Origin of the sequence: Streptomyces sp. NBC_01498, assembly GCF_036327775.1 — a bacterium.
GTDB lineage: Bacteria > Actinomycetota > Actinomycetes > Streptomycetales > Streptomycetaceae > Streptomyces.
Genome location: NZ_CP109598.1, coordinates 3795820 through 3853490, shown reverse-complemented (window position 1 = coordinate 3853490; position 57671 = coordinate 3795820). Strand labels below are relative to the sequence as shown.

General features: G+C 71.8%; 43 protein-coding genes, 9 tRNA genes, 1 other RNA gene and 1 pseudogene (2 of these 54 only partly in view). 25 read left to right on the top strand and 29 right to left on the bottom strand.

From position 1 onward, the window contains the following. A protein-coding gene (locus tag OG875_RS16445) for an aldo/keto reductase (RefSeq protein ID WP_330174978.1) crosses the window boundary here: on the top strand, positions 1–474 show its 3' portion. The gene continues 369 nt to the left of window position 1, outside the view; the window shows 474 of its 843 coding nt (coding positions 370–843); its start codon lies beyond the left edge, outside the window; it ends in the stop codon at positions 472–474. 400 nt (positions 475–874) lie between these two features. Here OG875_RS16445 and OG875_RS16440 read toward each other — a convergent pair whose 3' ends face one another. After that, positions 875–2440 (bottom strand): hypothetical protein, encoded by a 1566-nt coding sequence (locus OG875_RS16440; RefSeq protein WP_330174977.1) that lies wholly within the window; start codon positions 2438–2440, stop codon positions 875–877. A gap of 548 nt (positions 2441–2988) precedes the next feature. Next, positions 2989–4578, bottom strand: coding sequence for a hypothetical protein (locus tag OG875_RS16435; RefSeq protein ID WP_330174976.1), 1590 nt, complete (start codon positions 4576–4578; stop codon positions 2989–2991). Between the two features lie 513 nt (positions 4579–5091). Here OG875_RS16435 and OG875_RS16430 point away from each other — a divergent pair. Continuing rightward, positions 5092–5265 (top strand): hypothetical protein, encoded by a 174-nt coding sequence (locus tag OG875_RS16430; RefSeq protein ID WP_330174975.1) that lies wholly within the window; start codon positions 5092–5094, stop codon positions 5263–5265. A 156-nt stretch (positions 5266–5421) separates the two neighbouring features. Here the strand turns inward: OG875_RS16430 and OG875_RS16425 are convergent. From OG875_RS16425 to OG875_RS16400, 6 genes are all read right to left on the bottom strand, one after another. Further along, positions 5422–5495, bottom strand: a tRNA-Lys gene (locus tag OG875_RS16425). A gap of 139 nt (positions 5496–5634) precedes the next feature. Next, the gene (locus tag OG875_RS16420) at positions 5635–7893 is read right to left on the bottom strand and encodes a DEAD/DEAH box helicase (RefSeq protein WP_330174974.1); all 2259 of its coding nucleotides are present in this window, start codon (positions 7891–7893) and stop codon (positions 5635–5637) included. Positions 7894–8186: 293 nt separating this feature from the next. Continuing rightward, positions 8187–8771 carry a hypothetical protein gene (locus OG875_RS16415; RefSeq protein ID WP_330174973.1) on the bottom strand — a complete coding sequence of 195 codons (585 nt, stop codon included), beginning with the start codon at positions 8769–8771 and terminating at the stop codon, positions 8187–8189. Between the two features lie 166 nt (positions 8772–8937). Then, positions 8938–9291: a fluoride efflux transporter CrcB gene (gene crcB / locus OG875_RS16410; protein WP_330174972.1), complete on the bottom strand. Its 354-nt coding sequence runs from the start codon at positions 9289–9291 to the stop codon at positions 8938–8940. Beyond that, on the bottom strand, positions 9288–9728 hold the full coding sequence (locus OG875_RS16405; protein ID WP_330177765.1) for a fluoride efflux transporter FluC: 441 nt from the start codon (positions 9726–9728) through the stop codon (positions 9288–9290). Before OG875_RS16405 ends, crcB begins: the two co-directional genes overlap by 4 nt. 365 nt (positions 9729–10093) lie before the next feature. Next, positions 10094–10471, bottom strand: a complete 378-nt coding sequence (locus tag OG875_RS16400; protein WP_330174971.1) for a metallopeptidase family protein — start codon at positions 10469–10471, stop codon at positions 10094–10096. A 128-nt stretch (positions 10472–10599) separates the two neighbouring features. On the opposite strand from OG875_RS16400, the gene OG875_RS16395 reads away from it, so the two are divergent. The 7 genes from OG875_RS16395 to OG875_RS16365 all read left to right on the top strand — a co-directional run bounded on the left by OG875_RS16395 (position 10600) and on the right by OG875_RS16365 (position 18056). Beyond that, on the top strand, positions 10600–12402 hold the full coding sequence (locus OG875_RS16395) for a metallophosphoesterase family protein (RefSeq protein ID WP_330174970.1): 1803 nt from the start codon (positions 10600–10602) through the stop codon (positions 12400–12402). 81 nt (positions 12403–12483) lie between these two features. Next, a tRNA-Glu gene (locus OG875_RS16390) sits at positions 12484–12556 on the top strand. 38 nt (positions 12557–12594) lie between these two features. Continuing rightward, a tRNA-Asp gene (locus OG875_RS16385) sits at positions 12595–12669 on the top strand. A gap of 22 nt (positions 12670–12691) precedes the next feature. Further along, positions 12692–12765: transfer RNA gene (locus OG875_RS16380), tRNA-Phe, on the top strand. A 116-nt stretch (positions 12766–12881) separates the two neighbouring features. Further along, entirely contained in the window at positions 12882–16856 is a 3975-nt protein-coding gene (hrpA, locus tag OG875_RS16375; RefSeq protein WP_330174969.1) for an ATP-dependent RNA helicase HrpA, read from the top strand. A 99-nt stretch (positions 16857–16955) separates the two neighbouring features. Next, positions 16956–17030, top strand: a tRNA-Asp gene (locus OG875_RS16370). A gap of 804 nt (positions 17031–17834) precedes the next feature. Beyond that, complete coding sequence (locus tag OG875_RS16365) at positions 17835–18056, top strand: DUF6274 family protein (RefSeq protein ID WP_330174968.1); 222 nt, start codon at positions 17835–17837, stop codon at positions 18054–18056. A gap of 392 nt (positions 18057–18448) precedes the next feature. On the opposite strand, the gene bldC is transcribed toward OG875_RS16365, so the two are convergent. Together bldC and OG875_RS16355 are read right to left on the bottom strand one after the other, a co-directional pair. Further along, positions 18449–18655 (bottom strand): developmental transcriptional regulator BldC, encoded by a 207-nt coding sequence (gene bldC / locus OG875_RS16360; protein ID WP_003949541.1) that lies wholly within the window; start codon positions 18653–18655, stop codon positions 18449–18451. 511 nt (positions 18656–19166) lie between these two features. Further along, on the bottom strand, positions 19167–20015 hold the full coding sequence (locus tag OG875_RS16355) for a hypothetical protein (protein WP_330174967.1): 849 nt from the start codon (positions 20013–20015) through the stop codon (positions 19167–19169). Between the two features lie 153 nt (positions 20016–20168). Between OG875_RS16355 and OG875_RS16350 the strand changes: the two genes are divergently transcribed. Together OG875_RS16350 and OG875_RS16345 are read left to right on the top strand one after the other, a co-directional pair. Then, the gene (locus tag OG875_RS16350) at positions 20169–21269 is read left to right on the top strand and encodes a Leu/Phe/Val dehydrogenase (RefSeq protein WP_330174966.1); all 1101 of its coding nucleotides are present in this window, start codon (positions 20169–20171) and stop codon (positions 21267–21269) included. A gap of 319 nt (positions 21270–21588) precedes the next feature. Further along, complete coding sequence (locus tag OG875_RS16345) at positions 21589–21837, top strand: DUF3073 domain-containing protein (RefSeq protein ID WP_078076416.1); 249 nt, start codon at positions 21589–21591, stop codon at positions 21835–21837. Positions 21838–21931: 94 nt separating this feature from the next. Here OG875_RS16345 and purM read toward each other — a convergent pair whose 3' ends face one another. The 9 genes from purM to purS form a co-directional block, all read right to left on the bottom strand. Then, a complete protein-coding gene (purM, locus tag OG875_RS16340; RefSeq protein WP_330174965.1) occupies positions 21932–23011 on the bottom strand; it encodes a phosphoribosylformylglycinamidine cyclo-ligase in 1080 nt (359 codons plus the stop codon). Between the two features lie 198 nt (positions 23012–23209). Then, on the bottom strand, positions 23210–24727 hold the full coding sequence (purF, locus tag OG875_RS16335; RefSeq protein WP_330174964.1) for an amidophosphoribosyltransferase: 1518 nt from the start codon (positions 24725–24727) through the stop codon (positions 23210–23212). A gap of 144 nt (positions 24728–24871) precedes the next feature. Beyond that, the gene (locus OG875_RS16330; protein ID WP_330174963.1) at positions 24872–25684 is read right to left on the bottom strand and encodes an META domain-containing protein; all 813 of its coding nucleotides are present in this window, start codon (positions 25682–25684) and stop codon (positions 24872–24874) included. Positions 25685–25825: 141 nt separating this feature from the next. After that, positions 25826–26620 (bottom strand): maleylpyruvate isomerase family mycothiol-dependent enzyme, encoded by a 795-nt coding sequence (locus OG875_RS16325; RefSeq protein WP_330174962.1) that lies wholly within the window; start codon positions 26618–26620, stop codon positions 25826–25828. Between the two features lie 10 nt (positions 26621–26630). Further along, positions 26631–27554 carry a M23 family metallopeptidase gene (locus OG875_RS16320; protein ID WP_330174961.1) on the bottom strand — a complete coding sequence of 308 codons (924 nt, stop codon included), beginning with the start codon at positions 27552–27554 and terminating at the stop codon, positions 26631–26633. Positions 27555–27759: 205 nt separating this feature from the next. Continuing rightward, positions 27760–28293, bottom strand: a complete 534-nt coding sequence (locus tag OG875_RS16315; RefSeq protein ID WP_330174960.1) for an ArsR/SmtB family transcription factor — start codon at positions 28291–28293, stop codon at positions 27760–27762. 182 nt (positions 28294–28475) lie between these two features. Next, positions 28476–30734: a phosphoribosylformylglycinamidine synthase subunit PurL gene (purL, locus tag OG875_RS16310; protein WP_330174959.1), complete on the bottom strand. Its 2259-nt coding sequence runs from the start codon at positions 30732–30734 to the stop codon at positions 28476–28478. After that, the gene (gene purQ / locus OG875_RS16305) at positions 30734–31414 is read right to left on the bottom strand and encodes a phosphoribosylformylglycinamidine synthase subunit PurQ (protein WP_330174958.1); all 681 of its coding nucleotides are present in this window, start codon (positions 31412–31414) and stop codon (positions 30734–30736) included. Before purQ ends, purL begins: the two co-directional genes overlap by 1 nt. Further along, positions 31411–31656, bottom strand: coding sequence for a phosphoribosylformylglycinamidine synthase subunit PurS (gene purS / locus OG875_RS16300; protein WP_215092426.1), 246 nt, complete (start codon positions 31654–31656; stop codon positions 31411–31413). Before purS ends, purQ begins: the two co-directional genes overlap by 4 nt. Before the next feature lie 397 nt (positions 31657–32053). Here purS and OG875_RS16295 point away from each other — a divergent pair, with 397 nt between their 5' ends. From OG875_RS16295 to OG875_RS16260, 8 genes are all read left to right on the top strand, one after another. Continuing rightward, complete coding sequence (locus OG875_RS16295) at positions 32054–32380, top strand: histone-like nucleoid-structuring protein Lsr2 (RefSeq protein ID WP_330174957.1); 327 nt, start codon at positions 32054–32056, stop codon at positions 32378–32380. 128 nt (positions 32381–32508) lie between these two features. Then, positions 32509–32580: transfer RNA gene (locus tag OG875_RS16290), tRNA-Gly, on the top strand. A gap of 40 nt (positions 32581–32620) precedes the next feature. After that, a tRNA-Gly gene (locus tag OG875_RS16285) sits at positions 32621–32693 on the top strand. Positions 32694–32876: 183 nt separating this feature from the next. Then, a complete protein-coding gene (locus OG875_RS16280; protein ID WP_330174956.1) occupies positions 32877–33908 on the top strand; it encodes an ABC transporter ATP-binding protein in 1032 nt (343 codons plus the stop codon). Continuing rightward, entirely contained in the window at positions 33905–34720 is an 816-nt protein-coding gene (locus OG875_RS16275) for an ABC transporter permease (protein ID WP_330174955.1), read from the top strand. Before OG875_RS16280 ends, OG875_RS16275 begins: the two co-directional genes overlap by 4 nt. Before the next feature lie 162 nt (positions 34721–34882). Next, positions 34883–36409 (top strand): sensor histidine kinase, encoded by a 1527-nt coding sequence (locus tag OG875_RS16270; RefSeq protein WP_330174954.1) that lies wholly within the window; start codon positions 34883–34885, stop codon positions 36407–36409. A 5-nt stretch (positions 36410–36414) separates the two neighbouring features. Next, positions 36415–37047, top strand: a complete 633-nt coding sequence (locus OG875_RS16265) for a response regulator transcription factor (protein ID WP_330177764.1) — start codon at positions 36415–36417, stop codon at positions 37045–37047. A 22-nt stretch (positions 37048–37069) separates the two neighbouring features. Beyond that, positions 37070–37142: transfer RNA gene (locus tag OG875_RS16260), tRNA-Gly, on the top strand. A 74-nt stretch (positions 37143–37216) separates the two neighbouring features. Here OG875_RS16260 and OG875_RS16255 read toward each other — a convergent pair. The 6 genes from OG875_RS16255 to ffs all read right to left on the bottom strand — a co-directional run bounded on the left by OG875_RS16255 (position 37217) and on the right by ffs (position 46740). Next, positions 37217–38116 (bottom strand): phosphoribosylaminoimidazolesuccinocarboxamide synthase, encoded by a 900-nt coding sequence (locus tag OG875_RS16255; protein ID WP_330174953.1) that lies wholly within the window; start codon positions 38114–38116, stop codon positions 37217–37219. Positions 38117–38230: 114 nt separating this feature from the next. Next, a complete protein-coding gene (locus OG875_RS16250) occupies positions 38231–39688 on the bottom strand; it encodes a N,N-dimethylformamidase beta subunit family domain-containing protein (RefSeq protein WP_330174952.1) in 1458 nt (485 codons plus the stop codon). Between the two features lie 964 nt (positions 39689–40652). Beyond that, positions 40653–42443 (bottom strand): hypothetical protein, encoded by a 1791-nt coding sequence (locus OG875_RS16245; RefSeq protein ID WP_330174951.1) that lies wholly within the window; start codon positions 42441–42443, stop codon positions 40653–40655. Between the two features lie 354 nt (positions 42444–42797). Continuing rightward, positions 42798–44054 (bottom strand): phosphoribosylamine--glycine ligase, encoded by a 1257-nt coding sequence (gene purD / locus OG875_RS16240; protein ID WP_330174950.1) that lies wholly within the window; start codon positions 44052–44054, stop codon positions 42798–42800. A 233-nt stretch (positions 44055–44287) separates the two neighbouring features. Beyond that, on the bottom strand, positions 44288–46600 hold the full coding sequence (locus OG875_RS16235) for a DNA polymerase III subunit gamma and tau (RefSeq protein WP_330174949.1): 2313 nt from the start codon (positions 46598–46600) through the stop codon (positions 44288–44290). 45 nt (positions 46601–46645) lie between these two features. Continuing rightward, an RNA gene (gene ffs, locus OG875_RS16230) (signal recognition particle sRNA small type) lies at positions 46646–46740 on the bottom strand. Positions 46741–46813: 73 nt separating this feature from the next. On the opposite strand from ffs, the gene OG875_RS16225 reads away from it, so the two are divergent. Both OG875_RS16225 and OG875_RS16220 read left to right on the top strand, forming a co-directional pair. Continuing rightward, positions 46814–46901 (top strand) — tRNA-Ser (locus OG875_RS16225). A 108-nt stretch (positions 46902–47009) separates the two neighbouring features. After that, a complete protein-coding gene (locus OG875_RS16220; protein WP_330174948.1) occupies positions 47010–47870 on the top strand; it encodes a tetratricopeptide repeat protein in 861 nt (286 codons plus the stop codon). Positions 47871–48241: 371 nt separating this feature from the next. On the opposite strand, the gene OG875_RS16215 is transcribed toward OG875_RS16220, so the two are convergent. Next, on the bottom strand, positions 48242–48664 hold the full coding sequence (locus OG875_RS16215; RefSeq protein ID WP_330174947.1) for a Fur family transcriptional regulator: 423 nt from the start codon (positions 48662–48664) through the stop codon (positions 48242–48244). A gap of 243 nt (positions 48665–48907) precedes the next feature. On the opposite strand from OG875_RS16215, the gene katG reads away from it, so the two are divergent. Next, complete coding sequence (gene katG, locus OG875_RS16210; RefSeq protein ID WP_330174946.1) at positions 48908–51142, top strand: catalase/peroxidase HPI; 2235 nt, start codon at positions 48908–48910, stop codon at positions 51140–51142. Between the two features lie 236 nt (positions 51143–51378). On the opposite strand, the gene OG875_RS16205 is transcribed toward katG, so the two are convergent. Together OG875_RS16205 and OG875_RS16200 are read right to left on the bottom strand one after the other, a co-directional pair. Beyond that, positions 51379–52152, bottom strand: a complete 774-nt coding sequence (locus tag OG875_RS16205) for a restriction endonuclease (RefSeq protein WP_443079122.1) — start codon at positions 52150–52152, stop codon at positions 51379–51381. Between the two features lie 120 nt (positions 52153–52272). Continuing rightward, positions 52273–53217: an alpha/beta fold hydrolase gene (locus OG875_RS16200; RefSeq protein WP_330174945.1), complete on the bottom strand. Its 945-nt coding sequence runs from the start codon at positions 53215–53217 to the stop codon at positions 52273–52275. Positions 53218–53529: 312 nt separating this feature from the next. Between OG875_RS16200 and OG875_RS16195 the strand changes: the two genes are divergently transcribed. The 3 genes and pseudogenes from OG875_RS16195 to OG875_RS16185 all read left to right on the top strand — a co-directional run bounded on the left by OG875_RS16195 (position 53530) and on the right by OG875_RS16185 (position 57343). Beyond that, on the top strand, positions 53530–54732 hold the full coding sequence (locus OG875_RS16195; protein WP_330174944.1) for a hypothetical protein: 1203 nt from the start codon (positions 53530–53532) through the stop codon (positions 54730–54732). 184 nt (positions 54733–54916) lie between these two features. Then, positions 54917–55834 (top strand): annotated as a pseudogene (locus OG875_RS16190) (LysR family transcriptional regulator); the annotation flags it as partial. 345 nt (positions 55835–56179) lie between these two features. Continuing rightward, the gene (locus OG875_RS16185) at positions 56180–57343 is read left to right on the top strand and encodes an NAD-dependent formate dehydrogenase (RefSeq protein ID WP_330174943.1); all 1164 of its coding nucleotides are present in this window, start codon (positions 56180–56182) and stop codon (positions 57341–57343) included. A gap of 170 nt (positions 57344–57513) precedes the next feature. Here OG875_RS16185 and OG875_RS16180 read toward each other — a convergent pair whose 3' ends face one another. After that, on the bottom strand, positions 57514–57671 hold the end of the coding sequence (locus OG875_RS16180; RefSeq protein ID WP_330174942.1) for an asparagine synthetase B family protein. Its footprint extends 1603 nt past the window's final position; only the last 158 of its 1761 coding nucleotides appear in the window; the start codon falls outside the window, past its right edge — the gene reads right to left on this strand; its stop codon occupies positions 57514–57516.

Below are 57671 nucleotides of genomic sequence, written 5' to 3'. Positions count from 1 at the left end.
GACCTGGTGTATCTGCGGGTGGGCGGCATGTCCGGGCCGGGCGGGGAGTCGATCGCCGAACGCTTCGCGGTGCTGGACGGGCTCCGCCAGGAAGGGCTGATCCGGCACTTGGGCGTCAGCAACGTCGACTCCGCGCAACTGGCGGAGGCCCGCGCGATCGGGCCCGTCACGGCGGTGCAGAACCAGTACGCCGACGACATGGGGCTCCTCGCCGAGTGCGAGCGGGCGGGAATCGCGTACGTACCGTTCTTCCCGCTCGGCGGTGGCGGCAGGCCGCTCGACACCGAACGGCTCGGCAAGCTCGCGGCCCGTCTCGGCGCGACCACGCCGCAGGCCGCGATCGCCGCGCTGCTGGCCACGTCGCCGGTGATCCTCGCGATCCCGGGCACCGGCTCGCTGGACCACCTGGAGGAGAACGTCGCCGCGCGCGAACTCACCCTCGGCGAAGAGGACTTGGCCGCGCTGCGGGGCTGAACGGCCCACTCCGCGAGGCGGGGCGTAGGGCCGGCCCCCGATACGGCCCGGCCGGGCGCAGGCACCTCGCACGGCCGGGCCGGCGTCAGCCGCGACCACCGGTCACGCGATCGGCTGCGACCGGTCAACGCGACTGCTCGCGTGACCAGTTACGTGACCGGTGAACACGACTGTTCACGCGACGAGCTACGCGACGAGTTGCGCCACCGGTCAACGCAACAGTTCACGGGACCAGTTACGTGACAGGTCAACGCAACCGCTCACGCGACCAGTTGCGCCACCGGCAACGCAACCGCGTACGCCACCAGTTACGCGACGGGCAGGCCGGCCGCCCCCGCCATCGGCCGCCCGACCGATCACGCGGTCGGCCGACCGGCTGCGTAACCAGCCGACCGACGAGCTACGTGATCGGTTTCGTCCGGGTGCAGTTCTTCCACTCGACCCACGGCCGGGCGCCGCCGCTCGTCGGCCCGGTGGCGTACGTCGGATCGCCGGTGATCGTCTGCTCCTTGCTCTCGTGGGTGATCTCGATCCCGAAAAGCTTGAAGCCGAGGGTGAACTGCCCGGCCGAGACCCCGAAGCCGATGCCCAGTGAGGCGTTCCACCAGTCGGTGTTGGCCTCGTAGTCGAGCCGGCTGAGCTTCCCCTTGTCGTGCAGCAGCCGCTCCAGCGGGCTCGCGTCCGGGCCCGGGACCCCGGCCGCGTCCGACGGGGAGGGCAGCGGGTTCTTCGCGGGGTGGTCGCCGTTGCCGCGCAGCCAGTCCTCGACGAGGGTGCTGTCGGCGTCGTTGTCGAGGACGAGTTCCGCCGTCTCCGTATGGATCCGGGAGTTGACGCTTCCGCCGCCGCCACCGACGTCGATCGTCACGGGACCCGCGTTGGCGCCCGCTTCGAGCTTGAGGCCACCGCCCTCCCCGGCGTCCTGGCTGGTGGTGACGACCAGCTTCTCCGGGCGGTGCGCCGTACCGTCCGCCTCCTCCTGGTCGTACGCGGCGGCGTCGTACGTGACGGCGACCTGCTGCATCCGCTCGCCGGTGGCGACGCCCCCGGCCCCGGCCGTGCCCTTCACCGTGAAGGTGTAGACGAAGGTGATCTTCCCCGCGTTCGCGCCGGTGTGGGCGCGCATGACGACGACGTCCTCGGTCATCGTGCCGGAGAGCAGTTCACCGGATATCTTGCCGAGGTCCTTGGGGCCGTCGCTCTTGCCCGCGTCCTTGCCGCCCTTGCCGTTGCCCTTGAACTTCCCGCCGAAGCTGACGTTGCCCGACGCCTCGACGGACGTCTTGGTGATGTCGACGTCCGGCGCCAACTCCGGTTCGAGGTCGGGTTTTCTGGAGGCCGCGTCCTGCTGGCAGGCTCCCATCGCGGCACCGGGGTTGTAGCCGCTCTGGTAGCGGCAACCGTCGTTCTGTCTGAGGTACGCGGCGAACTTCTGGGCGTCCGCGAGATTCAGCTCCAGGTCCTTCTGCGGATCGCCGGTCTTGTTGCCGGAGAAGAGCCACTGGCCGCCGCTGCCGCTGCCCGCCAGATACGTACCGCTCAGCTTGGCGCTGCCGCCCCAGTCCTTCAGGCCCGGAATGCCGGCCGAGATGCTGGCGGTGACCCCGCCGCTGGTCTCGTTCACCCGCTCCAGGGTGACGGTGCCGTCGGACCACTGCTGAAGCTTGACCGTCTCCGAGGAGCTGATCTTGACGAAGACCACCTGGATGACGACGGTGTCCTTGGTCTGCTCCTGGGACAGCAGACACCTCGCGGGCTCGAACGGATCGCCGTTCGGTACGAAGGGATCCCCGCCCTCGCCACCACCGCCGCCCTCTCCCCCACCCTCGCCGTCCGCGTAGTCGCCGGTGGCACACGCCTCGTCCCCGCTCAACGGATGCAGCACCCGGCACACCGCGCTCTTCAGCCCGGTCGCCTCCTGATCCGGCAGGCTCAGCCCGACGATGGCGGCCACGATCGTGGCCACGACCCCGAACACCGCGGCGTACTCCGCACCGCTCTGCCCTCTGTCCCGCCGCCGGTCACGCACCTGTTCCCCCGCTTCACGCCGTTGTCCCCGAGGCCCGGGGCGGCAGCAGCGTAAGGACGGGCCCGGACCCGGGTGCAGGGCCCACGGACCTACCGGAGGGCCCGCTCATGCCTCACCCGGCAGACGTTCATTTGCCGGTTGACCAGCGGACATGTCCAGAGCACCGGCTTGTCCGGTGCCGACCGCGGGAAGCGTGACCGGGTACGCGGGACGGACCTCAAAGCCCCGACGGCCCGGCGGACTTGACGGACTTGACCGACTCGACGGACCCGACGGACCCGGCGGACCCGGCGGACCCGGCGGACCCGGCGGACCCGACCCCGGACACGACGAAACGGCCCCGCCCACCGAGTGCGCTCGGTGGGCGGGGCTGACACGCGTCCGGGATCCTGCCGGAGGCGCGCACGGGGAGGAGCGCTCGCGCTCCTGGCGGTTTCGGGTCCGGTCCGGTCGGGGCGGGCCGAAGGCGCGATGCTCCGGCGGTGTTACGTCGGGATGGGCTTGATCTTGCTGCAGTTCTTCCAGTCCACCCACGGGCGGGCGCCGCCGCTCTTGGGGCCGGTGGCGTAGGTGGGGTTCCCGGTGATCGTCTGGGTCTTCTCCTCGTGGGTGATGTCGATCCCGAAGAGTTTGAAGCCGAGGGTGAACTGCCCGGCGGAGATGCCGAAGCCGATGCCGAGCGAGGCGTTCCACCAGTCGGTGTTGGCCTGGTAGTCGAGCCGGCTGAGCTTGCCCTTGTCGTGCAGCAGCCGCTCCAGGGGGCTCGCGTCGGGGCCGGGAACCTCGGCCGCGTCGGTGGGGGAGGGCAGCGGGTTCTTCGCCGGCTGGTCGCCGTTGCCGCGCAGCCAGTCCTCGACAAGCGTGCTGTCGGCGTCGTTGTCGAGGACGAGTTCCGCCGTCTCCGTATAGATCTGCGACTCGGTGGAGCCGCCACCGCCGCCGACATCGATCGTCACGGGACCGGCGTTGGCACCGCCCTCGACCTTGATACCGCCACCGCCACCGAGCTCCTCGCTGGTCGTGATCACCAGCTTCTCCGGGCGGTGCGCCTTGCCGTCCGCCTCCTCCTGGTCGTACGTCGCCGCGTCGTACGTGACCGCCACCTGCTGCATCTTCTCGCCGGTGACGACACCGCCCGCGCCGCCCGACCCCTTGACGGTGAAGGTGTAGACGAAGGTGATCTTCCCGGCATTGGGTCCGGTGTGCGCGCGCATGACGACGACGTCTTCGGTCATCGTGCCGTTGGCCACCTCGCCGGAGATCTTCCCGAGGTCCTTGGGGCCGTCGCTCTTGCCCGCGTCCTTGCCGCCCTTGCCGTTGCTCTTGAACTTCCCGCCGAAGTTCGCGTTGCCCGACGCCTCGATGGAGGTCTTGGTGACATCGACGTCCGGGGCCTTCTCCGGCGGCAGGTCGGGCTTCTTCTTGTTCGCGTGGTAGCCGCAGATCATGCCGAGTTCGGAGGAACGGGGCCCGGCGGGGCGGGAGTTGCACTCGTCCTGGGCCTTCAGGTATTCGGTGAACTGCTTGGCGTCCTCAAGATTCAGCTCAAGGTCCTTCTGCGGGTCACCGGTCTTGTTGCCGGAGAAGAGCCACTGCCCGCCGCTGCCGCTGCCCGCCAGATACGTACCGCTCAGCTTGGCGCTGCCGCCCCAGTCCTCCAGACCGCGAATCCCGGCGGAGACGCTGGCCGTGACACCGCCGCCGACCTCGGTGATCCGCTCCAGGGTGACGGTGCCGTCGGACCACTGCTGAAGCTTGACCGTCTCCGAGCTGCTGATCTTGATGAAGAAGATCTGGACGACGACGGTGGTCTTGGTCTGCTCCTGGGACAGCAGACATCTGGTCGGCTCGAACGGATCGCCGTTGGGTACGAAGGGGTCCCCGCCCTCACCTCCGCCTCCGCCGTCGCCTTCTCCTCCGCCGTCACCGTCGGCGTAGTCGCCGGTGGCACACGCCTCGTCCCCGCTCAGCGGATGCAGCACCCGGCACACCGCGCTCTTGAGCCCGGTCGCCTCCTGGTCGGGGAGACTCAGTCCGACGATGGCGGCGACGATCGTGGCCACGACCCCGAACACCGCGGCATACTCCGCACCGCTCTGCCCCCGGTCCCGCCACCGGTCACGACGGAGCGAATCCGGTTGTCTCCCTTCGTGCGGACGCACCTGACACCACTGGAACCTCCGGGCCTTCTTCACCTGTTCTCCCACCTCACGCGACCGTCGCCCACCCCGAGCGCGAGCAGAGTAAGGACAGGTCAGGGCCCACAGGGCAGGGTCCACGGGCCCAGCGGGGACGCCCTCAGGCCCGATACGCCAGACGTTCATCTCCCGGTTGACCAGGGGTCCGCTCGCCAACTGCCGGATGTTCCCCGTACGTACGAGCCGACGTTCCGGACGGCCACCCGAGACCCGGTTTCCGCCCCCGGCCACCTCCGACACCACCGTGGAGCGCCCCGGCCGACTGGGCCCGATGTGGGCCGGGGCCTGGGGGTGGGGCGGACGCGTACGTAGCGGCCCGAACTGATGTTTCCGCTGACGGTCGTTGTCCGGCGTCCGTACCGTCGTCGGGGAACCAGGAGAGGTGATCCGGTGGAGTGGACAGACCCGAGGTACACGGACGTCGTCGCCCGGTACCGGGAAGCGAAGGCAGAAGCGGGCCCGGCGCCGGATCGACCCGGCCGGAAGAAGGGGCGGCGTTACGGGGACCCGTTCGTCATCGTCGTCGACCCCGTCACCATGAAGCCCCACACCGTCGGCCGCTGAGCGAAACCGCCCCGCTCACCGAGCGCATCCGGTGGCCGGGCGCGGCCCTGCCGTGCTCACCGGCGCTCGGGCCGGCAGCGGGCCGGCAGGCGCCCCGTCACGCGCTGAAACGACAACGGGCCCCGGTCAGAACCTTCCTGACCGGGGCCCGAGTTGTAGGCCGTGTGGGACTCGAACCCACAACCAACAGATTAAAAGTCTGCTGCTCTGACCAATTGAGCTAACGGCCCCTGACGCGTCACCCACGAGCATAGCCGCCCCCGGAGCGGGAGCCGATCGGGTATCCCCCCGGGCGGGGGTGGGGGAGCGGGCGGGGCCCGTACCGCGGCCTGGATGGCGCGGTACGGGCCCCGTCAGCGGGTGCGGCGGTCAGCCGTTGCGCTTCCAGCGCGGCTTGTCGTCGCGGCGGCCGAACGAGCCCGTGCTCGTGCCGGTCGTGCCGCCGCGGTGGTCGTCGCGGCGGCCCGACGGGCGGTCGTGGCCGCCGGAGCGGAAGCCGCCCGCGGGGCGGTCGTCGCGGCGGTCGCGGTTGAACGGGCGGTCACCGGTCGGGCGGTGCTCGCGGCGCTCGAAGGGACGGGCGCCGTCACGGCGCTCGCCGCCCGCGGGGCGGTCGTCGCGGCGGTCGCGGTTGAAGCCGCCTTCCTTGCGGTCGTCACGGCGGAAGCCGCCACCGGCCGGACGGTCGTCCCGGCGCTGGTAACCACCGGACGCCGGACGGTCGTCACGACGCTGGAAGCCACCGCTCGCGGGCCGGTCGTCCCGGCGCTGGAAACCGCCCCGGTCGTCCCGGCGGTCGCGGTTGAAGCCGCCGGACGCCGGACGGTCGTCGCGGCGCTGGAAGCCGGTGCTGCCGCTGCCCTCGCGCGGGGTGTAGCCCCGCGCGCCGCCACGGCCGCTGCGCTCGCCACGGTCGTCCCGGCGCGCGTAGTTGCCACGGTCGTCGCGCTGCGTCTGCGCCGGTACGGGCGCGGACGCCGCCGCTGTCGCGGCCTCGACGGCCGCCGCGGCCTCGGCGGTGACCTCCGCCACCGCGGCCTCCGGGTCCTCCCCGCGCTCGCGCGCCGCACGGGCGACGAGGCGGTCGGCCTCCTCGCGCAGTTCGACGGCCCGGCGCTGGAGGCGCTCCAGTTCCTTCGTCAGGTCGGCGACCTCGCGCTCCGCCTGCTTGGCGGAGTTGTTCGCGGAGTCCGCCTGCACCTCGGTCAGCGAGCGGGCACCGGTGATCTCGGCGACCTCCGGCTCGAACGCGCCCGCCCCGGCGACCATGTGACGCGCGGCGTCCACGCCCGCGTCCTCCATCAGCCGGAAGATCTGGCGGCGCTGGTGCGGCAGGGCCAGCGAGACGACGACGCCGGACTTGCCGGCCCGCGCCGTACGGCCGGAGCGGTGCAGGTAGTCCTTGTGGTCACCGGCCGGGTCCACGTTCAGGACCAGGTCGATGCCGTCGACGTGGATGCCGCGGGCGGCCACGTCGGTCGCGACGAGCGCGTTGACGTAACCCTCCTTGAAGTCCGCCAGCGTCCGGGTGCGCGCGCCCTGCGTCATGCCGCCGTGCAGCGCGTCGGCCTTCACGCCCGACTCGCGCAGCTGCTCGGCGATACGGTCGGCGCCCAGCTGCGTACGGACGAAGATGATCGTGCGGCCCTTGCGCGCGGCGATGGCGGCCGTGACGGGCGCCTTGTCCTTGGGCTTCACGACGAGCACGTGGTGGCTCATGGTCGTGACGTTGCCCTGCGCGCTGTCGACCTCGTGGTGCACGGGGTTCTTCAGGTAGCGCTTGACCAGGGTGCTGATCTCGTTCTCCATCGTGGCGGAGAAGAGCATGCGCTGGCCGCCGGCCGGCACCTGGTCGAGCAGTTCGGTGACCTCGGGCAGGAAGCCCAGGTCGGACATCTGGTCGGCCTCGTCGAGGACCGCGATCCGGACGTTCTCCAGCGAGCAGGCGCCGCGGTTGATGATGTCGCGCAGCCGGCCCGGCGTGGCGACGAGGACGTCGACACCGCGCTCGAGGGCGTAGATCTGGTTGCCCATCGACGTACCGCCGCAGACGACCTTCATCTTCAGGCCGAGGACGTCGCCGTACGGCTGGAGGGCGTCGGCGACCTGCATCGCCAGCTCGCGGGTCGGGGTCAGGATGACGCCGCGCGGCTTCTTCTTCTCGGTGTGGCCCTCGGCGAGGGTCGCCAGCAGCGGCAGACCGAAGGAGAGGGTCTTGCCGGAGCCGGTACGGCCGCGGCCCAGGATGTCCTTGCCGGCCAGGGCGTCCGGGATGGTCGCGGCCTGGATCGGGAAGGGGGCGACGACACCGTTCTGGGTGAGCTTGCGGACGATGCCCTCGGGCAGCCCCAGGTCGCCGAAGGTGATCTCGGGGGTCTTCGGGGCCGCAGGGGCCTCGGTGGTCTCGGTGATCCCGGTGATCCCGGTGGTCTCGGGAGCGTCGGGGGTCCTGATGGCCTCGGTGGCCTCGGCAACCTCCGCCGTACCGGCCGTCTCCGCCACCTCGGCGGTGTCGGCGTCGGTGTCGGTCGTCCCGACGGTGTCCGCCGCGATGCTCTCGACGCTCACGATCGAGTCGTCGGAGTCGTTCTCGGGCATGACGGTGTGGTCAGTACTGGAAATGGACATGCGAAATGCGAAACCTTCCGGAGTCTCGGCACGCGCCCAAACTCCGTGATTCGCAAATCGACCGCCTCAATGCGGTCTGCCACGGTAAGGGAGAGTACGCGCCACGCGGCGCTCTTCTGTGTCGGCGCCGGGCAATGATCAAACGATCTACTACCATACGCACCGCTCCCCCTCCCTGGCAAACCGCCCCCGCGCGATCCCCGTCACACCGGCCCGCGCCCCGTCGCGCACGCCCCTCTCCGGGCCTCTCTCCGGGCCTCTCGCGGACCCCTTTTCCGCATCGCGCGGCGTCCTCACACCGGCCCCAACTGCGCAGCCGCCACAGGCTCCTTGAACATCCCGGTCCCGTGGTCGCCGGGCGACAGCGCGCTCGTCCGCAGGTCGGTCACCGGGGAGGCCGACGGCGGCTCCAGCGGGGGCTCCGGCTCGGGCTCGGCCGGCGGCTCCGGCTCCGGTACCTGCGGGGAGGGTTCCACGGGCGCGGGCGGGGTCCGGGTCGGCTGCTCGGGAGGCGGTACGACGCCGCCCGGCGGCCTCGGGGCGGGCGGTACGGCGGCGCCCGGCCCGGTCGACGGCCGCGCCGACGGCTCGCCCGGCTTCTCCGTACCGCCCGCCTCCACCGGCTCACCGCGCCGGCCGGTCTGCTCGGCGTCCCGAGGTCCGGCTTCGTCCCGGCCGTCGACGGGACGGCCGCCCGTACCGGCGTCCGCCGCCGTACCGCCGTCCTGTTCGGCCGCCGCCCCGGAACGCTCGGCAGGCCGTGCGGGGGCCGGCCCGCCTTCGTCGTCGCCGACGCTCATGCAGCCGGTGGTGGCGGCGACCGCCAGGGAGGCGACGATCCATACGGCGAAACGGCCGGGGGCGGACAACTGGCGCACGCGGGGCACCTCCGGGAGCGTGGAACGACTCGCCCGCCGCGGAGAATCCGACGGCAGGGATCGATGGCCCTGCTCAACTTCCTTTCCGCCACAAGGGACACGCCCGCCACCCGACAAGCGCCGACCGCCACGCGCGCACGGGGCAGCCAGGGCCGCCGGACAGGGCCTAGCGCGCCCCGAGTTCCCAGCCCGCCCACACCGCGCCCAGCCCCACCAGCACGGAGGCGGTGACGTACGCGCCCGCCAGCAGCCCCTTCCCGCGCTCGGCCAGCCGCAGAACCTCGTACGAGAAGGTCGAGTACGTCGTCAGCGCCCCGCACAGCCCCGTACCGAGCAGGGCGTACGCGGGCGACGACACCGCCGCCCCGGCCAGCACGCCCAGCACCAGGCTCCCCGCCACGTTCACCGTGAACGTCCCCCACGGGAACAGGGTTTGGTGCCAGGTCTGCGCCGTACGGTCCGTCAGATAGCGCAGCGGCGCGCCGATCGCGCCGCCCAGGGCGACCAGCAGCCAGTTCACAGCGCCGCCTCCCGCGCCACGGCCCGCCGGGTGAGCGTGGCCGTCAGCCCCACGGCAACGAGGGCGCCGACCAGGGTCACGGCCGCGTAGCCCAGTGCCGCCGGGGCCTCCCCGTGCCGTACCAGCCGCAGGAAGTCCAGCGTGTACGCCGAGAACGTGGTGAAGCCGCCCAGCACCCCCACCCCGAGGAACGGGCGCAGCAGCGGGTGCGCCGGCCGGCCGCCCTCGGCGACCAGCACCATGAGCACGCCGATCAGCCCGCAGCCCACCACGTTGACCAGGAACGTGGTCCAGGGGAAGGCGCCGTCGGGGGTCGGCAGCAGCCGTTCGGCGCCGTGGCGTGCCGTCGCGCCCGCCGCGCCGCCCACGGCGATGACGGCCGTCACCCGCCAGAGCCGGTGCCCGGCCGTCTCGGCGCGCTGGCCGGGCACCCGCAGATCGACGTCGGGGTCGACCGGCTCGACGAGTGCGACGGATGCGACGGGTGCGACCGGCTCGCGTTCGCGTTCAGGCTCGCGTGCGGAGTCGGGTTCAGACTCGGGCGCGGGTTCGCGTTCGGACTCGGAGTGGGGTTCAGACTCGGGCGCGGGTTCGCGTTCGGACTCGGAGTGGGGTTCAGACTCGGGCGCGGGTTCGAGTTCGGACTCGGAGTCGGGCTCGGGTTCAAACCCGGGTTCGCGTTCGGGCCCGGAGTCGGGCTCCGGCTCGGGCCCGGAGTGGGGCTCGGACTCGGAGTCGGGGGTCGGCTGGGGCCCGGAGTCGGGCTCGGGCCCGGAGTGGGGCTCGGGTTCGGGGGTCGGGCTCACCCGTACCCCAGCTCGTGCAGCCGCTCGTCGTCGATCCCGAAGTGGTGGGCGATCTCGTGCACCACCGTGATCTCCGTCTCCGCCACCACCTCTTCGCGCGTCTCGCACATCCGCAGCGTCGGCCCCCGGTAGATCGTGATCCGGTCCGGCAGCACCCCCGCGTACCACTCGCCGCGATCGGTCAGCGGTGTCCCCTCGTAGAGCCCGAGCAGATCCGGGTCGAACTCCTCGCCCGACTCCTTCGCCGCGCCGGGGTCCGGCTCGTCCTCCACGAACACGGCGACGTTGTCCATCAGCCGCATCAGTTCGGGCGGGACGCGGTCGAGCGCCTCGGCCACCAGTTCCTCGAACTCCTCGCGCGTCATCTCCAGCACCCCGCCATTGTCACGCAGCCCACGGCGTTCCGGGAGAGACGGGGCCCGCGCGTGATCGCCGCCCGCCGCCCGACGCCCTGCTGCCCGGCGCCCGCATGATCGCCGACCTCCCTGGGCATACGCGCCCAATGGCCCGCGACGTACCCCCTGTCCCGATACGCTCCGCCCGTACCCCCGGTTCCGCCCGCACCTCCCGTTCCGCCCGGTCCCCCCGCACCGGGCTCGCGGCGGTCCACCGCGTCCGGCGGCACTACCGGTCCCACCGCGCCGGCCCGACCAGCGCCCTGGTCAGCGCCCCGCACCCGTACGTCCGCGCGCTCGGCCTCGTCGCCGTCGTCCTCCTCGGCGCCTGGCTCGGGCTGCTGATCGTCGGCAGTGTGCGGACGCCGGTGGGCCCGATGGACACGAAGATGACCCTGCGGCCCTCCCTCACCGGCGGCACGAAGATCAACGTCTCGCCGCTGGGCGCCCTGGAGCTGGACTCCCACATGGCGCCGATCCGCCTCGACGTCGACGTCGACCAGCTCGACCCGGTCCGCTCCCAGGCCCTGGTCGAGCACCCCGAGCGTCTCGCGGGCCTCCAGGACGAGGTGGTGCGGGACATCTCGGCCGGGACCACCGAGCTGGCCCTGCGGTCCTGTGTCGCCGTCGTCTCGGGCGCCACCGCCCTCGGCCTCGCCGTCTACCGCCGCCCCCGCCGCGCGCTCGCCGCCGGCGGGCTGGCGCTCGCGCTGCTCGGCGCGGCCGGCGCCACCGCCTTCGCGACCTGGAACCCGAAGTCCGTCCTGGAGCCCCGCTTCTCCGGGCTGCTCTCCTCGGCCCCGCAGGTCGTCGGCAGCGCGCGTTCGATCGTCACCGAATTCGACGTCTACCAGAAGGAGTTGGCGCGGCTGGTGACCAACGTGACCAAGCTGTACGACGCGACGTCCACGCTGCCCTCGTACCAGCCCGACCCCGGCACCCTGCGGGTCCTCCAGGTCTCCGACATACATCTCAACCCGGCCGCCTGGCACATCATCGGCTCGCTCGTGGAGCAGTACCGGATCGATCTCATCATCGACTCCGGCGACACCATGGACCACGGCTCGCCCGCCGAGAACGGCTTCCTCGACCCGATCCCCGACCTCGGCGCCCCGTACGTGTGGGTACGCGGCAACCACGACTCGGCCGCCACGCAGAAGTATCTGGAGGGCCTGAAGAACGTCCATGTCCTGGACCACGGGCGGGCCGTCACCGTCGCCGGAATCCGGGTGGCGGGCACGGGCGACCCGCAGTTCACCCCCGACCGCTCGCTCTCCAACGGCGGTGACCCGGCGGAGGAGATGGCGGGTGTACGGCTCGCCTCGGCCATCCGCGACCAGGAACGGGCCGGCACCCCGGTCGACATCGCCGTCGCGCACAACCCGGTCGCGGCCAGGGAGACCGACGGCACCGTGCCGCTGGTGCTGGCCGGGCACATCCACCAGCGGCAGACCGAGATCATGCCGTTCGGGACGCGGCTGAAGATCGAGGGCTCGGCGGGCGGCGGCGGGCTGCGCGCGGTCCAGAACGACCAGCCGGAGAAGGTCCGGGCCTCGCTGCTCTATCTGGACAGCACGACGAAGCGGCTCCAGGCGTGGGACGAGATCACACTGGGCGGGCTGGGGCTGACGACGGCGGAGGTGAGCCGCCATCTGCCGGAGGAGGCGGGCGTACCGGGCACGGACCCCTCACCGTCGGCGACACCGGTACCGTCCGGCTCCCCCGCCCCTTCCGGATCACGGTCGGGATCGGCGTCGCCCTCCGAGCCGGGCCCGGGGCCGAGCCGGACCCCGGTCGGTTCGCGAACCGGACCGACCACCGGACCGGCCACCAGGTCGACGGGCGGTGCGGCCACCGGCCCGCCGACCGCGCCGCCCCGCGCGCCGGGCGGCCCGTCGCCCGCCCGGTAAACCGTTTTGGCGATAGCTCCCCGCATCGCCTATGCTTCTCACGTCCCCGACGCGCTGACAAAGCGCCCAGGCGGGCCCTTAGCCCTCATCGTCTAGTGGCCCAGGACGCCGCCCTTTCAAGGCGGTAGCACGGGTTCGAATCCCGTTGGGGGTACGCAACACTGTGTGCGAGACTCGTCTCGCACATTGCTTGGTCCTGTGGAGCAGTTTGGAGTGCTCGCCACCCTGTCAAGGTGGAGGCCGCGGGTTCAAATCCCGTCAGGACCGCTGTGGCTCGCGAGAGCCGCGTGGCTGGGTAGCTCAGTTGGTACGAGCGATCGCCTGAAAAGCGATAGGTCGCCGGTTCGATCCCGGCCCCAGCCACTCTTCATTCTTCATGTGGATGCCCCTCCCGAAACTCTTCGGCAGGGGCTTCTCGTTTCCCCCGCACCGAAATGGGTTCGCCACTCCCCCGGCCCGGGTGAGACCCTGGGCTCGGTATGTCTACTTCCCTCGCCGACCTTCAGTCCCTGCTGGCCGAGGTGTCGCTGCGCGACGCGCAGCGCCTCGGCCGCCGTCTCGAAGGCGTCCGGCGCATCCGCAAGCCCGAGGCCCGGCAGGCCGTCCTGGACGAGATCGCGGCCGAGGCGGGCAGGTCCGCCGGGCGCGTACGCGCCCGCGCGGCCCGGATGCCGGCGATCACGTACCCCGAACAACTGCCCGTCAGCCAGAAGAAGGACGTGATCCTGGAGGCGATACGCGACCACCAGGTCGTGATCGTCGCGGGTGAGACGGGGTCGGGCAAGACGACACAGATCCCCAAGATGTGCATGGAACTGGGCCGGGGCGTCCGGGGGATGATCGGGCACACCCAGCCCCGCCGGATCGCCGCCCGTACGGTCGCCGAGCGAGTCGCCGACGAGTTGAGGTCCCCGCTCGGGGAGGCCGTCGGCTGGAAGGTCCGCTTCACCGACCAGGTCAACCAGGACTCGACCTTCGTCAAGATCATGACGGACGGCATCCTGCTCGCCGAGATCCAGTCGGACCGGGATCTGCGCGCGTACGACACGATCATCATCGACGAGGCCCACGAACGCAGCCTCAACATCGACTTCCTGCTCGGCTATCTCGCCCAGCTGCTCCCCCGGCGCCCGGACCTGAAGCTGGTCATCACCTCGGCGACGATCGACCCCGAGCGGTTCTCCCGCCACTTCGGCGACGCACCGATCGTGGAGGTCTCGGGCCGTACGTACCCGGTCGAGGTCCGCTACCGGCCGCTCCTCGAAGAAGAGGGCGACGAGGGCGACCGGGACCAGATCACCGCGATCTGCGACGCCGTGGACGAGCTCCAGTCGGAGGGGCCCGGCGACATCCTGGTCTTCCTCTCCGGCGAGCGGGAGATCCGCGACACCGCCGACGCGCTCGACAAGCGCAAGCTGCGGCAGACCGAGGTACTCCCCCTGTACGCGCGGCTCTCGCACGCCGAACAGCACCGGGTCTTCCAGAGACCGGGCGGCGGCGCCACCCGCCGGGTCGTGCTCGCGACGAACGTCGCGGAGACGTCCCTGACCGTGCCGGGCATCAAGTACGTGATCGACCCCGGCACCGCCCGGATCTCCCGCTACTCCCACCGCACCAAGGTCCAGCGGCTGCCGATCGAGCGGATCTCGCAGGCCAGCGCCAATCAGCGCAAGGGCCGTTGCGGCCGTACGTCGGACGGCATCTGCGTGCGGCTGTTCTCCGAGGACGACTTCGAGTCGCGGCCCGAGTTCACGGACGCCGAGATCCTCCGGACGAACCTGGCGTCGGTCATCCTCCAGATGACGTCGGCCGGTCTCGGCGAGATCGAGAAGTTCCCCTTCATCGACCCGCCGGACCACCGCAACATCCGCGACGGTGTCCAACTCCTCCAGGAACTGGGCGCGTTCGACGCCGCCCAGAAGGACCCGCGCAAGCAGCTCACCCCGCTCGGCCGCAAGCTGTCGCAGCTGCCCGTCGACCCGCGTCTGGCACGCATGGTCATCGAGGCCGAACGCAACGGCTGCGTACGGGAGGTGATGGTGATCGCCGCCGCGCTCTCCATCCAGGACCCGCGCGAGCGCCCGGCGGAGAAGCAGACACAGGCCGACCAGCAGCACGCCCGGTTCCGCGACGAGACCTCCGACTTCCTGGCCTTCCTGAATCTGTGGCGGTACGTCCGCGAGCAGCAGAAGGCGCGCGGCTCCTCGGCCTTCCGCCGGATGTGCAAGGCGGAGTATCTGAACTTCCTGCGGATCCGCGAGTGGCAGGACATCTACTCCCAACTGCGCACGGTCGCGCGGCAGATGGGCATCACGTTCGACGAGAGCGACGACACCGCCCCGGCGCCCGACCAGTCCGTGCACATCTCCCTGCTCGCCGGACTGCTGTCGCACATCGGCGTGAAGGACGTGAAGAACGCCGGAGGGGAGAGCGGGAAGAACACCGCGAAGAACGAGTATGTGGGCGCCCGCAACGCCAAGTTCGCGGTCTTCCCCGGCTCGGCCCTCTTCAAGAAGCCGCCGCGCGTCCTCATGTCCGCCGAACTGGTCGAGACGTCCCGGCTGTGGGCGCGGGTCAACGCGAGGATCGACCCGGACTGGATCGAACCGCTCGCCCAGCACCTGATCAAGCGCACGTACAGCGAACCGCACTGGGAGAAGGACCAGGCGGCCGTCATGGCGTACGAGAAGGTGACGCTGTACGGAGTGACGATCGTCGACCGGCGCAAGGTGAACTTCGGCCGAATCGACGCGGAGGCGTCCCGGGACCTGTTCATCCGCAACGCGCTAGTCGAGGGCGACTGGCGGACGCACCATCAGTTTTTCCATGACAATCGCAAACTCCTGGGCGAGGTAGAGGAGTTGGAGCACCGCGCCCGGCGCCGCGACATCCTCGTGGACGACGAGACGCTGTTCGACTTCTACGACGGGCGGGTGCCGGACCATGTCGTCTCCGGCGCGCACTTCGACTCCTGGTGGAAGCACAAACGCACGGAGGAGCCCGAACTCCTCGACTTCGAGCGCTCGATGCTCATCAACGAGACGGCGGGCGCCGTCACCAAGGACGACTATCCGGACTCCTGGCGGCAGGGCCCGCTCAAGTTCCGGGTGACGTACCAGTTCGAACCGGGGGCCGACGCGGACGGCGTCACCGTCCACGTACCGCTCCAGGTGCTCAACCAGATCACCTCCGAGGGCTTCGACTGGCAGATCCCGGGACTGCGCGAGGAGGTGGTGGTGGAGCTGATCCGCTCCCTCCCGAAGCCGATCCGCCGCCACTACGTCCCGGCGCCGAACTACGCGACGAAGTTCCTGGAGCGCGCGGTGCCCCGCCAGGAGCCGCTGCCGGTGACGCTGGCGCGCGAACTCCAGCGGATGGTCGGGGTGCCGGTGACGGCGGACGACTTCGATCCCGGCCGGGTGCCGGACCATCTCAAGGTCACCTTCCGGATCGTGGACGAGCGGCGCCGCAAGATCGCCGAGGACAAGGACCTGGAGGCGCTGCGGATCGCGCTCAGACCCAAGGCCCGCCAGGCGATCTCGAAGGCCGCGGCGGCGGTGGCGGGGCCCACGGGCGAGTCACTGGAGCGCTCGGGCCTCACGGACTGGACGATCGGCACGCTGTCGCGCACCTTCGAGACCCGGCGCGCGGGGCAGCCGGTCAAGGCGTACCCGGCGCTGGTCGACCAGGGCGCGACCGTGGCCGTACGGCTCTACGACACCGAGGCCGAGCAGCGGGAGGCCATGTGGCGGGGGACGCGGCGGCTGATCCTGCTCAACATCCCGGTCAACCCGGCCAAGTTCGCCTCGGACACCCTCACCAACAAGCAGAAGCTGGCCCTGTCCCGCAACCCGCACGGTTCGATCCAGGCGCTGTTCGACGACTGCGCCACGGCGGCGGCGGACCGCCTGATCACCGAGCACGGCGGGCCCGCGTGGGACGAGGAGTCGTACCGCAAGCTGTACGAGAAGGTCCGCGCCGACCTGGTCGACCTCACCGTCCGGACCATCGGGCAGGTCGAGCAGGTCCTGGCGGCCTGGCAGGCGTGCGAGCGGCGGCTGAGGTCGACCAACAGCCTGGTCCTGATCAACAACGTCCAGGACGTGAAGGACCAGCTGGCGGAGCTGATGCCGGCGGGCTTCGTGACGCGTACGGGGCTGCGCAGGCTGCCCGACCTGATGCGCTACCTGGTGGCGGCGGACCGCCGGCTCCAGCAGATGCCGACGAACGTCCAGCGCGACACCACGCGCATGGAGAAGGTCCACGAGATGCGGGACGAGTACGCCTGGCTGCTCGAACAGTTCCCGCGCGGGCTGCCGGTGCCACGGGAGGCCCTGGACATCCGCTGGCTGATCGAGGAGCTGCGGGTGAGCTATTTCGCGCACGCGCTGGGGACGTCGCAACCCGTGTCGGACAAGCGGATCGTGAAGGCGATCGACGCGGCGGTGCCGTGACCGGGGCGGGACCCCGATCCGGTTCGACCGCACCCTCCGAGCTGCTGTAGAGTCTCGTTTCGCAGCCGCCGGTGAGGAACTGACCGAGGCCGCGAAGATGGTCCTGTGGAGCAGTTTGGAGTGCTCGCCACCCTGTCAAGGTGGAGGCCGCGGGTTCAAATCCCGTCAGGACCGCGTTGATTCACCCCGGAGCCCGCATCCTTCTGGATGCGGGCTCCGGTGCTGTGCGGGGCCGGTGCCCCGGCGGACCCGTTGGCCCGAGGCCGCGCCCGCGGCGGAGCCGCAATCCGACACAGCAAATCCCGTCAGGACCGCGCGGGATGACCCGCCGAGCCCGCCTCCCCTCCGGGACCGGGCTCCGGTCCTGCGCGGGGCCGCTAAGCCGACGGACCCCGCGAACCCAACCCGCAGCCGGGCTCCGGCGCCGACGGACCCGTTGGCCCGAGGCCGCGCCCGCGGCGGAGCCGCAATCCGACACAGCAAATCCCGTCAGGACCGCGCGGGATGACCCGCCGAGCCCGCCTCTCCTCCGCGACCGGACTCCGGTCCTGCGCGAAGCCGGTAACCCCGCGTACCCAACCCGCGGCCGGGCTCCGGTCCTGTGCGGGGCCGGTGACCCCGGCGGACCCCGCGAACCCAACCCGCAGCCGGGCTCCGGCGCCGCCCGGAGCCGGCGCGCCCGTTGGCCCCGGCCTGCTGGAGCGTGACCGCACCCCTCCGGACCCGGGCTCCGCTGGTGCCGGAGGCCGTTGGCCCCGGCCTCCCCGGCCGCGCGCACGCCCTCCGCCCCTGCGTATCGCCCCCGCACCCCGCGTACCGAGCCCCCCGCGCCCCGCCCTCTCCGTGCGTGCGGTCTCCGTTGCTGTCTCTTGGGCTGACGCTGTCGCGTCTTGGGTTGACGGTCCTCCGTGGCGCGGGTAAGCCTTCAAATGGGGTTCGTACCAGGGCATCGGGGCCGGTCGGCCGGGGGTGGCGCGCATGGCGGCATCAGCAGCGAAGCACGAGACCCGCGCGCTCCTGCGCGCCCATCTGGCGGCCGCGACCGGCTATCGGCACGTCACGTATCACTGCGCGGTCTGCCATCGTCTCCAGCGGCTCGTCATGGACCCCGCCGCCCCCGTTCCCCCGGGCGCCGGGGAGGCCACCGGCACCGTCTCCGCCCCGCGCCGCGCACCAGAAGCGGACAGCGACCCTCATTAGGCGATATCGGGGGCGTGGGCAAGGGGTTGGCGCTGTGACGGGTGTCACGGTCCCTCTTCGCCGAAGGACCGCGCTCACACCTCGCCTCTCAGGCGTCCATTTTATATGTGCAATTGCACGAGCCCTTCAACAATTCCCCCCAGACCCCCAACTCCCGCCCCCGCACACAAAAAAGATCGCGCTGGACTCGGCGGAGTCCAGCGCGATCGAAGCGACTTGCCCCCGTTGAGGGGAGCGTGGGCCCTGTTGGGGCAGATGCCCGTCGTGTACAGCGTTGCGGTGCTGCGTGAAGCTTGTGATGCTGTGTGCTGCTATGCAGGTGGACGACCGGATTGGGGCTCCGGGTGTCCGGTTGGGGTTGGTTGATTGTCAGCTGTGACCTGACGAGGCGTTCAAGCCTCGCTGCGCTGCTGCGGAATACCCGCAAGCAGTGCGCGGACTTCAGCCTCGCGGTACCGGCGATGCCCACCGAGCGTGCGGATGGACGTGAGCTTGCCGGCCTTTGCCCAGCGTGTGACCGTCTTCGGGTCCACGCGGAACATCGTGGCAACCTCAGCCGGGGTCAGCAGCGGCTCGGCATCAGGGGTGCGAGCGGTCATGAGCGGCCTCCTCGGGAGAACCGAACCTTCTCGGTTCTTTCCTCTAAATTCTGCACCTTGACCCGCGTTGCCCGAAATGGCGGACGCGGGCCGAGTCGGTTATAGGACGAACGGCTTGTCCTCGGCACTACAACTACACCATCTGTCCAGCCTCGTCGGCCAAACCGATGGAATTGCCCTCTCAGTTGTTCATCAACGACGGAAGCCGATGGACCATGCCATAGCGGACAGTTACGTCGCAGTGACGATCAGTCACAGGAGCAATCAGGAGTCACCAGACCCCCTATAGAACGCAATACTGAGCATGAGGCACGTATGTGGACGGAGCGAGCCCTCCCCGGACTCCTTGTCCTATTTTGACACGAGGGGGGGTGATGGGCGCAAGAGCCCCGTTAGTGCGGTCCGTCACCCTTGGGCTTCTTGGCGCGAAGAATCCCTATCGGGGCCTACGTCCCCGGCGCACGGCCGTGGCGGACGCGCCCCCGCCCGCCGCACCGCGCCGGGTGTGCCCTCAGTTGGCGAACTGGCGGTCCCTGACCGCCCGCCAGCGCTCCGCCAGCCGTTCGTACGCCTCGCCCGCCGCCTCGCCGTCGCCGGCCCGCAGCGCGGCGATCCCGGCCGCCACGTCCGCCGCCGAACGGTCGTCGGCGAGCTGCGGACCGGTGAGGGCGTGCACCAGCCCGCCGTAGTCCAGTTCGACCAGCGAACGCGGGTGGAATTCCTCCAGCCAGCGCCCCACGTCGGTCAGCCCGTCGATGAGCGGCCCCTCGTCCACCGACTCGCGCATCGCCTTCAGCGCGCGGGCCAGCCGCCGCCGGGCCTGCACCATCGGGGTCCGGTAGCGCAGGGCGGGCGCGACGGAGCCCTCCTCCTCGTACGCCCGGTACTCGCGCTCGTCGTCGGCGAAGAGCGTGAACCAGCGCACCGGCACCTGCCAGATCGCCGTACGGATCCACGGCCGGGCGTCCGGATTACGCTCGCGCCACTGTTCGAAGTCCGCGGACGCCTGTTCACGCACCACCGCCGGCAGTACGGCCTCCAGCAGCGGCTTCGGGAGCGTGTCGCCCAGCGACTCCAGGGCCAGCCAGCCGCGTAGCCGGGTGCGCCAGGGGCACACGCAGAGCACGCCGTCCAGCTCCGTCACGAACGCCTCGGCGCTCTCGTGCACGGGCACCGGAACGGGCGGGGTGGGCAGCAAGTCGGCCAGGGAGCGCCGGAGTTCGTCCTGGGCGGTGAGCGTACGGTCCCGGGCGGCGTAGCGCGCCCAGTGGCTCCGTTCCGGCTCCGGAAAGGCCGCCAGCGGCTCGTACACCCGCAGGTAGGACGCGTAAGGGACGAGGAGGGAAGACACCGCTGGCATGGGCCGAATCGTCCCACGCCCGCACCGCCCGGAGGGGTGATCCTCGGCACTGCGTCGGATCTTCGTCGCCGCAGGACTTACCCTCTTGCCCAAACAGTCCCTCCCCACCCCCAGGAGGGTCTACTCACCGCTTCGTACTTGGGAGTCACCACCGTGACCGATGTGACCGGAGCCCCTGCCGCGCCCGTCGACGCACTGCACACCCTGTTCCACTCCGAGCAGGGTGGTCATGAGCAGGTCGTGCTCTGTCAGGACCGCGCCAGCGGACTGAAGGCAGTCATCGCCCTCCACTCCACCGCCCTCGGCCCCGGCCTGGGCGGCACCCGTTTCTACCCGTACGCCTCCGAGCAGGAAGCCGTCGTGGACGCGCTGAACCTGTCGCGCGGGATGTCCTACAAGAACGCCCTGGCCGGACTGGACCACGGCGGCGGCAAGGCCGTGATCATCGGTGACCCCGAGCAGATCAAGACGGAGGAGCTGCTGCTGGCGTACGGCCGGTTCGTCGCCTCGCTCGGCGGCCGGTACGTCACCGCCTGCGACGTCGGCACGTATGTCGCCGACATGGACGTCGTCGCCCGTGAGTGCCGCTGGACGACGGGCCGTTCGCCCGAGAACGGCGGCGCCGGCGACTCGTCCGTGCTGACCGCCTTCGGTGTCTTCCAGGGCATGCGCGCGAGCGCCCAGCACCTGTGGGGCGACCCCACGCTGCGCGGCCGGAAGGTCGGCATCGCGGGCGTCGGCAAGGTCGGGCACCACCTGGTCGGGCATCTGCTCCAGGACGGCGCCTCCGTCGTGATCACGGACGTCCGGGACGAATCCGTACGCCGTGTCGTCGAGCGGCACCCCGAGGTCACGGTGGCCGCCGACACCGACGCGCTGATCCGCGCCGAGGGGCTGGACGTCTACGCGCCCTGCGCGCTCGGCGGCGCGCTGAACGACGACTCCGTGCCCGTACTGACCGCGAAGGTGGTGTGCGGGGCGGCCAACAACCAGCTCTCGCACCCCGGTGTCGAGAAGGACCTCGCCGACCGCGGTGTCCTCTACGCGCCCGACTACGTGGTGAACGCGGGTGGCGTGATCCAGGTCGCCGACGAGCTGCACGGATTCGACTTCGAGCGGTGCAAGGCGAAGGCCGCGAAGATCTTCGACACCACGCTTTCAATATTCGCACGTGCGAAGGATGACGGGATTCCGCCGGCCGCCGCGGCCGACCGGATCGCCGAGCAGCGCATCTCGGAGGCCCGCGCCCGCTGAGGCCGGACGGGTCCCGAAGGGGTCACTGCGGGGTCGGGGAGGGGCGGTCGGCGTGTGCGCGGCGACGGGGAGACGAGACTCACCCCGGTCGGCGGGTCGCCCCTCACCAAGAGGTTAAAATCGCAGCTGACCAGCGAGGACACACGTTCCCGCCGGTCCCGCGCCGAGGCGCGTCATGCGGGCGGCGTACCGTAGGGGCGCGGAAGCAGGTACCGTTGAAGTCCAAAGGACGGGTCTCTCCACGGAGAGCTCGTTCTGAAACATGAACGCGTGTCAAGACTCTGGGGCCGTGGAGCCCCGTCACCGAGGGGGTCGAGCCATGGGGCGCGGCCGGGCCAAGGCCAAGCAGACAAAGGTCGCCCGCCAGCTGAAGTACAACAGCGGCGGGACAGACCTGTCGCGTCTGGCCAATGAGCTGGGCGCATCGCCTTCGAGTCAACCGCCGAACGCTGAGCCGTTCGAGGATGACGACGAGGAAGATGACCCGTACGCACAGTACGCGGAGCTGTACAACGACGACGACGAGGACGAGGAGTCCGGCCCGTCGTCACAGCGTCGCGGCGCTTGACGTACGTACACCTCACCGAGCAGTCACCATGTGACCCGGTCCGGGCTCCCCGGACCGGGTTTCACCATGTGTTCCGCCCTGCCCGGCAGGGTGCCTACCGGCTCGCATAGTCCCCGGTCAGCGCCGCGCCCGTGGTGGCGCCGCCGGTCTCCCGGTCCACGATCCCGCCGACCACCCAGGCGTCGACGCCCCGGTCCGCGAGGGTGGTGAGGGCGCTGTCCACGGCCTCCTCGGGGACGACGGCGATCATGCCGACGCCCATGTTGAGCGTCTTCTCCAGCTCCGTCCGCTCCACCTGACCCGCCGAGCCGATCAGGTCGAAGACCGCGCCGGGCGTCCAGGTCGAACGGTCGACCGTGGCGTGCAGATGATCCGGGACGACCCGCGCCAGGTTGTTGGCGAGGCCGCCGCCCGTGATGTGGCTGAAAGCGTGCACCTCGGTGGTCCGGGTCAGGGCCAGACAGTCGAGGGAGTAGATCCTGGTGGGCTCCAGCAGTTCGGCGCCGAGGGTCCGCCCGAACTCCTCGACCTCGCGCTCCAGGGACCAGCCGAGCCGGTCGAACACGACGTGCCGGACGAGTGAGTACCCGTTGGAGTGAAGCCCGGAGGACGCCATGGCGATCACGACGTCACCCGTACGGATACGATCCGCGCCGAGCAGCCGGTCCGCCTCGACCACTCCCGTACCGGCGCCGGCGACGTCGAAGTCGTCCTCGCCCAGCAGACCGGGGTGCTCGGCGGTCTCGCCGCCGACCAGCGCGCAGCCCGCCAGGACACAGCCCTCGGCGATGCCCTTGACGATCGCCGCGACGCGCTCGGGGAAGACCTTGCCGACGCAGATGTAGTCGGTCATGAACAGCGGTTCGGCGCCGCACACGACCAGGTCGTCGACGACCATGCCGACGAGGTCGTGGCCGATGGTGTCGTAGACGCCCATCCGGCGGGCCAGGTCGACCTTCGTCCCCACGCCGTCGGTGGCCGAGGCGAGCAGCGGGCGCTCGTAGCGCTTGAGCGCCGAGGCGTCGAAGAGGCCGGCGAAGCCGCCGAGGCCGCCCACGGTCTCGGGCCGCTGGGTCTTCTTCACCCACTCCTTCATCAGCTCGACGGCGCGGTCGCCGGCCTCGATGTCGACGCCCGCGGCGGCGTAGGAGGCACCGGAGGATTCAGCTGGCATGGCGGGGAGCTTTCGTGTCGGTGCTGCGGGGCGGAGGCGGAGGCGAAGTCAGGGGCTGAGGTCGGAGCCCGGGTCCGTGCGGTCGGAGCCGGTGCGGTCCGGGCCCGTGCGGTCGGGACGTGGCGGCGGGCCGCCGCGACCCCGGGGCGGGGCGCGGCGGAGCCGTACGGGCACGTGCGCGGGCACTCATGGCCGCGGTTACGGCCGCCGGAGGGCGTCGGCGGCGTCGGCGCCGCCCGCCAGCTCGGTCTCCAGCAACTGCTTGCCGAGGAGTTCCGGATCGGGCAGGTCCATCGGGTACTCGCCGTCGAAGCAGGCGCGGCAGAGGTTCGGCTTGGCGATGGTGGTCGCCTCGATCATCCCGTCGATGGAGATGTACGAGAGGGAGTCGGCTCCGAGGGACGTGCCGATCTCCTCGATGGACATGCCGTTGGCGATCAGCTCCGCGCGGGTGGCGAAGTCGATGCCGAAGAAGCAGGGCCACTTCACCGGCGGGGAGGAGATCCGGATGTGGACCTCGGCGGCGCCGGCCTCGCGGAGCATCTTGACCAGGGCGCGCTGGGTGTTGCCCCGGACGATCGAGTCGTCCACGACCACCAGGCGCTTGCCCTTGATGACCTCTTTGAGGGGGTTGAGCTTGAGCCGGATGCCGAGCTGGCGGATGGTCTGCGAGGGCTGGATGAACGTCCGGCCCACGTACGCGTTCTTCACCAGTCCCGAGCCGTACGGGATGCCGCTGGCCTCCGCGTAGCCGATCGCGGCGGGGGTGCCGGACTCGGGTGTCGCGATGACGAGGTCGGCGTCGGCCGGCGCCTCGGCCGCCAGCTTGCGGCCCATCTCGACGCGGGACAGGTAGACGTTCCGGCCGGCGATGTCGGTGTCGGGGCGGGCCAGATAGACGTACTCGAAGACACAGCCCTTGGGCTTCGCTTCAGCGAATCGGGAGGTCCGCAGGCCGTTCTCGTCGATGGCGATCAGTTCGCCGGGCTCGATCTCCCGCACGTAGGCGGCGCCGCAGATGTCGAGGGCGGCGCTCTCGGACGCCACGACCCAGCCGCGTTCGAGCCGGCCGAGGACCAGCGGGCGGATGCCCTGGGGGTCGCGGGCCGCGTACAGGGTGTGCTCGTCCATGAAGACGAGGGAGAAGGCGCCCTTGGTGTGCGGCAGGACGCGGGGCGCGGCCTGCTCGACGGTGAGGGGCTTGCCGTCGTCGTCCGTCTGGCAGGCGAGGAGGGCCGTGATCAGGTCGGTGTCGTTGGTCGCGGCGACCCGGGTCGTGCGGCCGTTCTCCTTGGGCAGGTCGGCGACCAGTCCGGCCAGCTCGGCCGTGTTGACGAGGTTGCCGTTGTGACCCAGGGCGATCGAGCCGTGGGCGGTGGCTCTGAAGGTCGGCTGCGCGTTCTCCCACACCGAGGCACCGGTGGTGGAGTAGCGGGCGTGACCCACGGCGATATGGCCCTGGAGGGAGCCGAGGGAGGTTTCGTCGAAGACCTGTGAGACAAGGCCCATGTCCTTGAAGACAAGGATCTGGGAGCCGTTGCTCACTGCGATGCCCGCGGACTCCTGTCCGCGGTGTTGCAGTGCATACAGTCCGAAGTAGGTGAGCTTGGCGACCTCTTCACCGGGGGCCCAGACTCCGAAGACGCCGCAAGCGTCCTGAGGGCCCTTCTCGCCGGGGAGCAGGTCGTGGCTGAGTCGTCCATCACCACGAGGCACGCCACCGAGTGTAGGCGAGATCGACCGCTGGTCCGAATGCGGGACGGCTGTGGGCCGTGCGGTGGACATGACGACGGGCCGGCGGCGTGTCGCCACCGGCCCGCCCGGCTGCGCCCCTGTTCACCTGGGACGACCGGCTCGTCGTTACGGCGCCGGGGTGTCGGCGGTGGCTCCGAAACCGGTGCCTCCGGCCGCCGTGAGGGTCAGAGCACGGTGGTGCACCTCATACGTCACCTTGCCGTCGAGCACCTTGAGCAGCTCCCGTTCCAGGGACATGCCCGGTTCCGGGCAGAGCTTCCTGGTGGACCTGACCGGGCCGAAGGTGATCGTGGAGCCCGTGGTCTTCGCGGACGCCGAGAAACCGTTGCAGCCGAGGCTGCCGCTGACGGTGCCGTCCTTGGCGAAGGTGAGCGTCGCCTTGCCGGTCTCGCCCTTCTTGTCCTTGGGCAGCGAGGACGAGGTCTCGCCGGAGACCAGGCTGTTCACCGTCCACTCGGTGCCGACGAGCGGTGCGGGCTTCTCGGCGGACAGGGCGATGGTGTCGCCCCCGGCGGTGGTGAGGGTCAGTTTCTTGTCCTCGACCTTGGCCTTGATCTTGCCTTCGAAAGCGGCGCCGAGGGCCTCCTCGAAGGTCCCGGGCACCCCCGAGCAGCCCTTCTGTGTCGACGGAAGCCGCTCACCGACAGTGATCGTGTCGCCGTCGATGGTGACCATCGCTCCGACGCCGTTGCAGCCGGTGTCCACGGTGGCCGTGCCCTTGGAGTCGATCTCCAGGCCGGCCCCGGCGGGCACCGCGATCCGCTTGCCGTCGACACCGAGGCTGTCGATGCTCCATCGGACATCGGTCAGGGGCAGCTCGGGCGCCACCTCGCTGCCCGCCGGCGCTCTGCCGGACTCGCTGCCGCAGCCGGCGAGGGCGAGGAGGGCCAGGGACGTGAGGACTGTGACGGTGGTCACTGACTGTTTCCGCATGCCGGTGTGACGAGGCGGCGACGGATCCGGTTCCGTCCGCCGGCCGGCCGGGTGCGGCGCGCCGGTCCGGCCGCAGCGTGGCGGGCGGCGGTCGGCGGGCGGCAAGCGGCGGTCAGCGGTCAGCGGTCAGCTCATGACGGGCAGCAGGGCGCCGAGGTCCGCGCGTTCGCCGCTGGCGGCGACCCGGGCGGATGCCAGGGCCTCGGCCCACGTCGTCCGCCCGGTCGCGAGCCGCAGCCAGGTCAGCGGGTCGGTCTCCACGACGTTCGGCGGGGTGCCGCGGGTGTGCCGGGGCCCCTCCACGCACTGCACGACGGCGTACGGCGGGACGCGTACCTCCGTCGAGGCGCCCGGCGCCTTCAGCGCGAGCGCGTCGGCGAGCAGCCGGGTGCAGACGGCGAGCGCCTGCCGGTCGAGGGGGATGCCGAGCCCGGCCGCCCGGTTCAGGTCGTCGGTGTGGACGACGAGTTCGACGGCGCGGGTGACCAGGTAGTCGCCGAGGCGCATGGCGCCGACCCGGATGCCGATCAGCCGGGTCGGCGGGGCCTCCGCCAGCAGGACAGCGATCCGCCCGGCCGCGTGGTCGAACAGTTCGGCGGGTGCGGCGGTGGCCGCGTACGCCGTGACGTCGTCCGCGATCGGGGCGGCCACGGCGGCCGTCGCGAACGCCCACTCGGGCAGACCCAGCTGGACGGCGGGCGGCTCGGGCCGCTCCAGGGCGGCGCTGACGCTCTCGACGCCCATGCACAGGTGGGCGGCCAGTTCGCGCACGGTCCAGTCGCCGAGACCGGAGGGCAGGGCGAGCTGCTCGGGGGTGAGGGCGGCGACCGCCTCGCGCACGTGCGCGAACTGGGTGAGGACAGCGGTACGGGTCTTGGCGGAGTCGTACACCCGCTGCTTGCGCTTCTTGGCCGGTGGCATGCCCAGGAGGCTAATCGAGCGGTTCGGCGGGGGCGGTTTCTTTTCGGGGGGCGGGCGGCTCGTCGGCCTGCGGGGGCCCGTCGGCCTGCGGGGCCACGCCCTCGCGCGACTCCTCCGTGAGCGCCCCGTCCGCCCGCGCCGTGAACGCCTCGCCGTTCGCCGGGACGCCGACGCCGCGCCAGGTGAACGGCACGCCGCGCGCCGTGTCCAGGTCGGGGCCGTCCATCAGCTGGAAGTGCAGGTGCGGCTCGGTGGAGTTCCCGGTGTTGCCGCAGTCGGCGATCCGCTGCCCGGCGCGGACCGTGTCGCCCGGGGCGACGGTCACCGAGCCCTGCCTGAGGTGCGCGTACCCGGCGAAGACGCCGTCGCCGAGGTCCAGGATCACGTGGTTGCCGACGATCCACGAGGGGCCGGTCGCGTCCCGTACGGCGCTCTCGACCAGCATCATCCAGACGAGCGCGGGCAGGGACGTGCGGGTCAGATGGTCCCGGCGCCCGTCCAGCACCCGCACGACCGTCGCGTCGGCCACCGCCAGGACGGGGGCGCCGAAGGCGGGGTAGTGGCCGTTCCCGCGTGCGAGCGGCCACAGTTTCGCGAAGGGCGGCCGGGTGTCGGGCTCCGGCACGACCAGGATGTCGACGGCGTAGGTCTGGCCGTAGCTGTGCACGCCGTGGCTGGGCACCTTGGTCGCCGGGCTGTTGAGCGCGGTCCAGCGCCCGGTCACCGGGGGCAGGACCTCCAGCGGCGCCCGGTCGGCGGCCTTCAGCGCCGCGGCGGACAGCCGTCCCAGGGTCACGAAGACGGCGATCGGGATCAGGGCCAGGATGAGCGTCCACGCGGGAGCCGGGCGGCCGACGAACATGGCCAGGACCAGTACGGCGACGCACAGCAGACAGCAGCGGGCCACGATCATGGCGAGTTTCCGGACGGACATGGTCCGTGTCACCTCGGCTCTCCGGGTCGGTGTCAGGTCTTCGGGCGGATCCGTGGGGTGGGATCGGGGCGGTGGGATCGGGGCGGTTCGCGGCCCGGTCCTCAGGCGCGCACCGGGGTCTGGTCGGTGTCCGGTTCGGGGCCGGTTCGGGGCCGATCCGGGCGGCTCGGGGCCCGGTCTTCGGGTGTCCCGGGGCTGGTCGGTGTCAGTTTCTGGTGGCCGACAGCATCACCAGCAGCGGTACGACGCGGGGCGCGGGCACCTCGTAACGTCCCCGGCCCGTCGTCCGGAGCCAGCCCGCGCCGGTCAGCTGGCGCAGATGGTGGTAGATCTGGCCGGTGGTGCCGATGTCGTCCAGCCCGGCCAGTTCGGCGGCCGTGCGCAGGCCGCCGAGGATCTCGCGCAGCAGCCGCAGCCGTACGCCGTGCCCGAGCGCCGCGAAGGAGTCGGCGGACTCCGCCCAGTCGGCGTCGAGGATGTCGCCGGTCAGTTCGGTGAACTGCCACGCGTAGGACTGCCCGGCCGGCAGCCGTACCGAGCCCGCGTACATCACGCCGCCGCTCTCCGCGTCCGCCGCCGTGAGCTGTTCCTCCAGGAGTTCCAGCGGCCGGAAGGTGTCGTCGGCCGGGCGCCCCGGCCGCTCCCCTCGCCGCGGCCGGGACGCCGGCTCCTCCGGCTCACCGCGCTCCAGCGCCGCGAGCCGGCGTTCCAGTGCGGCGACACGGTCCTCAAGTTCCATGAAGGGAACTTACGTAATTACGTAATCACGCGCAAGAGATTTCCCGCCCCGCTCGGGACAGGTCCGAGCGGGGCGGGAGCGTCCGGGAACATCAGTGAACGTCCGGGAATGTCCGGGAACGGAAAAACGCCGGGCGGACCGCGTATGTGCGGTCCGCCCGGCGTGGGACAACGGGGAGAACGTCAGGCCAGCAGCGCCTCGATCGTCCCTTCGTGCGCGTCCCGCAGCTCGCTCAGCGGAACGGTGAACTCGCCCTGCACCTCGACCTCGTCACCGTCCACCACACCGATCCGTGTCGCGGGCAGCCCGCGCGCCCCGCACATGTCGGTGAAGCGCAGCTCCTCGCTGCGCGGCACGGCGACGACCGCGCGCCCCGCCGACTCGCTGAACAGGAACGTGAACGCGTCGAGCCCGTCCGGCACCACCAGCCGCGCCCCGTGCCCGCCGCGCAGGCAGGACTCGGTCACCGACTGGATCAGACCGCCGTCGCTCAGGTCGTGCGCCGCGTCGATCATGCCGTCGCGGGAGCCCGAGATCAGGATCTCGCCGAGGAGCTTCTCCCGGTCCAGGTCCACCGCCGGCGGCAGCCCGCCCAGGTGGTCGTGGACGACCTGCGACCAGGCCGACCCGCCGAACTCCTCGCGGGTGTCGCCCAGCAGATAGAGCAGCTGGCCCTCTTCACGGAAGGCGATCGGCGTACGGCGCGTGACGTCGTCGATCACACCGAGCACGGCCACGACCGGGGTCGGGTGGATCGCCGTCTCGCCGGTCTGGTTGTACAGCGAGACGTTGCCGCCGGTCACCGGCGTGCCGAGCTGGAGGCAGCCGTCCGCGAGACCACGCGTGGCCTCCGCGAACTGCCACATCACGCCCGGGTCCTCCGGGGAGCCGAAGTTCAGGCAGTCCGAGATGGCGAGCGGCTTGGCGCCGGAGGCGGCGACATTGCGGTACGCCTCCGCCAGCGCGAGCTGCGCGCCCGTGTACGGGTCGAGCTTGGCGAACCGGCCGTTGCCGTCGGTCGCCATCGCCACACCGAGATTGGTGGTCTCGTCGATCCGGACCATGCCCGCGTCCTCGGGCTGCGCGAGCACGGTGTTGCCCTGCACGAAGCGGTCGTACTGGTCGGTGATCCACGCCTTCGACGCCTGGTTCGGCGACGAGACGAGGCGCAGCACCTGTTCCCGCAGCTCGGCCGCGTTCGCGGGCCGGGCCAGCTTCCCCGCGTCGTCGGCCTGGAGCGCGTCCTGCCAGTCGGGGCGGGCGTAGGGGCGCTCGTACACCGGGCCGTCGTGCGCCACGGAGCGCGGCGGTACGTCCACGATCTGCTCGCCGTGCCAGAAGATCTCCAGACGGCTGCCCTCGGTGACCTCGCCGATGACGGTCGCGAGGACGTCCCACTTCTCGCAGATCTCCATGAAACGGTCGACCTTGCCGGGCTCGACCACCGCGCACATGCGCTCCTGCGACTCGCTCATCAGGATCTCCTCGGGCGACAGCGAGGAGTCCCGCAGCGGGACGGTGTCCAGCTCGACCCGCATACCGCCCGAACCGGCCGACGCCAGCTCGCTCGTCGCGCAGGAGAGCCCGGCGCCGCCGAGGTCCTGGATCCCGGCGACCAGCCGCTCGGCGAAGATCTCCAGGGTGCACTCGATGAGGAGCTTCTCCTGGAACGGGTCGCCCACCTGGACCGCCGGGCGCTTCGTCGGCTTCTGGTCGTCGAAGGTCTCTGAGGCCAGCACCGAGACCCCGCCGATACCGTCGCCGCCGGTCCGGGCGCCGTACAGGATCACCTTGTTGCCGGGACCCGACGCCTGCGCGAGGTGGATGTCCTCGTGCTTCATCACGCCGATACAGCCCGCGTTGACCAGCGGGTTTCCCTGGTAGCAGGCGTCGAAGACGACCTCGCCGCCGATGTTCGGCAGGCCCAGGCAGTTGCCGTAGCCGCCGATGCCCGCGACGACACCGGGCAGCACCCGCCGGGTGTCGGGGTGGTCGGCCGCGCCGAAGCGCAGCGGGTCCACGACGGCGACCGGGCGGGCGCCCATGGCGAGGATGTCGCGCACGATGCCGCCGACCCCGGTGGCCGCGCCCTGGTAGGGCTCGATGTACGAGGGGTGGTTGTGCGACTCGACCTTGAACGTGACCGCGTACCCCTGGCCGACGTCCACGACGCCCGCGTTCTCACCGATGCCGACGAGCATCGCGTCGTTGGCCGGGGCCTTCTCGCCGAACTGCCTGAGGTGCACCTTGCTGCTCTTGTACGAGCAGTGCTCGGACCACATCACCGAGTACATGGCCAGCTCGGCGCCGGTAGGACGGCGCCCGAGGATCTCCCGGATCCGGGCGTACTCGTCCTCCTTGAGGCCGAGCTCCTTCCAGGGCTGATCGGTCTCGGGCGTCCCCGTCGCGTTCTTGACGGTGTCGAGGTTCTTGATCGTCATCAGGCGCTTACCAGCTTCTTCAGGATCGAGGTGAAGAACCCGAGCCCGTCGGTACGGCCCGTACCGATCAGCGGTTCCACGGCGTGCTCGGGGTGCGGCATCAGGCCGACGACGTTGCCCGCCGCGTTGGTGATGCCCGCGATGTCGCGGAGCGAGCCGTTCGGATTGCCGTCCAGATAGCGGAAGGCGACCCGGCCCTCGGCCTCCAGCTCGTCCAGGACCGGCTCGGCGGCGACGTACCGGCCGTCGATGTTCTTCAGCGGTACGGAGATCTCCTGGCCCGCCGTGTAGTCGGCGGTCCACGCGGTCCCGGCGTTCTCCACCCGCAGCCGCTGGTCGCGGCAGACGAAGTGCAGATGGTTGTTCCGCAGCATCGCGCCCGGCAGCAGATGGGTCTCGGTCAGGATCTGGAAACCGTTGCAGATCCCCAGGACCGGCATGCCCGCCTTCGCCTGCTCGATGACCGTCTCCATCACCGGCGAGAAACGCGAAATGGCGCCGGCCCGCAGATAGTCGCCGTAGCTGAATCCGCCCGCGAGGACGACGGCGTCGACCTGCTTCAGGTCCTTGTCCCGGTGCCAGAGCGCCACGGGCTCGGCCCCGGCGATCCGTACGGCGCGAAGACTGTCACGGTCGTCGAGCGTGCCGGGGAATGTGACGACTCCGATACGAGTGGTCACGACTCCACCTTGACGACGAAGTCCTCGATGACGGTGTTGGCGAGGAACGTCTCGGCCATCTCATGGATACGGGCGAGGGCGGCGTCGTCGACCGGGCCCTCCACCTCCAGCTCGAAACGCTTTCCCTGGCGGACGTCCGCGATCCCGTCGAAACCCAGCCGGGGCAGTGCGCGCTGCACTGCTTGTCCTTGGGGGTCGAGGATCTCCGGCTTGAGCATGACGTCGACTACGACGCGTGCCACTGGCACTCCCGGTGGTGTGGTGCGGCTGTGTGCAGCTGTCTGCGGCTGTGGTTCTGACCGGGGAATCCCGGACCCCCCGAGTGCCTTCAGCGTACCGGTACACAAAATCTACGCGGGTAGATATCCACCCAGCCCCGGACTCTCCGGCGATCTCCGTCGAAATCGCACCGCATGGCCGACGGAAAAAATCACGGAAAAAAGTAGCCACCGCCATTGCCGTCTGACACGCTGATGCAATTGGCTGGGCTTCACAATGCGTGGCGGTTCGCTGTAGAAAGAGATATAGCGAATGGTCGCATTGCCCCTAAACAGCCGGAAGGCCGGTATCCCCGCACGTCAGCCGTGTTTCAGAGACAGGGACGGGCGTGACGGGTGCCGCATGAAAGGACCGATATCCGTGGCGCAGCGCGTAGTGGTCACGCTCTCCGACGACATCGACGGCGGAGAAGCGGCGGAAACGGTCTCGTTCGGCCTCGACGGGAAGTCGTACGAGATCGACCTCAATCCCGCCAACGCAAAGAAACTGCGCAAGGCCCTGGCCCCGTACCTCGCCGCGGGCCGGCGGCAGACGCACGCCGGAAAGAACCGCACGTCGTACCGGCACACCGCCCTCGCGCCCGACCCCGCCGCCGTACGCGCGTGGGCGCTCTCGCACCGGATGGAGGTGCCGGCCCGCGGCCGGATCCCCAAGCGGGTCTACGAGGCGTTCAGCCAGGCCAGTTGAGGGACCGTCCGCCCGGCGGCGGCCCGCCGGGCTCGCGGGGGAACGGAGTTGCACAGCACCCCCAGCCATCGGCTAGAGTCTGAAGCACGCCGAAGGGCAAGGCCGAAAAGCCGAACCCCAAGCAGCGTGCGGGTGTAGTTCAGTAGTAGAACGCCCCCTTTCCAAGGGGGAGGCGCAGTGTGCGATCCCTGTCACCCGCTCTGCATCACATCGACGATCGTTGTCGGTGATCGATGCGATGCGGACGTAGCTCAGTTGGTAGAGCGCAACCTTGCCAAGGTTGAGGTCGCCAGTTCGAACCTGGTCGTCCGCTCCGTATCGAAGGCCCCGGTCTCCTGAGACCGGGGCCTTCGTCGTGCTCCCCCTCCTGCGGGGGCGGGGACGGCATCACGGGACGGCCTCACGGAACCGCCGCACACGGGCGATGACATTTGTCATGTGCAGTGGTGACAGCGCGCACTGCTGCCGGCCCCGGTCCGGCGGAAGCCTGGTGACCATGACAAGGACTCAAGGAGACCGCGGCACGATCGCCGCGGATGTGGACCGGAACGTCATCGAGGTGGACCGGCTCCGGCGCACGTACGCCGGAGGATTCCAGGCGGTGAACGAGATCTCGTTCACCGTCGGCGAGGGCGAGCTGTTCGCGCTGCTCGGCACGAACGGCGCGGGCAAGACGTCCACCGTGGAGATGCTGGAGGGCCTGGCCCGCCCCAGCGGCGGCACCGTACGGGTGCTCGGCCACGACCCGTACACCCACCGGGCCGAGGTACGGCCCCGGACCGGGGTGATGCTCCAGGAGGGCGGCTTCCCGACCGACCTGACCGTCAAGGAGACCGTGCGGATGTGGGCGGGCTGCACGAGCGGCGCGCGGCCCGTCGGCGAGGCGCTGGAGCTGGTGGGGCTGGGCGGGCGCGCCGGGGTACGGGTCAAGCAGCTGTCCGGCGGCGAGCGGCGGCGGCTGGACCTGGCGCTGGCGCTGCTCGGACGGCCCGAGGTGCTGTTCCTGGACGAGCCGACGACCGGACTGGACGCCGAGGGACGGCGCGACACCTGGGAACTGGTGCGGGCGCTGCGCGACGGCGGCACCACCGTCCTGCTGACGACGCACTACCTGGAGGAGGCCGAGGGCCTCGCCGACCGGCTGGCGATCATGCACGGGGGACGGATCGAGGTGTCGGGGACCCCGGCGGAGGTGACGGCGACCCGGCCGGCCCGGATCCGTTTCACCCTGCCCGAGGGGATGACGCCGGCCCAGCTGCCGCTCTCGCTGCGGGCCGGGGCGGACGGCCGGCGGATCGAGATCCGCACCCGCGACCTCCAGCGGGACCTGGCCGAACTGCTGCACTGGGCCGAGGAGTTCGGTGTGCACCTGGCGGGGCTCGACGCCCGCTCGGCCTCGCTGGAAGAGGCGTTCCTGGACATCGCGGCGCAGCGCGCGGGGGCCGGGTCCCCCGGCACGGGAGCGGGCACGGACATGGGCGACGGCAACGGCAACGGCAACGGCACGGGAGAGGCGGTGGCGGCATGAGTACGGCGGTCGCGCGGAAGCACGGGACGACGGGAACGGCGACCGGGACCACGACCCGGGCGGGGCGCCTCGGCGCGCTCGGCCGGGCGGAGCTGACCCTGTTCGTACGGAACCGGACGATGCTCTTCATGGCCCTGCTCATGCCGGTCGGGATGATCCTGTCCACCAGGGTCTCGCTCCAGAACGTCGACCTGGGCGGCACCGGGTTCAGCATCGCCGAGGTCGCGCTGACGGGCGGCGTCGGCATGGTGCTGCTCCTGGTCGTGTACATGAACCTCACCTCCGCGTACACGGCACGGCGTGAGGAACTGGTCCTCAAACGGCTCCGTACGGGCGAGGTCTCCGACCCGGAGATCCTGGCCGGGACCGCGCTGCCGGCCGCCTCGCTGGCGCTCGCGCAGTGTGTCCTGCTGGTCGCCGCCGGGGTCGTGTTCCTGGACGTGAGCGCCCCTCAGCGACCGGAACTGCTGGTGCTGGGCGTGCTGGCGGGCACCGGACTGATGACGGTGCTGGCCGCCGCGTCGGCGGGATTCACCCGTACCGTGGAGAGCGCCCAGATCACCACCCTGCCGATGCTGCTGGTCTCTGCGATGGGGTCGGGGCTGTTCATCCCGCTGGAGGCCCTGCCCGACAAGGTCGCCTCGGTCTGTGAACTGCTGCCCATGACGGGGATCGTGACGCTGGTACGGACGGGCTGGCTGGGCGACGCCGTCACCGGTGACCTGGTCTCGGCGGGGCTCAACGCCCTGGCGTGGACGGTGCTGGCGGTGTTCGCCGTCAGGAAGTGGTTCCGCTGGGAGCCGAGGCGCTGAGCGGCTTGCGGCTTGCGGCTTGCGGCTTGCGGCTTGCGGCTTGCGGCGAGGTTGAGCGATACGCGGCGCTGAGCGGCGCGCGGCGAGGCTGACCGGTTGTCCGGTTGTCCGGCGGGATGGGAACGTCCGGGGCGTGGACGAGAGAGCGGGAGGAACGGCGTGGTGAGGCTTCGCAGGACGGGATCGTGGGCCGGGAAGAGCCAGCCGGCCAAGGTCGAGATCTACACCCGCTGGTCCTTCCACTCCTTCATCGCGATCGAGATCGGGCTCGTCGGGCTGCCCGCCGTCTCCCTCTTCGGCTCGCCGATCGGCGGCTGGTTCATGCTGCTCCTCTCCGTCCACGCGATCGTGAGCGCCGTCTCCACGTCGTACGCCCTGTCCTGGGCGCTCGGCCGGCGGGAGCGACCGGTCCGGCCGATGGTCGCGACGGCCGTGATCACCGCCGTCGGCTGTCTGGCCGTCACCCGTATGTTGCCCTCGGCCGAGCCGAGTCTGAAGGACGCCGAGGCGCTCTCCTATCTGCTGGTCACCTTCGCCGGTTTCGGGATCGGGTCGCTGGTCGTGGGGCTCCGCCGGGTGCGGAGCATGCTGCTGACGGTGCTGGCCGCCATGGTGTTCGTGGGGCTGGCCGGCCTCGTGTTCGGGTTGTCGTTCGGCGCGATCTTCGGCGCCGTGCTCGGGGTGCTGATCGCCGGGCTGTCCCTCGCCTTCGCCTGCGGTTTCTCGGTCTGGCTGGTCAGGTCCGTGTGGGAACTGGACCACGCCCGTGAGCTCCAGACGCGGCTCGCGGTGGCCGAGGAGCGGCTGCGCTTCGGGCGGGACATGCACGACGTGATGGGCCGCAATCTGGCGGTGATCGCGTTCAAGAGCGAACTGGCCGTCCAGCTCGCGCGGCGCGGGGGTACGGAGCGGGCGGCCGAGCAGATGGCCGAGGTGCAGCGGATCGCCCAGGAGTCGCAGCGCGAGGTGCGGGCCGTGGTGCGGGGCTACCGGGAAGTGGATCTGCACACCGAACTGGAAGGCGCGCGGGGCGTGTTGAAGGCCGCCGGTATCCGGTTCCGGCTGGACCGGGAGGGGACGGCGGGGTCGGGGGCGCCGCCGGGGGCCGCCGGAGCGGCCGAGGGACTGACACCGGGCGTGCAGTCGGCCCTCGGGTGGGTGGTGCGGGAGGCCGCGACGAATGTGCTGCGGCACGGGGACGCGCGGCAGTGCACGGTGCGGCTGACGGTACGGGAGGGGAGCGAGGTGGTGTTGGTCGTGGAGAACGACGGGGTGCCGGACGAGGAGGCCCCGGTCCGGGCCGGTGCGGGCGGGGACAGCAGGGCGGGTGCGGCTGGTGGGGTCGGCGGGGCTGGCGCGGCTGATGTCGCCGGTACGCCCGCCGACGGCGGTCCAGCCGGTCATGCCGGTCGGGCCGGTGGAGTCGCCGTAGGCGGTACGGCCGCTACGGCCCCCGCCCCCCGTACGCCCGGGGCCGGGCTCGCCGGGCTGCGCGAGCGGCTGGCCACCGTGGACGGCACGCTCGACGCGGGCCGGGTGGCCGGGGGCCGCTTCCGGCTCACGGCCCGGGTGCCGCTCCCGGCACCGTCCGGCGCGTCCGCGCGGGTCGGCGGCCCCGCCACGAGCCCCGCCACCAGTCCCGCCACCGGTCCCGCCGCAGGCTCCGTCGCCAACGAGGTGAGCGCGTGAGTGCCGTGCCCCGCGCCGAGAGGGGAGCCGCTCCCGTACGCGTTCTCCTCGCCGACGACGAGCATCTGATCCGGGGCGCGCTCGCCGCGCTCCTCGGTCTGGAGGACGATCTGACCGTCGTCGCCGAGGCCGCGTCCGGCCCCGAGGCGCTGGCGATGGCGCTGGCGCACCGCCCGGACGTCGCCGTCCTCGATCTCCAGATGCCGGGTGCCGACGGTGTGAAGGTCGCCACATCCCTCCGTGCCCAACTGCCCGGCTGCCGGACGATGATCGTCACCAGTCACGGCCGGCCGGGGCATCTCAAGCGCGCCCTGGCGGCGGGCGTGCGCGGCTTCGTACCGAAGACCGTCAGCGCCCGGCAGCTCGCCGAGGTCATCCGTACCGTGCACGCCGGAAACCGGCACGTGGATCCGGAGTTGGCCGCCGACGCGATCGCGGCCGGGGACTCGCCGCTGACCGCCCGCGAGGCCGAGGTCCTGGAGCTGGCGGCCGACGGGGCGCCGATCGCGGAGATCGCGGCGGCGGCCTCGCTGTCCCAGGGCACCGTCCGGAACTACCTGTCGTCGGCCGCGTCCAAGCTGGGTGCGGAGAACCGGCATACGGCGGTGCGTCTCGCCCGCGACCGAGGTTGGGTATAGTGGGCCTCGCGCCACGGCGCACGCGGACGTAGCTCAGTTGGTAGAGCGCAACCTTGCCAAGGTTGAGGTCGCCAGTTCGAACCTGGTCGTCCGCTCAGTGTGAGAAACCCCGGCCGGATCATCCGGCCGGGGTTTCTTCGTCGTCCACCCGCTCCCGCGGGCCCGCCGGCTACCAGCGGGTGCCGGTGAGGAGCTCGTACGCCTCCAGGTACTTGGCGCGGGTCGCCGCCACCACCTCGTCCGGCAGCTGCGGCGGCGGCTGCTCGCTCGCGCGGTCCCAGCCGGACGCGGAGGAGGTCAGCCAGTCGCGTACGTACTGCTTGTCGTACGACGGCTGGGCGTGGCCCGGCTCCCAGCCCGCCGTCGGCCAGAAGCGCGAGGAGTCCGGGGTCAGCACCTCGTCGGCGAGCACCAGCCGGTCGTCGGTGTCGAAGCCGAACTCGAACTTGGTGTCGGCGAGGATGATGCCCCGCTCACGGGCGATGTCGCGGGCGCGGGCGTAGATGTCGAGCGTCGTACGGCGCAGCAGCGCGGCGGTCTCGGCGCCGGTCTGGCGGGCGACCTCCTCGTAGGACACGTTCTCGTCGTGGTCGCCGACGGCGGCCTTCGTGGCGGGGGTGAAGATCGGCGCGGGCAGCTCGGAGCCGTCCATCAGGCCCTCGGGGAGGGCCAGTCCGCAGACCGTACGGGTCTGCTCGTACTCGGCGAGGCCGGAGCCGGTGAGATAGCCGCGTGCCACGCACTCGACCGGGGTCATCCGCAGGGGTTCGCAGACGAGGGTGCGGCCGGCCCAGTCGGCGGGGGCGCCGTCGGGGAGGTCGGTGGAGAGGACATGGCTGGGCGCGAGGTCGGCGAGCTTGTCGAACCACCAGAGCGACAGCTGCGTCAACACCCGTCCCTTGTCGGGGATTTCGGTGGGCAGGACCCAGTCGTAGGCGGAGATGCGGTCGCTGGCGACCATCACGAGATCGCCCGCCTCGTTCCGGTACAGGTCGCGCACCTTGCCGGTGTGCAGATGCACCAGGCCCGGGACCTGAAGGGGCTCGGGCTTCTCTACGAATCCGGACACGGTTCCTCGTTCCTCGCCACGGGGGTCTTTGCGCTGCCGATTCTCCCGTACGGGCGGGGCCGGCGCGCGCGTGGGGCGCTGCGGGGCGGGGGCAGGGAGCGTCCGGGGACACTCTCAGTCGCGTTTGCAGATGCGGTCGAGGAGGTTTGCGGTGGCCCGCTGGACGCGCGGGTCGACATGGCCGGGCCGGTCGAGCGCGGGCGACCACGCGAAGGTCCCGGAGGCGAAGACGAGAGCGCCGGACGGGGAACGGTAGAGCGAAGTCTCCTGGTGGCGAAGGGTGTTGTCGCCGTCCCGGTAGGGCGAGTGCGCCAGCAGCATCCGCTCGTCGTGCTCGGGCAGCGCCGTACGCGGGAAGTAGCGGTCGGCCTCCCCGGCGACCAGGCCCGGGAGTTGGTCGCCCTCGAAGGCGCCGGTGGCGTCCCAGAACCAGTGCGTCGCGTTCCGTACGACCATCGGGTGCGGCTCGGGGACCCGGCCCGCGTACTGGATGCCGAGCAGTTGCTGCTCCGGCTTGTCCACCTCCCGCCAGAGCGCGGGGCGTCCGGGGCCGTGGCGCTTGCGGCAGGTGAGCAGCCGGTCCGGGACGCCGGACGGCGACGGGCCCAACTCGACCTGCCAGTACATGGTGTTGGCGGAGAGGAAGACCAGCGACGTGCCGCTCTCGCGGGCCCGCTCGACGGTGCGGCGCATGGGGAGCGACCAGTACTCGTCGTGGCCGGGGAAGACCAGGCCCCGGTAGCGGGTCGGGTCGATCAGCCCGGCGTGCAGATCGCCGGCGTTCGCGTATGCGATGTCGTAGCCGTACCGCTCGGCCCAGCGGATGAAATCGTAGGCGTGGCCGACATGGATGGGCAGCCCGGCGCCCGCGTACGGGCGGTCGAAGGAGACGGTGATCGCCGCGTCCTCCTCGCCGAGGAGCCGGCCCTCCTCGTCCCAGGCGTGGTAGAGGCTGGCGCCGAGACGGCCGTCCTCCGGGTAGAGGTTGTACGCCTGCCAGGTGATGTCGGGCAGCAGGAGCAGCAGGTCGGCGGGGTGGGTGTCGCGGACCGTGAACGGCACGTGGGAACGGTGGCCGTCGGTCGTGGTGAGGACGGCGACATACGCGCCGAGCGACCAGTACGACGGGATCTGGAGGCGCCAGGAGAGCCACCAGTGGTGGCAGGACACGGTGCGTTCGGCGGCGAGCGGGGCGGGCTGGACGATGCCGGAGAGCCGGGGGCTCGTGGTGATCTTGCGGGCGCCCTCGCCGGCGTAGTGCCCGATCCGGTAGATGTCCACGGAGAACGGCTGGGGCGGATCGACGGTGATGTGGAAGTCGATGGACTCGCCGGGGGCGACGGCGCCGGCGGAGGCGAAGCCCTTGATCTGGCGGTGGACGTCGTCGGCGGTACGGGTGCCGCCCCGGTCGCGGCCGAGCGTCGGGTCCGCGTACCAGGGGACGACCTGGCCCGTGTCGTCGAGGTAGTTCTCGCTGCCGCGCAGCCAGGGCACCGGTCCCTGGCCGAAGGGATCGGAGACGGCGTGGGCGAGCGCGCCCGATTCCCACCGTCGGATGTGATCGGCGCACATTGGCGCGCCCCTCCCTGGAAACCCCGTGCAGGTGCTGGTGAGTGGTCGACTGCCGCTCGGCGGGCCGCTGTTGGGGCGGGCCGCGTCGGCGGCGGCTTCCCAGCACATCACATTCAGCACGCGGCCCGTCACCGTTCGTCGCGAATGGAAAGGCATGCAAGCGGGCGGAAGGGGATGCAATCGGGATACAAGCCCCTCCGACCGGCGGAAACACCCAGCTCCGGCGGGGTGTTGAGCACGCCGGCGCGGGACGGGGGCCGGGAGGGAACGGCCGACGGGGCCCGAGCGTGACCGACCTCACACCGGCTGGGCTCCTCCGGTCCGGGAATCCACACGAATCCGCACTGATCGGCGATGAGGGGAGGCGCACGCGACACACCGGGGTGGGCGGGACGGGGGCGGGGGGCCGTCCGAGCCCGGTACGGGATGACCAGGCGGGCGCGGGCCGGCGCGGGCGAGCCGGGCCGACACGGGTGGGCGCTTGGCGGGCTGGCGCGGGCCCGCCGCACCGGCGTACGAGGGACGGGGGCTAACCCCCGCCACCGACGCCGGACAGCCGGGCGGACAGGCGCGAGCAGACGGCCGTCCCCACTCTGGTGCCGCGTGACCGGGCTCGCACCAGGCGGGCCGACACGGCGGGCCGGCGCGGGCCCCACACACTGGCCTACGCGGGACGGGGGCCGACCCCCGGCACCGACGCCGGACGACCGGGCGGACAGGTGCGAGCAGACGGCCGTCCCCACTCTGGTGCCGCGTGACCGGGCTCGCACCAGGCGGGCCGGCGCGGGCCCCACACACTGGCCTACGCGGGACGGGGGCCGACCCCCGGCACCGACGCCGGACGACCGGGCTCGCACCGGCCGGGCCGACACGGCGGGCACGCGCCGGGCGGATCAACCCCCGCACCGACGCGACGACGTACGCACGACGACGCCCCCCGAGGGCGAACGCCCCCACCCCGGCGTCACACCAGACGAACCGGTTTCTCCGACCGTACGCCCGTCGCGGCCAGCCACATCCGCAGCGGCTCCCCGTCGCCGTCCTCCACCAGGCTCAGCACCCCGCCCGCCAGGTCCGTGCGCCGCTTGCCGTCCATCAGCAGCGCCGGGCCGTCCAGCCAGTCGAGCCCCGGCGTCGCGCCCGCCGTGTCCACGGCGGCGCAGCAGACCATGGCGGTGACGTGGTCGGCGAGCAGCTCGCGTCCCGTGCGCGGCGGCATGAGCGGCAGCAGCGGCAGCGGGTCCGCCCCCCGGAGCGCCAGGGCGTCCCCCGCGGCCTCCGGGGCGGCCGGCTGCGCGGGCAGCACCGCCTCGGCCTCCTCGCGTGCCACCTCGGCGCTGATCCCGGCGGCCAGGCTGTCGCCCGCCTCCTCGCCCCGGCCGGCGAGATGGTCCATGACCCGGTCCAGCGTGGGCCCGAGCACGGCGTCGCCGGCGGGGACGGCGGCCGGACCGGCTGTGGCGTCGCCCGGCCGCGCGGAGCGGCGTACCCCCATCCCGTCCAGGACGCGGTGCAGTCTGGCCGCCTCCGTACGCCACTTGCGGTCCACGACCTCCTCCGGATACTGCTGCCAGTCGACCGGGGACCAGTCGGGGCCGGACTCGGCCGGGCCGCCGTGGAAAAGGCGCGCGGCAAGCAGGGATGTCGCCTCGTCGACCGCACCGGGTTCTTCGAGCAGATCGCAGGCGGGGCGTTCGCCGAGCCGGGAGGCGAACCCCTCGGCCAGCCGGTCGCGCCGCGAGAGCTCGGTCAGCGCCGACACGACGCCGACGTCGAGCCGGGACGGCCAGCGGCCCATCCGCCAGGCGGGCAGGGCGACGCGGGTGAGCAGCCGGTCCCAGCCCGCGTAGGCGAGGCCGACCTGCTCCTGGGCGACGATCCGCAGCCCGTAGTCGACCCCGTGGGCCCGCTCGGACGCGGCGGAGGCCACGCCGCGCTCCATCAGGGCGGTGTGCTCCGCGCAGGCGCGCAGCATCAGTCGGGCGATCCGGCTGACGAGGCGGAGGCCGGTGCGGCGTACCGGCCGCCCCGGGTCGCGGCGGTCGGCGAGCGCCGCGGCGGCGTCCAGGCTCCGTACGAAGCGGCGGGCGGCGGCTATGTCGGGGTGCGACGCCGGTCCGGTCCCGGCCACGACAGGGGCCAGCACGGCGCGCAGCTCGGCGACGCGCATCCACCACAGGAAGGGCGATCCGATCACGAGGACGGGGGCGGCGGGCACACGGCGGCGGGCCGCGCCGGGCATTCCCACGCTCTTGGCGGGGGCCCTCCCGGAGGCGGTCGCTTCGGCGCGTGCGGCGCCGTTCGTAGCCGGATCGGCCGCGCTGTCGGCGGGGGCGTGCGCGGGGTGCGTACGGTCCTCCAGCCAGCTGTCGCAGTCCGGCGTCAGGGCTATGGACGAGGGCGCGGGCACGCCCAGCCGGTCGGCCAGGTCCCGCACCAGGCGGTACAGGTCCGGGGCGGTGTGCTCGGCGATCTCCACGGTGGGGCTGAGGGCCGGCTCGGCCCTGACGATCACGGTGGCGACGGCCGCCGCGCAGAGCAGCACGAGCACGGCGACGGCGGTCACGATCCAGCGCGTGGTGTCCCAACTCCCGCCGGTGAGCAGGCCCGTGGCACCGCCCGCGAGCAGGACGACCGCCGCCGCGGCGGGCAGCAGTGCGAGAGCCGCCGCCCTGCCGCGCACACGCAGCACAGCGAGAGCCCGGGATCTGGCGCCCTGGGCACCGATCTCCTCACCGACACCGGATACGGACACGTCCGGATCTCACCCCCTCTGCCAGCACTGCGGCGGATTTGCTCACTTCCCCACTGTGGCACCCGCCACTGACATCGCAATGTCGGTGGGCCAAGTGCCCGAACGCTTGCGCCGCACCATAGTTGGGGCCCCGGCGGGGGTCATTCGGATGGGTCAACCGTCACCCGATGGAATGGCTTAGGTCAAAGGTGCTGGCGTCACCGGTGTTTTGGGGTGCCGTTTCCGGGCGCGAGACGGGGACGCCGGGGCCGTACGCGAACGTCCCCGTCCAACCAGGTCGGACGGGGACGAACAGGGCCGGACGGGACAGCGGGGTCGTTCGTGCGCGGACCGGGTCCGGGCTGGGCCCAGGGCTCAGGCGTCGGCGGCCTCGCGGGCGATGTCCGTGCGGTGCTGCGACCCGTCCAGCCGGATCCGGCCCACGGCCGCGTACGCCCGTTCCCGCGCCTGCGCGAGGTCCTTGCCGGTCGCCGTGACGGACAGCACGCGTCCGCCGGCGCTGAGGACCGTGCGGCCGTCGTCCGCGAGCCGGGTCCCGGCGTGCAGGACGTACGCGTCGGGGGCATCCTGCGCGACGACGTCGGCCAGTCCCTCGACGGGGTCGCCGGTACGCGGGGTGCCCGGGTAGTTGTGCGAGGCCACCACCACGGTGACCGCCGCGTCGTCGCGCCACACCAGCTCCGGCAGGTCCGCGAGCCGTCCTTCGGCGGCGGCCAGCAGGACACCGGCGAGCGGGGTCCGCAGCCGTGCCAGGACCACCTGCGTCTCGGGGTCGCCGAACCGGGCGTTGAACTCGATGACCCGCACACCCCGGCCGGTGATCGCCAGGCCCGCGTAGAGCAGCCCGGAGAACGGCGTGCCCCGGCGGCGCATCTCGTCCACGGTGGGCTGGAGCACGGTCTCCAGGACCTCGTCGACCAGTTTGGGGTCGGCCCACGGGAGCGGGGAGTACGCGCCCATGCCGCCGGTGTTGGGGCCCTCGTCGCCGTCGAGCGCGCGCTTGAAGTCCTGGGCGGGGCGCAGCGGGAGCACCGTACGGCCGTCGGTGACGGCGAAGAGGGAGACCTCCGGGCCGTCCAGGAACTCCTCGATGACGACCCGGCCGCAGGCGAGCGCGTGCTCGCGGGCGGTCGCGAGGTCGTCGGTGACGACGACGCCCTTGCCGGCCGCGAGTCCGTCGTCCTTGACGACGAAGGGGGCGCCGAAGGCGTCGAGGGCGGTGTCGATCTCCTCGGGGGTGGTGCACACGTAACTGCGACCGGTGGGGACGCTCGCGGCGGCCATCACGGACTTCGCGAAGGCCTTGGAGCCCTCCAGCCGCGCGGCCTCGGCGGACGGGCCGAAGCAGGCGATGCCCGCGTCCCGTACGGCGTCGGCGACCCCGGCGACCAGGGGCGCCTCGGGGCCGACGACGACGAGGCCGGCCTCCAGGCGGGCGGCGAGCCGGGCGACGGCCGTGCCGTCCGTGGCGTCGACCGGGTGGAGCTCGGCGACTTCGGCGATACCCGCGTTGCCGGGCGCGCAGTGCAGCGCGGTGACGTCGGGATCGAGGGACAGGGAGCGGCACAGGGCGTGTTCGCGGGCGCCGCCGCCGATGACAAGGACCTTCACGGGGCGCAGCCTAGCGGGGTCGGGTCCGGGGGCGGGCCGGGCGCCCGCCCCGTTCCGGTGGGTGGACGGCGGGGCCGGGCTCCGTCCCGGGGGGCGGCGGGTGTACGTGGTGCCGGGCGCGGTCGGGCTCGGGGCGCCGGGTGCGTCGTGCGGGACCGCAGCGTTCCGGGAGCACGGGGCAACGGCGTTCTGGGGTTCCGGAGCCGCCGAACCCCCGAGCCCCGGAGCGCGGCCTACTCGTTCGGGAACTCGTCGACGAGCGTGGCGCCCAGCTCGCGGACGATCAGGTCGTGGCCGGAGAGCGCGGAGTCGGCCAGGCCGGCGTCGTCGTCCTCCGGGATGTCGTCCTCGGGGGCGACCTGGGGGACGACGGGGGGAGGGGGCGCGACGGGACCGCCGGACGGGCGGCGCTGTTCGGGCGGCGCGTGGCCGGGGGCGGCCGTGGCGGTGGCGGTGGCGGCCGAGGCGTGGCCGCCGGGCGCCGGGGAGCCCGCGCCGGGGCCGGAGTCGGCGGGGTGCTGGGCGGGCGGCGCGGGTCGCTGGGAGGGGGCGGGAGCCGGGGGCCGGGCGCCGCCTCCGCCGCCGTAGCCGCCGGGCGCACCGCCACCGCCCCCGCCGCCGTAACTCCCGCCCCCTGAGGGGCCGTTGCCCCCGCCGGGGGCGGGCGGCGGCTGGGTGCCGCCCGAGGGGTCGATGATCGCCTCGATCTTCCACTGGACGCGGAAGTGCTCGGAGAGCGCCTGCTTGAGGACTTCCTCGCTGCCGCTGGTGGCGAAGTTGTCGCGGGCTCCCGCGTTGAGGAAGCCGAGTTGGAGGGTCGTCCCGTCGAAGCCCGCGACCTGCGCGTTCTGGCTGAGCAGGATCCAGGTGAAGCGCCGGCGGTTCTTCACCGCCTCCAGGATCTCGGGCCACATGTTCCGCACCTGTCCGGCGCCCTGGGTCATGCCGGGACCGCCGCCGGCCGGGGCGGAGGGGGCCCCGGACTCGTACGCCGGGGGCGCGGCCGGGGCAGCTTCGGGGGCCGGGGCGGGCCTGCCGGGTGTGGAGGCCGTGGGCCAGCCACCGGGCTTGCGGGCGGCCGTCCCGGGCGCCGGGGGCCGGGGCGGAGGCGCCGCGGCCCCCGGCCAGGCACCGGGCCGGGCGCCGGCGGCCGGAGCGGGCGTCTCGGGAACGGGCGGCGCCTCGGGAACGAAGGGTGCCTCGGCGGGTACGGGAGGTGCCGGTGTCCGCGCCTCCCCTCCCCCGCCGCGAGCGTTGCCGTGACCGTTGCCGGGCGTCGCGGGGCGCGCCGCCGGGTGACCGCTGCCGGGCGGCGGCATGTGGGCCTCGGGCCCGGGGACGTACCCCACGGCGGGTCCGGCCCCCCCGGTCGAGAACGCCGCCGAGGCCACCCCCCGCTCCAGCCGGTCGAGCCGCGTCTGGACGGACCGTTCGTCGTCGAAGGCGGCGGGCAGCAGCACGCGCGCGCAGATCAGTTCGAGCTGGAGCCGGGGCGAGGTGGCGCCCCGCATCTCGGTCAGCCCGGTGTTGACGAGGTCGGCGGCCCGGCTCAGCTCGGCGGCCCCGAAGACCGCCGCCTGGTCCTGCATCCGCTGGATGACGTCGTCGGGGGCGTCGATGAGCCCCTTCGTACCGGCGTCCGGAACGGCGGCCAGGATGACCAGGTCCCGCAGCCGCTCCAGCAGGTCGGCGACGAAGCGCCGGGGGTCGTTGCCGCCCTCGATGACGCGGTCCACGACCTCGAAGGCCGCGGCGCCGTCCCCGGCCGCGAAGGCGTCGATGGTCGAGTCGAGGAGCGAACTGTCCGTGTAACCGAGCAGCGACGTCGCCATCGCGTACGTCACACCGTCCTCGGCGGCGCCCGCGAGGAGCTGGTCCATCACGGACATCGAGTCCCGTACGGACCCGGCCCCGGCCCGGACGACCAGCGGCAGCACCCCGTCGGCGACCGGGATCCGCTCCTTGCCACACACCTCGCCGAGATACTCACGCAGCGTGCCGGGCGGCACCAGCCGGAACGGATAGTGGTGCGTACGCGACCGGATCGTGCCGATGACCTTCTCCGGCTCGGTGGTCGCGAAGATGAACTTGAGATGCTCCGGCGGCTCCTCGACGACCTTCAGCAGGGCGTTGAAGCCCGCCGGGGTGACCATGTGGGCCTCGTCGATGATGTAGATCTTGTAACGACTGCTCGCCGGCCCGAAGAATGCCTTCTCCCGCAGATCACGCGCGTCGTCCACACCACCGTGCGAGGCGGCGTCGATCTCGATGACATCGATCGACCCGGGCCCGGTCCTGGCCAGGTCCTGACAGGACTGGCAGACCCCGCAGGGGGTCGGGGTCGGCCCCTGCTCGCAGTTCAGACACCGCGCGAGGATGCGCGCGCTGGTCGTCTTCCCGCAGCCCCTCGGCCCGCTGAACAGGTACGCGTGATTGACCCGGTTGTTCCGCAGGGCCTGCTGCAACGGGTCGGTGACATGCTCCTGCCCGATGACCTCGGCGAAGGACTCGGGGCGGTAACGGCGGTAGAGCGCTAGGGACGACACACCTACGACGATATCGGCCCGGTCCGACATCCCACTCCCGCCAACGCGGACGCCCCTCACGTACCCGCCAGAGCCGACCTACCCTTGCTGCCTTCCGGCCCTGGGGGAGTTCAGTCAGATAGCGCCACGTGAGGGGCTGCGCCCACAGTACCCGATGCCCACCCCCGGGAACGAGTTCGCGAGCACGGCTCAACGTCTTGTATGGTTCGTCGCGGAGGATTCGCCTAGTGGCCTAGGGCGCACGCTTGGAAAGCGTGTTGGGGGCAACCCCTCACGAGTTCGAATCTCGTATCCTCCGCCATTGCTCTCACCGGGCAATAGTCGAAGGCCCGCCGTCGCTAGCGATGGCGGGCCTTCGACGTGTCCGGTCCCTGACGGTGCGGCCGGCGGATCTCGATCGAGGGTGGGAATGGACACGGCGAAGCCCCGGGAGCTCTTCGAGCAGGCCCGAGCGGCGTGGGACGCGGAGCGGTGGCAGACCGCCGCCGACCGGTACGAGGAGTTGCTCGGCCGCCTTCCCGACCACCCCCGGAGCGCGGAGTGGTGGTACGACGCGGCCCTGGCGCACAAGTTCCTGCGCAACTGGGACAAGGCGTACACGCTCGGCCGCGAGGCGGCGGCACGATCACCGCGCGGCGAGGGGGACCCGGCATTCTGGAACCTCGGCATCGCGGCAACGGTGAAGCGGGAATGGGCCGTTGCCCGCGACGCGTGGGAGGGCTTCGGGATCACCATCCCCGAGGGCGAGGGAGAGATCGTCGGCTCGTTCGGCCGCTGCTGCGTACGCCTGAGCACCGACACCGGCCACGAGGTCGTGTGGGGCGTACGGCTCTGCCCCACCCGGGCACGGGTCATCAGCGTTCCGGTGTCCCCGGGCCGGCGCTTCGGGGAAGTGGTCCTGCACGACGGCGAGCCCCGGGGCGAGCGGACCACGGACGGCCGGACCCACAGCGTCTTCGACGAACTCCTGCTCTTCGAACCCTCCGGCCTCTCCACGCACACCGTGACGGTCTCGGCGGCAGCGGCCTCCGACATCGACGCGCTGGAAAGGGACTTCACGGAGCGCGGGTACGGCGCGGAGCCCGCGAGCAGCTTCGAACTCATCTGCTCCTGCTGCAGCACAGGAACCCACCCCCAGACCCGATCGGTCCACCCGGGCACCCAGAAGGTGTCGTTGGCAGCCCCAGGACCGGAGATACCCGCCCTGCTCAACGCATGGGCGTCGGCGGGCCCGGGTCGCTCCTGGGAGAAGTTGACCCTCGCCGGCTGAGGGGATCCTGTCCGGTGCGGGTCGGTGCGGGTCGTCCTCGGCGAGCGGCGACCCACCTGCCTACTCCGGCCACCGGCGGTCAGGTCGCGGGGAGTTGGTAGTTCACGAGGGGCATCCACCAGCCACCAGGCCGCACTCCCATTTGGTGAGCGAGGTCCCGCAGATTCGTCAGGCTGCGGCAGCCACACGTAGCAACGCACCCATCAAAAGGTCGTCATCTTGGCCGTCACGCCACTGAGCCATTTCTGAGATGGAGAAACCGTCGGAACAGGCCGCGGGGCGGCGCAGTCCCACGGCTTTTCCCGCACCATCCGACGCCACCTCCGCACCCCTCGTTCCGGACAGCTGTACGCGCCCGCCCCTGCGCAACGTCAGGCCGCCCCGCCCGCGCACCCCGGGCACACCCCCCGGTACGTGACGGCCGCCCCCGTCACCGTGAAGCCGAAGCGTTCCTCCGGTGGGAGGGCGGACAGGGGGTCGCTCGTCGGGTGGACGTCGCGGATCGTGGCGCAGGTGGAGCAGATCAGGTGGTGGTGGGGGCGGTGGGCGTTCGGGTCGTAGCGTTTGGCGCGGCCCGTCGTGGAGACCTCCACGACCTCGCCCAGGGTGACCAGTTCGCCGAGGGTGTTGTAGACCGTCGCCCGCGAGATCTCCGGCAGGCGGTCCGCCGCGAGGGCGTGGACCTCGTCGGCCGTGAGGTGGACGTGTTCGCCGTCGAGGACCTGGGCCACGACCCGGCGCTGGGACGTCATCCGCCAGCCCCGGCCGCGCAGTCGCTCCAGCAGGTCGCTCATGTCGGTTCACCAGTTCCGGGGGTGGCGGGACATCCAGGATTCATCGGGAGATGTCTGGATGGCCGGTTTTTACCAAACGTACGTTTAGTTCGCTTCTTGACTTGGACTCTGTCCATCGTAGGATCGGTTCCGGCTCAATGCCAAGGAACAGGCGCGTGACGGCTCCCGGCCGCCCCCGGTTCCGCAGCACCGCAGTTCCCGCAGCACCGAGGACCCTGATTCGCCTGGTCCGGAAGGATTTCCATGTCTGAGAACCATGATGCAATCGTCGTAGACGCGAAGTCGGAGGGCGAGGGCGGCGGCTGCCCGGTCGCCCACGGCCGCGCCCCGCACCCCACCCAGGGCGGCGGAAACCGCGAGTGGTGGCCCGAGCGGCTCAACCTGAAGATCCTCGCCAAGAACCCCGCCGTGGCCAACCCGCTCGGTGAGGAGTTCGACTACGCCGAGGCGTTCAAGGCCCTCGACCTCCCGGCCGTCAAGCAGGACATCGCCGGGGTGCTCACCACCTCGCAGGACTGGTGGCCCGCCGACTTCGGTCACTACGGGCCGTTCATCATCCGTATGGCGTGGCACAGCGCGGGCACGTACCGCATCAGCGACGGCCGCGGCGGCGCCGGTGCCGGCCAGCAGCGCTTCGCGCCCCTCAACAGCTGGCCCGACAACGGCAACCTGGACAAGGCCCGCCGCCTGCTCTGGCCGGTGAAGAAGAAGTACGGGCAGAGCCTGTCCTGGGCCGACCTGATGATCCTCGCCGGCAATGTCGCCCTGGAGACCATGGGCTTCGAGACGTTCGGCTTCGCCGGCGGTCGCGCGGACGTGTGGGAGCCCGAGGAGGACGTGTACTGGGGTCCCGAGAAGACGTGGCTCGGCGACGAGCGCTACACGGGCGACCGCAACCTGGAGAGCCCGCTCGGCGCCGTCCAGATGGGCCTCATCTACGTCAACCCCGAGGGCCCCAACGGCAGCCCCGACCCGCTCGCCTCCGCGCGCGACATCCGTGAGACGTTCCGCCGCATGGCGATGAACGACGAGGAGACCGTCGCCCTCGTCGCGGGCGGCCACACCTTCGGCAAGACCCACGGCGCGGGCCCGGCGGACAGCGTCGGCGCCGACCCCGAGGCCGCCCCGATCGAGCAGCAGGGCTTCGGCTGGAAGAACAGCCACGGCACCGGCAAGGGCGGCGACACCATCACCAGCGGCCTTGAGGGCATCTGGACGAACACCCCCATCACCTGGGACAACAGCTTCTTCGAGATCCTCTTCGGCTACGAGTGGGAGCTGTTCAAGAGCCCCGCGGGCGCCAACCAGTGGCGGCCGAAGGACGGCGCCGGGGCCGGCACCGTACCGGACGCCCACGACTCCTCGAAGACGCACGCCCCGACGATGCTCACGACCGACCTCGCGCTGCGCGTCGACCCGTCGTACGAGGAGATCTCGCGCCGCTTCCTCGCCCACCCCGACCAGTTCGCGGACGCCTTCGCCCGCGCCTGGTACAAGCTGACCCACCGCGACATGGGCCCGATCGTGCGCTACCTCGGTTCCGAGGTGCCGTCCGAGACGCTGGTGTGGCAGGACCCGCTGCCGGCCGTCACGCACGAGCTCGTCGACGCCGAGGACGTCGCCTCCCTCAAGGAGCAGGTCCTGGCTTCCGGTCTGTCGGTGTCGCAGCTCGTGTCCACGGCGTGGGCCTCGGTCTCGTCGTTCCGCGGCAGCGACAAGCGCGGCGGCGCCAACGGCGCCCGTGTCCGCCTCGAACCGCAGAACGGCTGGGAGGTCAACGACCCCGACCGCCTCGCGGTGGCGCTGCGGACGCTCGAAGGCATCCAGGAGTCCTTCAACTCCTCCCCGAACGGCGGCAAGCGCGTCTCGTTCGCCGACCTGATCGTGCTTGCGGGTGCCGCGGGTGTCGAGAAGGCCGCCGAGGCGGCGGGCTTCGACATCGAGGTGCCCTTCACGCCGGGCCGCGCCGACGCGACGCAGGAGCAGACGGACGTCGAGTCCTTCGCCGCGCTGGAGCCGGTCGCGGACGGCTTCCGCAACTACCTCGGCAAGGGCCACCGGCTGCCCGCCGAGTACCTGCTGATCGACCGCGCCAACCTGCTGACCCTGAGCGCCCCCGAGCTGACGGTGCTCGTGGGTGGTCTGCGCGTCCTCGGCGCGAACTACCAGGAGTCGTCGCTGGGCGTCCTCACCGACACCCCCGGCACGCTGACCAACGACTTCTTCGTCAACCTGCTCGACCTGGGTACGACGTGGACGGCGACCTCCGAGGACGCGAACACCTTCGAGGCCCGTGACACCGCCACCGGCGACGTCAAGTGGACCGGCAGCCGCGCCGACCTGGTCTTCGGCTCGAACTCCGAGCTGCGCGCGGTCGCGGAGGTCTACGCGAGCGACGACGCGAAGGAGAAGTTCGTGAAGGACTTCGTCGCGGCGTGGACCAAGGTCTCCAACCTCGACCGGTTCGACCTCGTCTGACCGTTTCGGTGGTCAGGTCGGTCTGATCGGTCTCATCGGTCCGGCCGGTCTCATCGGTCCGGCCGCCGGTCTGATCGGTCCGGTCGGCCTGATCAGACCGGCTGGTCCGGTCGGCCTGATCAGTCCGGCTGGTCCGGCTGGTCCGGTCAAGGTGTCCGACGGCGACGGCCGGGTTCCCCGTGTACGCGGGCGGGCCCGGCCGTCGTCGTGCGTGGGCCGCCCGGCGAGGTACGTGGTCAGTTCCCGTACGTGTCCTTCCAGCGTCTGCGGTGGACGCGGTCGCCCTGGCCCGTGCCGTTCAGCGGGAGCAGTGCCTGGAGCCGGGTGCCGGTGTTCCACTGGCCCAGCAGGTCGCGGTGGACGGCGAGGATGCCGTGCCGGACGGCGAGGTCCAGGGCGGCCTTGCTGAACGGGCAGGTCGCCGCGAACACCGCCACGTCCGCCTCGTGGTGGAGCCAGGCCGTGCCGACGAACTTCTGCATGTCGCCGCTGGGCACATACCGGTGCGGGGCGTAGTGCTTGCACTGCACGACCAGCCGCCGGCCGTCGGGCAGGAAGCCGGTCACGTCCGCGCCGAGGTCGCCGGACCGGCCGCTGACCTCGACGTCCGTGCAGCCGTCGCGGCGGCAGAGGTCCGCCACGTACCGCTCGAACTCCTGCCAGCTCATCGCGTCCACCTCGGCCAGTGACCGGTGGCCGGCCCGGATCGTGTCCTGTTCCCGCCAGTTCCTGTCCCGGTGACGCACCAGCCGGTCGGTCCGCCACAGCCACCACCCCAGGGCGCCGGCACCGCCGGCCACGGCGAGACCGAGGAGATACGGCCACAGTTCCGACCAGAACGTCGTCAGTACGAGCAGCGCGACGACCCCGCCGCCCAACAGCCCGTCGCGCCGCGCCTCGTACCGCCTCCGCGCGGCCGACCCGCGTCCACGTCCCGACCGGCGCCCCCGCCCCGGCCCCCGTCCCGGCCCGCGCCCGCGCCCCGGCGCCCGCCCCCGTCCCTTCGCCATACGCTCTCGCTCCCCCAACGCCCTTGTCCGGCGGGCCCCTTCGGGTTTCCGGCCCGAGGCAGTCTGACCGGGGGCAGGACACGGCGAAAGGGGCCCCTCTCGGTCAACCGGCGAGCTCGCTCACCCGCTCCCCACGGGCGCGCCTCCCACCGACGCGTCGTGGACGTCCCGCCGCGCACCGCCCGCCCGGCGCTCGCCGGCCAGCGTCTCGCGCAGGAGGCGGGCGAAGGCGGCCGGTTGTTTCGCGTAGCCGACGTGGCCGCCGGGGAACAGGACCAGCTCCTTCCCGAGGCGCTCGGCCAGGGCGACGGCCGGGCGGTGGACGTCGTGGGTACGGGAGTCCTGGCCGCCCGCCACCGTCAGCCGCCCGGTCAGCGGGGCGAGCGCCGCGAGGTCGGGGACATGGCGGGTGAACGGTCGCATCACATGGGCGAGGAAGAAGTCGGTGTTGTCGTTCGCCTCGGGCAGCACCGGTGCGGGACGGCCGCCGAAGACCGCGCTGAACTGCTCCGTCGCGGCGGGGATTCCCTCACGGCGGTACGTGGCGTGGACGGCGTCCACGAAGGCCAGCCGCTCCGCCGCGTCCGGCAGGAGCGCGAAGGCGGGCGGTTCGTGCACGACCAGCGCGGAGATCCGCTCTCGCAGGCGGGAGCCCGCACACGAACAGGAGCGGGCACCGGAACACGAACAAGAACCGGAACAAGAACAGGAGTGGGAACAGGAGTGGGAGCGGGTCGCGAGGTGGAGCGCGATGAGGCCGCCCGAGCAGCTGCCGAAGATCCGCACCGGTTCGTCGGGGGCGGCCACCCGGGCCAGCAGCCGTGCCGCGTCGTCCGCGTGGACCTCGACGCGCTGGTCGACCGGCGGGCCGACGAGCGGGCTGCGGGAGTTGCCGCGCGGGTCGAAGGTGAGCACCCGGTGGTCGACGGCGAGTCGGGCGGCGAGGCTCCCGAAGACGGCGGCGTCGGAGTTGCCGCCGCCGATGAGCAACAGGAGCGGCCCGCTGCCGCGTACCTCGTAGTGCAGGAGCGCGCCGGGCACCGCCAAGGTCCCGGTCTCGGCCACCGGTCCGGTGCCGGTGCCGGTTCCCGTCCCGGCCCGAAGCTCCGGGTCCGGCTCGGGCTCGGGCCCGGGCCCGGGAACGCCGCCAGGCTCCGGCCCGCCGCCGGGCCCACTCCCCAACTCGGTCCCAGGCTCATTCCCAGGCTCGCTCCCCGGCTCAGTACGCGTCTCGGCAAGGGTCGTCACAGTGTTCATCGCGCTCCAGAACATGATCAGCCGTCGTGACCTGAAGTTACCCGATTTCACTCAGAGTAGTCATCCCCGTATCGTGTCCGCGTACTCGACCGCGCTGATCCGATCCCCAGGGGGGCCGACATGTCAGTCAACACCGGTGCGGCCAGACCGCGTCTTCTGCTCAACGCCCAGCCCTTCGGCTTCGGGCCACCCGCCGCGACAGCCGCGCTGGCCCATGAACTGGCCCCCTACTGCGACGAGTTGGCCTACTTCGGAGGCGGTCACACACTGGACCTCCAGCACCGGCCCCCGTATCACTCGGTGTACGGGACCACCGGCCTGTCCGACGACGAACGGCTGGCGTCCCTGCGGCGGTTGGCGCCCCGCTACGACCTGTTCGTCACGGCCATGGACTTCCCCGAGGCCACGCTGGCGCGCCGGGCCGGGCTGGACGTGGCGGTGTACGACGCCCTCACCTGGTTCTGGCCCGAGATCCCGGCGGTGGCCGGGGACGCCGCGCTGTACGTCGCGCAGGACTTCTTCGGCGTACGGGAGCGGATCGCGGCGGACCCGGCCCTGCGGCGCAGCACCGTCGTCGTACCGCCGATCATCCCGCTCCTGCCGCCCCGGCAGCTCTGGTGGCCGGAGACGACGACGGCGGGGTCCGGGCGGCACGTCCTGCTCAACCTGGGCGGTCTCCAACACCCGTACTGGACAACGTCCGACGCCGCCGCCTACGCCCGGCTGATGCTGCACGCCGTACGGGCCGCGCAGCCCGCCGGGCGGCCGGTCGTCGTCACGACGAGCCGCGCGGTCGCGGAGGCGCTCGGCGACCCCGCCGTCCGTACCGGCGACCGCGACACCGTGCTCGACCTGATGAGCGGCGCCGCGTACGCGTGCATGACACCGGGGCTCGGCAACATCTACGACGCGGCGGCGACCGGCGTACCGACGCTGTGGCTGCCGTCCGCCAACGAGACCCACCACCTCCAGGCCCGGCTGCTCGCCGCCCACGGCTACTGCGACGCGCACGTGGACTGGGCGGACATCGGCGGGCCCGTGGAGGATACGACCCTCGGTCACGACGCTCCGTCGCCCGCCGCCCCGGAGGCGCTGACCAGGGAAATCGTGGACCGGGTGCGTCAACTCACCTGCGATTCAGAGCTGTTGGCCGTACGGGAGCGGCTGACGGACCAGGTCGCCAAGTCGGCGGCCGGGCTCGGCCTGGTGTCCGGCCGGGCGGGGGCGCTGACGGAGCGGTTCGGCCACAGCGGAGTGCGGGAGGCGGCGAAGGCGCTGGTGCGGTGGGCCGGGGACAACTCGCACCGCCTCCCGCCACGCTGAGCGACGACCGTCCGCACCAAGGCCACAGGCCCGCGTAGCCCCGAGCCCGCAGTCGCGCGCCCAACCGGCCCCAAGCCCCCTGCCCCCCGGCCACTCTCCCCCGAGGAGGTCGCCGCGCCGCCTGCCGTACGTGAGGATGGCCGGACGACGCGCGTGCGGGCGGCGGAAGGGGAGCTGGGACATCGTGCTGTTACGGCAGTTGGAGTATCTGGTCGCACTCGCCCGCGAGCGGCACTTCGCGCGGGCCGCCGACGCCTGCTACGTGTCCCAGCCGTCGCTCTCCGCCGCGATACGCAAACTGGAGCACGAACTGGGCGTGCCCGTCGTACGGCGCGGCCGGCGGTTCGAGGGGCTGACGCCCGAGGGTGAACGGGTATTGCTCTGGGCGCACCGCATCCTGGCCGAACGCGACGCGCTGCACCACGAGTTGTCGGTCATGCGCGGCGGGCTCACCGGCACGCTCCGGCTGGGCGCCATTCCCACCGCGCTGACCGCCGCCTCCCTGCTGACCAGCCCGTTCTGCGAGGAACACCCCCTGGTGCGGGTCTCGTTGGAGTCGCTGTCGTCGCGCGACATCACCCGGCGGCTGACCTCCTTCGAACTGGACATCGCGCTCACCTATCTGGACGACGAAAGCCTGCGCCAGGTGCGGCGCACCCCTCTGTACGAGGAGAGGTATCTGCTGCTCACCCCGCACGACAGCCCGCTCGCCGGGCGGCGGACGGTGCGCTGGGCCGAGATCTCCGGGCTGGCGCTCTGTCTGCTGTCCCAGCAGATGCGCAACCGCCGGATCATGGACGAGTACTTCGCGGCGGAAGGCGTGAGCGTCACGCCCGCCATCGAGACCGACACCGTCGCGGGCCTCTACACGCACATGGCGGTGGGCCGCTGGTCGAGCGTCATCTCGCACGCGTGGCTGCACATGTTCGGCGTCCCCGCCACGATGCGTGTGGTCCCGCTGGAGCACCCGGCGCACGGACCGCGCGTGGGTCTGGTCATCGCCGACCGCAGCCCCGAACCGGTCCTGGCGAAGGCCCTGTTGGAGACCGCGCGACGGGTGAGCGTACGGGAGGTCCTGGCCGGCCTCCTCGACACGCACCTGCGCCCCGTTCCTGCGGAGGGGGACGAGCCGTCCCCGCCCGCGGAGGGGGACGAGCCGTCCGGGCAACAGGACCGGCCCGTACGGGAAGACGCATCCGTACGAGGGCGGGATCTGTCCGTACGAGAGCGGGAAGCGTCCGTACGAGAGCCGGAACCGTCCGGGCCACCAGGCCGGTCCGAATCGTCCGGGCATCCGCCGGGCACCGGATCGCCGTCCGACCCCGGGCGATAGCCGGTGCCTATCCCGGCATAGAGAAGATCACTTTGACCAGGGACAACGCCTGCGACGACCGTAGGAGCCACCTTCCGAAGCACTTCGCAGCAACGGACGAGGAGCCGCAACGTCATGGCCAAGATCCTGTGTGTCCTGTACGACGACCCGACCGACGGCCAGCCCACCACGTACGCCCGCGACGACCTCCCGGTCATCGACCACTACCCGGGCGGCCAGACCACGCCCACCCCCGAGGGCACCGACTTCACCCCCGGCCATCTGCTGGGCAGCGTCTCCGGTGAACTCGGCCTGCGTACCTTCCTGGAGAGCCGCGGCCACACCCTCGTCGTCACCTCCGACAAGGAAGGCGCGGGGTCGGTCTTCGACCGCGAACTGGTGGACGCGGACATCGTCATCTCGCAGCCGTTCTGGCCCGCGTATCTGACGGCCGAGCGCATCGCCACCGCGAAGAACCTGAAGCTCGCCGTCACCGCGGGCATCGGCTCGGACCACGTCGACCTGGACGCGGCCATCGAGCACGGCGTCACCGTCGCCGAGGTCACGTTCTGCAACAGCATCAGCGTCGCCGAGCACGTCGTGATGACGATCCTCGGCCTCGTACGGAACTTCATCCCCGCGCACCAGATCGTGCTCGACGGCGGCTGGAACATCGCGGACGCGGTCTCGCGCTCGTACGACCTCGAAGGCATGAAGGTCGGCACGGTCGCCGCCGGGCGCATCGGGCTCGCCGTGCTCCGCCGCCTCGCGCCGTTCGACGTCGAGCTGCACTACACCGACCGGCACCGGCTGCCGGAGTCGGTCGAGCAGGAGCTGAACCTGATCTGGCACGAGTCGACCGCCGCGATGGTCCCGCACGTCGACGTCGTCACCATCAACGCGCCGCTGCACCCCGAGACCGAGGGCCTGTTCGACGACAAGCTCCTCGGCACCATGAAGCGGGGCGCGTACCTCATCAACACCGCCCGCGCGAAGATCGTCGACCGTGACGCGGTCGACCGGGCGCTGCGCAGCGGCCAGCTCGCGGGCTACGGCGGCGACGTCTGGTACCCGCAGCCCGCGCCGGCCGACCACCCGTGGCGCACCATGCCGCACCACGCGATGACGCCGCACATCTCGGGCTCGTCGCTCTCGGCGCAGGCGCGGTACGCGGCCGGTACCCGGGAGATCCTGGAGTCGTTCTTCGCCGGGAACCCGATCCGTGACGAGTACCTGATCGTCGAGGGTGGCGCGCTCGCCGGTACGGGAGCGCACTCGTACTCCACCAAGGAGAGCTGACCTCCGGTCGGCCTTCCGCGCCGCTCGTCCGGTCCTGCCTCGTCCTGCCTCGTCCGGTCCCGTCCTGTCCCGTCCTCCGCTTCGTGCCGAGGGCGGGACGGGTTCGTTCCGGCCGAGGGCGGGACGGGCTCGGTCGTACCGAAGGCGGTCAGGTACTGCGTGGACGCGGCTCAGGCCCCCACCTCGAACGACCGCAGCCACAGCTCCAGCGTCAGGACCAGCCACAACTTGCCTCCCTGGCGCGGCAGCAGCGTCCCCTCCCGCCGTAGCCAGGACCGGATGGTGTCCTCGCGGAAGAGTCCCCGCGCGCGTGCGGACCGGCCGAGGA

Excerpts from the sequence above, each read along its gene's own strand:
- OG875_RS16315 (WP_330174960.1), bottom strand. The coding sequence starts at position 28,293 with ATGGAACTTGAGGACCGTGTCGCCGCACTGGAACGCCGGCTCGCGGCG.
- katG (WP_330174946.1), top strand. The coding sequence starts at position 48,908 with ATGTCTGAGAACCATGATGCAATCGTCGTAGACGCGAAGTCGGAGGGC.
- OG875_RS16395 (WP_330174970.1), top strand. The coding sequence starts at position 10,600 with ATGGCCCGCGACGTACCCCCTGTCCCGATACGCTCCGCCCGTACCCCC.
- OG875_RS16320 (WP_330174961.1), bottom strand. The coding sequence starts at position 27,554 with ATGTCCGTCCGGAAACTCGCCATGATCGTGGCCCGCTGCTGTCTGCTG.
- bldC (WP_003949541.1), bottom strand. The coding sequence starts at position 18,655 with ATGACCGCTCGCACCCCTGATGCCGAGCCGCTGCTGACCCCGGCTGAG.
- purL (WP_330174959.1), bottom strand. The coding sequence starts at position 30,734 with ATGACGATCAAGAACCTCGACACCGTCAAGAACGCGACGGGGACGCCC.
- OG875_RS16205 (WP_443079122.1), bottom strand. The coding sequence starts at position 52,152 with ATGGCGAAGGGACGGGGGCGGGCGCCGGGGCGCGGGCGCGGGCCGGGA.
- purM (WP_330174965.1), bottom strand. The coding sequence starts at position 23,011 with ATGCCAGCTGAATCCTCCGGTGCCTCCTACGCCGCCGCGGGCGTCGAC.
- OG875_RS16250 (WP_330174952.1), bottom strand. The coding sequence starts at position 39,688 with ATGTGCGCCGATCACATCCGACGGTGGGAATCGGGCGCGCTCGCCCAC.
- OG875_RS16195 (WP_330174944.1), top strand. The coding sequence starts at position 53,530 with ATGTCAGTCAACACCGGTGCGGCCAGACCGCGTCTTCTGCTCAACGCC.
- OG875_RS16355 (WP_330174967.1), bottom strand. The coding sequence starts at position 20,015 with ATGCCAGCGGTGTCTTCCCTCCTCGTCCCTTACGCGTCCTACCTGCGG.
- OG875_RS16420 (WP_330174974.1), bottom strand. The coding sequence starts at position 7,893 with ATGTCCATTTCCAGTACTGACCACACCGTCATGCCCGAGAACGACTCC.
- OG875_RS16345 (WP_078076416.1), top strand. The coding sequence starts at position 21,589 with ATGGGGCGCGGCCGGGCCAAGGCCAAGCAGACAAAGGTCGCCCGCCAG.
- OG875_RS16325 (WP_330174962.1), bottom strand. The coding sequence starts at position 26,620 with ATGCCACCGGCCAAGAAGCGCAAGCAGCGGGTGTACGACTCCGCCAAG.
- OG875_RS16220 (WP_330174948.1), top strand. The coding sequence starts at position 47,010 with ATGGACACGGCGAAGCCCCGGGAGCTCTTCGAGCAGGCCCGAGCGGCG.
- OG875_RS16215 (WP_330174947.1), bottom strand. The coding sequence starts at position 48,664 with ATGAGCGACCTGCTGGAGCGACTGCGCGGCCGGGGCTGGCGGATGACG.
- OG875_RS16365 (WP_330174968.1), top strand. The coding sequence starts at position 17,835 with ATGGCGGCATCAGCAGCGAAGCACGAGACCCGCGCGCTCCTGCGCGCC.
- OG875_RS16275 (WP_330174955.1), top strand. The coding sequence starts at position 33,905 with ATGAGTACGGCGGTCGCGCGGAAGCACGGGACGACGGGAACGGCGACC.
- OG875_RS16185 (WP_330174943.1), top strand. The coding sequence starts at position 56,180 with ATGGCCAAGATCCTGTGTGTCCTGTACGACGACCCGACCGACGGCCAG.
- OG875_RS16280 (WP_330174956.1), top strand. The coding sequence starts at position 32,877 with ATGACAAGGACTCAAGGAGACCGCGGCACGATCGCCGCGGATGTGGAC.
- hrpA (WP_330174969.1), top strand. The coding sequence starts at position 12,882 with ATGTCTACTTCCCTCGCCGACCTTCAGTCCCTGCTGGCCGAGGTGTCG.